This is a genomic window from Streptomyces sp. NPDC057616 (genome assembly GCF_042800575.1).
In the GTDB taxonomy this organism is placed as follows: Bacteria; Actinomycetota; Actinomycetes; order Streptomycetales; family Streptomycetaceae; genus Streptomyces.
Genome location: NZ_JBHVGU010000013.1, coordinates 182430 through 239187, shown reverse-complemented (window position 1 = coordinate 239187; position 56758 = coordinate 182430). Strand labels below are relative to the sequence as shown.

The window sequence follows — 56758 nt, the reverse complement described above, 5'->3', positions numbered from 1 at the left end:
GGATCGAGGACCTGGGCCTGCACGTCATGTCGTACGTGGCCTACGGGCCGCTCGGGCCCAAGCCCGCCCTCGCCGTCTCGGAGGACCTGGTCCGCTGGGAGCGCCTCGGCCCCCTGCAGTTCGCCTACCAGCCCGACCTGGACACCGACCTCAACCTGTTCCCCAACAAGGACGTCGTGCACTTCCCCGAGCCCGTGCCGGGCCCGGACGGTGCGATGTGCTACGCCATGCTGCACCGGCCGATGTGGGACCTGGGCTGGTTCCGTCCCGGCGAGGGCGTGCACCTGCCCGCCGGCCTGAGCGACGAGCGCCCCGGCATCTGGATCTCCTACGTGCCCGTCGACGAGGTCAAGCAGGACCTGGGCGCCCTGACGCGGCCGCGCCACCACCGCCTGGTCGCCCTGTCCGAGTACTCCTGGGAAGAGCTCAAGATCGGCGCCGGGCCGGCTCCGATCCGGGTCGACGAGGGGTGGCTGCTGATCCACCACGGCGTCTCCGGCACCATCGAGGACCCCTTCGCGCAGGCGCAGACGGTCAACTACGCGGCGGGCGCGATGATCCTTGACCCCGCCGACCCCAGCCGGGTCATCGCCCGCACCTCGGAGCCGCTGATGGCCCCCGAGACCGAAGAGGAACGTTCCGGCACCGTGCCCAACGTCGTCTTCCCGACCGCGATCGAGGAGATCGACGACGTGCGCTACGTCTTCTACGGCATGGCGGACGCGCACATCGGCGTGGCCCGCCTGGACCGGTCCGAATGAGCCCCCGCCCCTCCGGGCACGGCGTGGCGCTGGTCGGCTGCGGAGCCTTCGGCATGTTCGTGCTGGACGCGGTGCGCGACATCCCCGGTGTCCGCGTCGCCGCCTGCGCCGACGCCGACCGGCGGCGGGCGCAGGCGCTCGCAGGCCGGTACGGCGCGGCCGTCCGCACGAGCGTGGAGGAGGTGGCCGCACTGCCGGACGTCGACGTGGTCGTCCTGGCCACCCCGCCGGCCGCGCACGCGGACGCCGCGGTGACCGCCCTCCGGGCCGGCAAGCACGTCCTCTGCGAGAAGCCCATGGCGCTCACCGTCGAGGACGCCGCGCGCGTCGAGGCGGTCGGCCGCCACTCGGACGGCGTGTTCGTGGTCGACCACGTGCTGCGCTACAACCCGGTCCTGCGGCTGCTGGCGCGCCTCGGCCAGGAGCAACTCCTGGACCCGCTGCGGCGGTTCGCCTTCGAGAACGACGCCTCCGACGAGGACCTCGGCGCCGGCCACTGGTTCTGGGACCCGGAGCACAGCGGCGGCATCCACGTCGAGCACGGCGTCCACTTCTTCGACGCGGCCAACGCGCTGATGGGCAGCGAGCCGCTCCAGGTGCAGGGCACCGAGGTGCGGCGGGAGGACGGGCCGGTGGACATCGTGGTGGCCACCGCCGTCCATCCCGGGGGCGCGGTCGCCACCCATACCCACTCCTTCACCCACGCCCACCGCGCCGAACGCCAGCTCATGCGGCTCGACTACGGCTTCGCCGAGGCCCGCGTCACCGGCTGGATCCCGACGTACGCCACGATCACCGCGTGGACCGACGAGGCGGGCGCCGCACGCTGGGAGGCGCTGCCCGCACGGGCCGCGGAACTGCTCGCGATTCCCGGGCTGCGGCCGCACGGCCAGGAGCGCATCACGGTGTCCGTGACGCGCGACGCCGGCTCCGCCCGGCCGGCCCGCGGCCGGGGTGTCGCGCGCAGCGTCCCGCACCGGGTCGACTGCGTCGTGGACCTGGGCGGGGAGGACCGCAAGCAGCACGTGTACGCCGAGAGCGTGCGGGCCGCCATGACGGACCTTCTGCACTGCGCGGTGCACGGCGGCACCCCGCAGGCCGACGCCGCGGCCGGGCGGTCCGCGGTGGCCGTGGCCCGGGCGGCGACCCGGTCCGCGCAGAGCGGCAGCACGGTGTCCCTGACCTCCCCCGTACCCGTCGGAGGTACCCGATGACGGACGGAGATGCCCGATGACGGGAGTGCCCGAACCCACCGGTCCCGTCCCGTGGTGGCGGGAGGCGGTCTGCTACGAGATCCACCCGCGCGCCTTCGCGGACGGCAACGGCGACGGCACCGGTGATCTGCCCGGCGCCACCGCCCACTTGGACCACCTGGCACAGCTCGGCGTCGACGCCGTGTGGATCACCCCCTTCTACCCCTCGCCGCTGGCGGACGGCGGTTACGACATCGCCGACCACACCGGCGTCGCGGCGGACCTCGGCACACCGGCCGACTTCGACGCCCTGGTGGAGAGGGCCCACGCCCTCGGGATCAAGGTCCTGGTGGACGTGGTCCCCAACCACACCTCCGACCAGCATCCTTGGTTCCGTGCGGCGCTCGCCGCCGCGCCGGACTCCCCGGCCCGGCAGCGGTACCTGTTCCGGGAAGGGCGCGGCGAAAAGGGCGAACTGCCGCCCAACGACTGGCAGTCCGCCTTCGGCGGCCCCGCCTGGACCCGTGTCGAGGAGGCGGACGGCCTGCCCGGACAGTGGTACCTGCACCTGCACGCGCCGGAGCAGCCGGACCTCGACTGGCGCCATCCGGAAGTGGTCGCGGAGTTCGAGCGGGTCCTGAAGCACTGGCTGGACCACGGTGTCGACGGCTTCCGCGTCGACGTGGCCCACACCCTGTTCAAGGCCGACGGCCTGCCCGACGCCGGCCCCGGTCAGCACCAGGACGTCCACCGCAACCACCTCATGCCCTACTACGACCAGGAGGAGCTGCACCCGCTCTTCCGGAACTGGCGCACCCTGCTGGACCACCACCCCGCGCCCCCGGGCGCAGTGGCCCCGCACGAGCGGGTGATGGTGGCCGAGGCGGGCATCTTCGACCGGGAGCGGCTGGCCCGCTACGTCGCTCCGGGCGAGATGCAGCAGACCTTCAACTTCGCCTTCCTGGAATGCCCTTGGGACGGAGCGGCGCTGCACGAGGTGGTCGAGGAGTCGGTGCGCGCCATGCGGGCCGTGGGCGCTCCCGTCACCTGGGTCCTCTCCAGCCATGACGCGGTCCGTCCCGTCACCCGGTACGGCGGCGGCCGCCTGGGTGAGCGGCGCGCCCGGGCGGCGGCTCTGCTGATGCTGGCCCTGCCCGGCGCGGCCTACGTCTTCCAGGGCGAGGAGTTGGGCCTGCCGCAGGCCGACATCCCGGACGACCGGATCCGCGACCCCCTGTGGGAACGCTCCGAGCACCGCCACCGCGGACGCGACGGCTGCCGGGTGCCGCTCCCCTGGTCCGGCACCGCCCCGCCGTACGGGTTCGGCGCGGCAGCGCCCGAGGACTGCTGGCTCCCGCAGCCCGCCGACTGGGCCGAACTCACCGTCGCGGCACAGCAGGACGACGAGGACTCCATGCTCACGCTCTACCGGGCGGCACTGCGGCTGCGCCGCGACCATCCCGCCGCGGACACCGTGCTGCGCGTCCAGGGCCCGGCGGACGGCTCGTGGTTCGCCTTCGACCGGTCGGCGCGGCTGCGCTGCCTGATCAACTTCTCTTCGCGCCCCGTCCCGTTGGACGACGGCGCCCGGGTGCTGCTGTCCAGCGCACCGCTCGACGGCCGCACGGTCCCGCAGGACACGGCCGTATGGATGATCCACGAGGAGTACCCCCGATGAACGACCGACCCGGCGTCGACCTGTCCGCCGTGGTGAAGGCCTACGACGTCCGCGGCATCGTCCCGGACCAGCTCGACGAGGAACTGGCCCGGCTGTTCGGCGCCGCCTTCGTCGAGACGACCGGCGCGGACGCCGTCGTCACCGGTCACGACATGCGGCCCAGCTCGCCCGGGCTGGCCCGTGCCTTCGCGGAGGGTGCCGCCGGGCAGGGCGCCGACGTCACCGAGATCGGCCTGTGCTCGACGGACGAGCTGTACTTCGCCAGCGGCTCCCTGCACCTGCCCGGCGCGATGTTCACGGCCAGCCACAACCCGGCCCGCTACAACGGCATCAAGATGTGCCGGGCCGGCGCGGCGCCGATCGGCAAGGACACCGGGCTGCCCGCCATCCGCACGCTCGTCGAACGCTGGTCGTCCGGCGAGGAACTGCCCGCGGCGCGCCGCCCCACGGGCTCGGTCGGCCGGCGGGACATGCTGAAGGAGTACGCCTCCCACCTGCTGAACCTGGTCGACGTCAGCGCGCTCCGCCCGCTGCGCATCGCGGTGGACGCCGGCAACGGCATGAGCGGCCTGACCGTGCCGGCCGTCTTCGAGGCCGTACCGGTGGAGCTCGTCCCGCTGTACTTCGAACTCGACGGCACCTTCCCCCACCACGAGGCCAACCCACTCGAACCCACCAACATCGTCGACCTGCAGCGCCTCGTCCGGGACACGGGGGCCGACCTGGGCCTGGCCTTCGACGGCGACGCCGACCGCTGTTTCGTGGTCGACGAACGCGGCGAGGCGGTGAGCCCGTCCGCGATCACCGCGCTGATCGCCGCCCGGCTGCTGGCCGACCACCCGGGAAGCACCGTGCTGCACAACCTGATCACGTCGCGGACCGTGCCCGAGGTGGTCCGCGAGCTCGGCGGCACCCCGGTCCGCACGCGCGTGGGCCACTCCTTCATCAAGGCCGAAATGGCCCGTACGCAGGCGGTGTTCGGGGGTGAGCACTCGGCGCACTACTACTTCCACGACTTCTACAACGCGGACACCGGCATGCTCGCCGCGCTCCACGTCATCGCCGCCCTCGGCTCGCAGCCGGAGCCGCTGTCCCGCCTGGTCGAGCGCTACCAGCGCTACGCGGCGTCGGGAGAGATCAACACCGCGGTCACCGACCCCGGTTCCGCCCTCGCGGCCGTACGCGCCCACTTCGCCGGGCGCCCGGAGGCCACCGTCGACGAACTCGACGGCCTGACCGTCTCCACCCCCGGCTGGTGGTTCAACCTGCGCCCCTCGAACACCGAACCGCTGCTGCGCCTCAACGCCGAGGCGGCGGACCCGGCGGCACTGGCCCGGGTGCGGGACGAGGTGCTGGCGCTCGTCCGTCGCTGAGCCGCCCTACGCCGCCTTCTCCGGCTCGCGTCGCAGACCCGCGGGGCGGCTCGAGCGCGCGGTGCCGCCGCTTGCGGCGATGCGCGCCGGGCCGTCGGGGACGGTGAAGGCGAAGGCGGAGGTGACCGCGGCGATCGCCGCCAGTGCGAGATAGGCGTGCTGGTAGGAGGTGACGGGCGGGTCGGCGACGGCCGCCGCGGGGGTGCCCAGGACCAGGACCGTGGTCACCACCGCCGGAGCGAGCGCTCCGCCGGTCTGGCGGACGACCGTGTTGAGGGTGGAGGCCTGCGCCAGGTCCCGTCGGGCCACGCTGGCCAGCGAGGCCACCGTCGTCGGCATGAAGACGCCTCCCATGGCGATGCCGAGCAGGAACATGTAGACGCGGAAGGTCCACAGGCCGGTGTGCTCGTCGCAGGTGGCGAACAGCAGCAGCACTCCGCTCACTGCGGCCAGGCCGCAGCCCACGATGACGCGGGGACCGACGCGGGCGTAGATCCGGCCGACCAGCTGGACCGTCAGCAGGACGCCGAAGGCCTCGGGGAAGGTGCTGGTTCCGGAGTCCAGCGCGCTGCGGCCCTGTGCCTGCTGGAGGAAGAGCGGGCCGAGGTACATGGCGCCGAGGATCGGCACCAGGCCCACCAGGTTGATCAGGTTGGTGTCCCGGAAGAGCCGGTCGGTGAAGAGGCGGAGCTTCAGGAGGGCGTCGGCCGTGCGGAGTTCGAAGGCGACCGCCGCCGCGAGCAGGACGGCGCCCAGGACCAGGGCCGTCAGGACGGCCGCGGAGGACCAGCCGCGGTTGGGGCCCTCGCAGATGCCGAACATCAAGGACCCCAGCGCCGCGGCGCTCAGCAACAGGCCGATCAGGTCGAACCGTCCGGGCCGGTGGCCGTCGTGCCGGGCCAGGAACAGCACCCCGAACAGCACGGCGGGCAGGCCCACGGGCAGGTTGACGTAGAAGACCCACCGCCAGGAGAGATGGTCCACCAGAAGTCCGCCGAGGATCGGGGCCGCGGCGGGGGCGATCTGCTGCGGGATGATCATGTAGCGGGATATCCGGACCTGGTCGGTGGAGTCGAAGGTGGCGAAGAGCATGGCGGCCGAAGCCGGGAAGAGGACGCCGGCGGACAGTCCCTGGGCCGCGCGGAAGGCGACGAGCTCGGTGAGGTCGCCGGCCGCGCCGCACAGCAGCGACGCGCCGAGGAAGACGGTCAGCGCGGTCAGCAGGACCCGCTTGGCCCCGAACCGTTCGGCCAGCCAGGCGGAGGCCGGAATGGTCATGGCCAGGCAGACCGGATAGACGACCACCACCCCGTCGAGGGCGGCGGTCGTCAGCTGGAAGTGGCGCGCGATCGAGGGAAGCGCCACCGTGGTGATCGCTCCGTCGACGATCGCGATGAAGGTGACGCTGACGCACATGATCGGGACGACCAGGCGTTGACTGAGACGGGAAGAGGCCAGCGGAAGGCGGGCAGGCGGGGACGTCAGCACATACTGAGCATACTCACTATGTGCAGGCTCATAGAATCGGGTTTTCGGCGAACGGGGAGCGACATGGCAGTGCACGGCAGCAGCGACGTCCTGATCGACGAGTTGTACGAAACCACCCACCAGCTGCGCCAGTTCGTGGAGGCACGGCTGCGGACCGGTGGGGCGTCGATCGCCCGTCTGCGCGCCCTGCGCATGCTCGCCCGGGCGGAAGAACCCCTGCGCATGCGGGACTTGAGCGAGATGACGGGGGTCGCCGCCCGCACCACGACCACGATCGTCGACAGCCTGGAACGCGACGGCCTGGTGGAGCGGGTACCGCACCCCCGCGACCGCAGGGCGTTCCTGCTGCGCCTCACCGACAAGGGGCTGACGTGCCACCGGGAGGCGGAGGAGCTGGACCGGGTCGCTTTGGCGGAGGCGACCGCCGCGCTCGACGCCGACGACCGCACGCAGCTGAGGACCCTGCTCGCCCGCATCCGTGCCGCCACGTCCTGACGCCTCACCCTGGACGGCCGGAAAAGAAAGACGCGCCGCCCGGGAAGCTCTGGACGACGCCCGCTGTTGATCTCCATGACGCCCTGTCCGGCGCCTTTGATCGCCCGGAGATTCTCCGGGTCTTCCAGAAAGGCCTCAAGAGCTCATGTTCCAGCGCATTTTGGTCGCCGTCGACCCCAGCCCCGCCCGGTACTCCGCCGTACGCCTCGCCGGGGAGCTGGCCGAGTCGTCGGGTGCGGAGGTCCGTGTCCTGCATGTCGTCGCGTCCGCCGCCTCGGTGGCCACGGTCCAGCCTCTCGAGGACGACGACCATGCCAAGGCCCTCCTCGACGAGGCCGTGACGATCCTGCGTGACAAGGGCGTCAAGACCGAGGGTGTCCTGGCCAGAGGCCTGACCGCCCAGATACCCACGACCATCTCGGAGTCGGCCGAGGACTTCGCGGCGGACCTCATCGTCCTGAGCCCTCATCACCGCGGTTTCGTCGAGGCACTCTTCAACCCGCGGGTCAGTGACGCCGTGGCGCACGCGAGCCGGAGGGCGCTGCTGCTGGCCCCCGAGGAGGAGGCCGCGGCCTGATCACCACCTGCCGGCAGGCGGTGACCGTACCGGTCGCGGGAAGGGCTGCCGCCGGGCCGGGCCGCGGCGGCCGCTCGGGGCGTTCGCCGATTCAGGGGCGTACGTCGACGTAGTCGCCCGCGGCCTTGGCCGGCCCGGTGGTGTTCGTGCCGGTGAAGTTCCAGCGCCAGTAGCCGTCCTTGACCGCCTTGACGGTGGTGTGAAGGTTGCCGGTGCTGTTGGTCTTCACCGTCGCCACCGTGGTGTAGGTGTCGCTGCCCTTGGCACGGAACTGCAGTTTCACGGCCTGGCCCGTGTATCCCGCGTACCGGTACGTGTCCCAGTTGGCCCGCACCAACTTGCCGGTGACGGTGATCCGGGCTCCCTTGGCCACCGGCTCCGGCGCCGCGTTGACCGTCAGCCGGGCGGCGCGCTTGAAGCCGAACGAGCCCACGCCGGGCGCGAAGACGGAGTCCTCGTCGTGGGCGTCGACCAGCGCGTCCACCGACCAGGTGCCCGCGTTGGCGTTGGCCAGGTCCACCGGATCGTCGCTGCCCGGGGCCGGGTGGGCGTTGACGGTGAACGTCATCGTGCAGGCCGTCGCCGTCTGGCAGAACGCGTCGGTGGTGTAGAAGCCGCCGTGCGGCCCTTTCAGATCCACGTCGGCGAACGCCAGGCCGGAGTCGTCCGATCCGGAGACCGTCACCGGGAACGACACGTTGTGCGTGATCCCCACGATGACGTCGTGCCCGGAATTGACGACGGCACCGCTGACCACCGGCTCGCTGTTCGCGGCGCCGGACGCGGCATCGGCCGGGGCCCCGACTCCCCCCAGCAGCACGGCGACGGTCCCCACCACGGCGCCGCGCCGTGCCACGCTGCCGACGCAACGTCCGCCCGTCGGCCTGTCGGCGGGTCTGTCCGCCTTTCTGTCGGCCTGTCCGTCGGCTGGTCTGTCGCCCAAGGGAGCGGCGAAGCGGCTCATGAATCCTCCACGGGAAAACGCGCCATGCTCCCAACCGCCGTCCGGACGAGGGCAGTTGGCGGTAAGCAGGGCAGGCCGGTGTGTGTCACCCCCTAGACCACCGAACCGGCCGGATCGTTGCCCCGCGTGGGGCCTGAACATCACGGCATGTTCAGGGGCAGTTGTACGTGAAGTGGGTGGTGGCCGACCGCTGGGACGGGGTGAGGATGCGGAGTTGGGCCTGTGCCGTGCGGTGCCCCTTGCCCTGGTAGGTCCAGCGGAGGTGAAGGCGCGCGTGCTTCTGCCCCTGGACCATCACTTCGCGCAGGACGCCCGACCTGGTGCCGTCGCTTCGGATCCACCGGTAAGTGAGCGTGCCCGCCCGGCCGTTCGTGGTGACGAGGCCGACGATGTCCGCGGTGCCGTCACATCCCAGCACCGCCGGCCGGGCGGTGACCGCGACCTTGCCGACCGCCACGGATCGCCCGGCTTGCTGCCAGGCGAGCAGGATAAGGACGGCGAGCACCACCAGCACCGGCAGGGCATGCTTACGCAGCCTCCGCCTCACGGGCGCGGCAGGCGCGGGCATGGCGGGGAGTGTCCGCAGGGTGCGGTGCGCGAGGGCGGCGGTCACCCCCGGACCGAACCGCAGCACGGTGCCCTCGACGCGGTCCGGCAGTGTCGGCGGAGTCTCTCGCGGCGGTTCTTCGACGAGGGTGTCGTCCGTCTCGGGCCGCTGGATCCAGTGGCTGCCCAGCACGGTGGCGCTGTACTCGGCGTCCGGACGGACGGGTTCGTCGTCCGCGGCCTTGCCGTCCGTCGGGCCGAGGCGGCGGGTGGCGCCCTCCGCGCCGCCGTCCGACAGGCCGAGGCGGCGGGTGGCGCCCTCCGTGTCGGCGGGTGCGAGCGCGAGGGTCGGCCCTCCCTCCTCCGCGGGCGTGGGCGTGGTGTCGTTCTCAGCGGTCATCGGATCTCACACTGCCTGGTCAGGATCTGCTGCGTGGCGGCGCCGGAGGCGGCCGCCGGAGCGGTGGTGGCCTGGACCGCCCAGTAGCAGCCGGTGTTCTGGAAGGTGTGGTCGACGGTGATCGTGTATTGCGTGGCGCCGCTGCGCTGGAAGGTCTGGGACATGCCGTCCTGGGAGCCGAGCTGCACGCCGATGTTGCTCGTGTACCACGAGACCGTGATGGAGATCGGCCCGGTGCCTTCCGCGGTGACGTCGATCGTGGCCGTGCCGGTCGTGGGTCCTGATTGCTGGAAGGCCGACACGGTGACGTTCTTGACGGCGGGAGCGGCCGCCGTGGTGGCGGGGGCGGTCGTCGGTGTCGTGGCCGTGGTCGCGCCGCCCGGCGTCGTCGCCTGGGCGGGCGACGCGGTGGCCGAGGTCCCGGGGTCACCGGTGCCGGTGCTCGCCGAATCCGAGGGTGAGAGGGAGGGGGACGGCGACAGGTCACCCGCCGACGGAGGTGCCGACGGCGCCGTGCTGGGCGGCGCGGCCGACGGGCCGGCGGACTGGGCGCTGGTGGTGGCCAGGGCCTCGGCCGCCTGCTGCGCGGCCGCTCCGGAGGCGTGCTGGATGCCGTAGGTGAGAAGGATGCCCAGGAGTGCGGCGGCGGCCGACACGAGCATCCCGGGGCGGCCGGGCAGCCATGGCCGAATCCCGCCGTGCCGCGCCCCCTGACTCAGGACCGTCCGCGCGGTGTCCGTGGTGGTGCGGGGGCCGCGCGCCGAGGGCAGCAGCACCGCCAGCAGGGCCGCCAGGGCGGCGAGCCTGGCGCGGCCGCGCCCCTCCCAGTCGGGCCCGTATGCGGCGCCCGCCACCGCTTCCAGTTCCCGCACGAAGGCCGCGGCCTGCACCGGCCGCTCCTGCGGTTCCTTGGCCAGACCGCGGCGGACGAGCTCGCGTACCGCCGCGGGGACCTCCTCGACGGGTACGGGGGCCTCGACGTGCTGCAGCGCGAGCTCGGCGAGGTTGTCGCCCGTGAACGGCTTGTGCCCCGTCAGGCACTCGAAGAAGGTGGCCGTGGCCGCGTAGACGTCAGCGGCGGCGGAGGCAGGCGCTCCGGTCCACTGCTCGGGGGCCATGTAGGAGGGGGTCCCGGCCACTCCGGCGCTGGTTCCGGCATCGACCGCGATCCCGAAGTCGACGAGCTTGGACGATCCGTCCGTCCCCACCAGGACGTTCTCGGGCTTGTAGTCGCGGTGGACGACGCCGACGCCGTGCGCGTCGGCCAGCCCCAGCAGCGATCCCTTGAGCACGGCGAGCGCGGCCTCGGGTTCGAGGGGACCCTGCCGGGTGAGCAGCGTCCGCAACGAGACGCCGTCGACCAGTTCCATCACGATGGCAGCGCCGTCCGGGCTCTCCACGTACTCGTACAGGTCGGCCACGTACAGGCTCTGCAGTCCACCGAGCAGGCGGGCCTCCGCCCGGAAGTCGTGGACGAAGCCCGGGCGTGTGCGCAGGGATTCGCTGAGGTACTTCACCGCGACCGGAACGCCGCTGTCCCCGTGCACGGCCAGCACGACGCGCCCGCTCGCCCCCGACCCGAGTTCGAGTGACTCGGTGTATCCGGGCACCACCCATGTGCTCACATCGTCCCCCGATCGGCGTGCCGCCGTACCCGGCCAGCTCCGAAGCGGCTGGACCACGCGTAAGGAGACACTTTTTCAGCCACAGCGGTTGCGGCACAGTCCTCTGCCGATGTCACTTCCTGGCCGCGAGCCTCGCCCGCGACGGGTGAGGCGCCCGGCGTGCCGTTCCGCTGCCATGGAGGAGGGTGATCCGAACGCCCTTCGGCCCGACTGCGCGAGGTGGGCACCGTGAAACGCTGGCGCGCTCTGATCGTTCTCGGCACGGCCCAGTTCCTGATGGTCCTCGACACCTCCGTCATGAACGTGTCGATCAGCCAGCTCGTCGACGACTTCGACACCGAGGTCACCACCATCCAGGCCGTCATCACGCTGTACGCGCTCGTGATGGCCGCCTTCATGATCATCGGCGGCAGGCTGGGCGACATCCTGGGCCGCCGCCGCCTCTTCTTCACCGGCATGATCGTCTACGGCACCGGGTCGGCCGTGACGGCGCTGGCCCCCACCGTATGGGTGCTGGCACTGGGCTGGTCGGTGGTCGAGGGGCTCGGTGCCGCCATGGTGCTGCCTGCCATGGCCGCTCTCGTCGCGGAGTCGTACCGGGGGCGGGACCGGGCCGTGGCCTACGGCGTGATCGGCGGACTCGCCGGCGCCGGTATCGCGGTCGGCCCGCTGCTGGGCGGCTGGGTGACGACGTATCTCACCTGGCGGCTGGTCTTCGCGGGCGAGGTCGTGGTGGTGCTGGCCGTGCTGCTGTGCCGCCGGATGATCACCGAGGTCGAGCGGACCGGGCCGCGCCCCCACCTCGACGTGATCGGCGCCGTGCTCTCGGCGGCCGGGCTGGGCCTGGGCGTGCTCGGCGTGCTGCAGAGCAGCACATGGGGCTGGGTGTCGCCGCGCAACCCGCCGTTCACGATCTTCGGCTTCTCCCCCACCCTGTTCGTCGTCGGGGCCGGCATCGGAGTACTCGCCCTCTTCTTCCACTGGGAGCGCCGCCGCGAGGCCGAGGCGAGCGAGCCACTGGTCCACCTCGCTCTGCTGCGCAAGCCGCCGCTGCGCTCCGGCCTGATGGCCCTGCTGGGCCAGAACCTCATCCTGCTGGGACTGTTCTTCGTCATCCCGCTGTATCTGCAGGTGGTGCAGGGCTTCGACGCGTTCCAGACGGGGCTTCGGCTGCTTCCCGTCTCCGTCACCATGCTCCTGGCCTCCGTCCTCGCCTCCGCCATCGGCCGCAAGGCGGGACCGCGGCGGGTGGTCCAGCTGGCCCTCCTCGTCCTGGCGGGGGCCGTCGTGTGGCTGCTGGCCACCATCGACCCGGTCATCGACGACGCGCAGTTCGCCGGCGCGATGGCCCTGGTCGGCGTGGGCACCGGCCTGCTCGCCTCGCAGCTGGGCAACGTCGTCCAGTCCACCGTCGGCGAGGAGGAACGCAGCGAGGTCGGCGGGCTGCAGTTCACGGCGCAGAACCTGGGCTCCGCGCTCGGCACCGCGCTCATCGGGTCGATCCTGCTGGGAGCGCTGGCCCACGCCTTCACCGCGGAGGTCGCCGACAACCCGCAACTGTCCGACGAGGCCCGCAAGCAGACCGGTATCGCCCTGGAGTCCGGGATCTCCTTCGTCACCACCGACCAGGTGCGGTCCGCGGCCGAGAAGTCCGGACTGCCGCCGTCGGAGGTCCAGGCCGTCACGGACTCCTACGCGTCGGCGCAGCTCGACGGTCTGAAGGCGGCGATCCTCGCCACCGGCGGCGTGACCCTGGCGACCTTCCTCGTCACCCCGAACCTCCCCGCGGGCGGCGGCGGCCGTGCGAAGAAGAAGGCGACCCACGCACCGGCCGGAGACGTCGAGACGACGCACTGACCACCGTGGCACCGCGGCACTCACGCACTGACCACCGTCCCAGCGCGGCATTCGCGCACTGACCACCGTCGCACAGCGGCACTCGCGGAGCCCTCGGCTCAGTAGCGCAGCCCTCTGCCGTCGGGGAGGACGAGTGTGCGATGCCGTTCGCCCGGCCGTTCTCCAGCCAGGACCACCGAATCCGGCAGCCGACCCGCAGAGGGTCCTGGGCGCTCGTGCGCACACCGCCGTCTCGGCCGGATCGGTCAGGCCGCCGCCGTGACCCGGGTGCGCAGGTTGTGGAACTGGCGGGTCTGCATGATGAAGTGGGCGGGTTCACCCAGCAGCAGGTCGAACGGCCGGGTGAGGCGGCGCGGGCGCCCCTGTCCGCGGGTGCGGACCACCAGGCGGGTCCCCCCGTCGCCGGCCGGGCTCAGGTGGAAGCTCCAGACCCCGTCCATGCGCGCCATCGGGAAGGCGTCCCACTCCGGGTCGAAGGAGTGGCCGGACGGCAGGCTGAGGTCCGAACGCAGCACCAGCGTCCTGTTCGGCTCCACGCGGGCCACGGTGAACCAGGCCTGGCCGTCCCGCGTCGCCGGCAGCCGCTGCCCCTCCTCCAGGTTCTGCCACTCGGGCGCGATCCGGTCCGCGCTCGGTATGCCGAAGTGGTCCAGCAGATCCCAGCTGTACCAGCCGCCGCGGTCGCCGCCCATCTGCACCAGCCAGGGCCAGACCCTCTCGGGCGGCGCGGGAAGGGTGGTGGCCATGGTCGAGGTGCCGTCGGCGTCGGGGAAGAGTTCGTCGCCGGGGTAGGTGCGGGTGGCCTCGTCCGGCGTCGCGCCCCAGGTCAGCAGGCGCGGCCGGAACCGCAGCGCGTAGAGCGCCAGTACGGCGGGGGCCACCAGGAAGGGGAGCAGCCGGACTCCCGGCCGCCGTCGGCTTGATCGCTGCTTGGACATCGCGTCCTCCCTGGTCGCCGGGGAGCGGACCTGGTGCGACAGGCCTCCGTGCCGGGCGGCAGGAGACCGGTGCGCGGGGATGGACGAGCCGCGCACCGGTGGTCGTACGCAGGCCACGGTGGCCGCCGATCCAGCGGACCGGGCCGTTCCGCACCTGCGTCCGGCGCTCCGCGCGACGGGCCTCGCCCCGTGGAGCCTGTCTTCTCCTCTCTGCATATCGGGACGGGAGCGACCCGCGCGAGGGCCGGTCGGCCCTGCGCCGGGTCCCATCGTCCCGTCCCGGCGGCGGCCAGGCAGGGGCCAGGACCATCACCGACTACCTGTCCGAACTCGCATGCTCGAACGCCTCCTCATGCCGTTCCGAGGCTGCGAGCAGGTTGCCGTAGATCTGCCGAACGTCGGGGGCCTTGAGCCCGGTCAGGGCGTGGCGCAGAGCGGTGGTCTCGTCGGCCTCCACCTTGTGGCCGGTGTTCAGGGCCGCGGTCAGGCTGCCGTCGCCCTGCTTCAGGTACCGGTCGTAGGTGGCTCGGACGGCCGGGTCGGCGAAGTCGCCGGTCGCCTTGCCCGCGGTCGGGTCGGTGACGTCGTAACGGTCCAACAGGGTGCGTACGGCTGCCAGATGGCTGTTCTCGGCAGCCGTGGTCCGCTCGAAGAGCGGCACGCCGTAGCGATCGGCGAACCCCGTGTAGAGGTCGCGGGCCAGCTTCTCCTCCTCGGCCATCCGCGCGAGCGTGGACTTCTGGGCCGTGGTCAGCGTGCCCCGTGGGGCCAGTGCGGTGTAGCCGGTGCAGCCCCCGCCGTGGCGGGAGTCGTGCATGCCGTCGCCGTGGCGTTGGCCGTACCGGTCGCCGAGCCGGCCGCCGAGCCGTTCGCCCTGCCGCTCGCCGTCGTCCTGACGATCCGTCATCATGTGCTGCCGCGTGGTCGGCCACGGTGCCGGGCCGGTGTCGCCGCCCGCCGCCACCGCGCCGACGGTCAGCAGACCACCGACGGTGAGGGCGGCGGCGCCGACGGCCGTCGCGATCCTGATGTTGCGCTTCATGGCGAACCTCCTCGGGTTCGCGAGAGCGCCCTTGCGTTCCCGCACCGTCACCGTCGCGCCGGGCTCTGCAGTCGCGGTGCGTCGCGTGTGGAGACGGGATGGAGACAACCGACGGGCGCATCGGGGCTGTTCGGCCCTCCCGGGCAGGCGGGCGGGGAGCGTAGATGTGGGGACATGGCCTCCACCGTGCTCGTCGTCGAGGACGAGAAGGAGATCCGCGAGCTGCTGCGCCGCTACCTGGAGCGCGCCGGATACGGTGTGCTCACGACCGGCTCGGGTGCCGAGGCGCTGCGGCTGCTCGGTGAGGGCGACGTCGATCTGGCGCTGCTCGACCTCGGACTGCCGGACGTGGAGGGCGACGAGGTGCTGCGGGAGGCCCGCGAGCGCGGGCACGTCCCGGTGGTGGTCCTGACGGCGCGCACGACCGTGGAGGACCGTATCCACGGGCTGCGGCTCGGCGCCGACGACTACGTGAGCAAGCCCTTCAGCCCCACCGAGGTGGTCCTCAGGGTGGGCGCGGTCCTGCAGCGCGCCGGAAGAACGGCGACGCGTGCGCCGTCGATCCGGTCGTACGGCCGCGACCGCCTGCGGATCGACGAGACCCGGCACGAGGCGACGCTGGACGGGACACCGCTGGAGCTGACGCCCACCGAGTGGGGGCTGCTGACCACACTCGCGTCGGTGCCCGGCCGCGTGTACTCGCGCTACGAGCTGGTCAACCGGGTACGCGGCTACGAGTTCGCCGGGTACGACCGGACGATCGACTCGCATGTGAAGAACCTGCGGCACAAGCTCGGGGACGCCGGCGCCGAGCTGGTCGAGACGGTGCTGGGAGTCGGATACCGGCTGGGGTGGGCCCGTGACTCCTGAGCGCGGTTCGGCACGATCCGACGGAGGACGGTCCCGCGGGTCGCCGCCTGGCGGGTGGCGGTCCGGCGCGTCGGCGCCTGGCGGGTGGCGGTCCGGCGCGTCGGCGCCTGGCGGGTGGCGGTCCGGCGGGCAGCAGTCCGGCGCGTCGGCGTCCGGCGGATGGAAGTCCAGGGAGTCGGCGCCCGGCGGGTGGCGGTCCGGCGGCCTCGGTCCGCTCGGGCGGCGGCTCTTCGCGGCGTTCGCCGTGGTCGCGCTCGCGTCCGTGGCCCTCCTGACGGCCGCCGCGCTCGCCGGAACCGGCGCCGGTCTGAGCAGCGCCCACCAGGCCGACCGCCAGCGCGCCGCGTCCCGGGTGGCGGCGGCCGCCGCCGACGCCTACCGCGCCGCGGACGGCTGGTCGTCGGCGGACCTGTCGGCGGCGCGGTCCCTGGCTGCCGGCGCCGGGACGGTGCTGACCGTGCGGAACGGCGACGGGGAGGCCGTCACCGGCGGCTCCGGACCCGGCTCCGGGTCCAACTTCGGTTCGGAGGGCGATCACGGCATGCCCGGCGCAGGTAACGGCCATCACGGGCAGATGACCGGCTCGGGCCCCAGCGCGAACGCGCCCGTGATCGTCGACGGCCGCGCGGTCGGTTCCGTGCGCCTGGTCTTCCCCTCCGGCTCCGGGTCGGCGGGGCTGTCCGTGGCCTGGGGCTGGGTGGCCGCGGCCGCCGCCGGTGCGCTGGTTCTGGCGCTGGCCGTGAGCTGGTTCGTCACGCGGCGCCTGACGGCTCCCGTGGTCCGGGTCGCGGCCTCCGCCCGTGCCCTGGCGGCCGGCGACCGCACCGCGCGCGCCGGGATCGACGCACCGGGGGAACTCGGCGACCTCACCCGCGCCTTCGACGCCATGGCCGACGACGTCGGCCGGGCCGAGCGGGCCCGTCACCGGCTCGCGGCCGACGTCGCCCACGAACTGCGCACGCCTCTGGCCTCGTTGCAGGCGGGGCTGGAGGAACTGCGCGACGGCTACGCCGAGCCGTCCGCCGAGCGTCTGGCCGGTCTGCACGACCAGACGCTGCGGCTGGGGCGCATCATCGGCGACCTCGGGGAACTCGCTGAGGCCGAGTCGGCCCGCCTGTCCCTGCACCTGACCGAGGTGGACCTGACCGCACTGGCCGTGGCCGCCGTGGCCGAACGAGGGGCCGAACTGCGCACCGCCGGGCTGACCGTGCTCACCGTTCCGGGCCCTGCCCCTCTGCCGATCCGCGCGGACGCCGACCGGCTGCATCAGGCGCTCGGCAACCTGCTGAGCAACACCGCCCGCCACTGCCGCCCCGGTGACACCGTCACCGTCGCCACGCTCGCCACGGCCTCCGAGGCGCTCGTCGAGGTGACCGACACCGGTCCCGGCATCCCCTCCGACGAGCTTCCGCACGTCTTCGACCGCCTGTGGCGCGGTACGCGCGCCCGCGCCGGAGGCGGCAGCGGCATCGGCCTCGCCGTGGTCAGGGAACTGATCACGGCCCACGGCGGCACGGCCACCGCGGCCGCCGCACCGGGCGGCGGGACGCGGATGACCCTCCGGCTGCCCAGGGCCGCGCCACAAGGGGCACGGCCTGGTCCCGACCCTGCCGCGGATGTGCGGGTTGCCTCTGAGGCAAATACCCCCTGGGGTATTTGACGCCTCTCTCCGGGTCGCCGTAGCCTCGCCGGAAGATACCCCCCGGGGTAATTGAGGAAGCAACGAAGCGACGTCGCCCGACACTCGCACGCCTCGTCGGCCGGCCGGAAAGGAGCACCGCCTTGGCCGCCATCCCCTCCCCCACCGACGCACCGATCTCCGGACGCCACCGCGTCGCCGTCATCGGCGGCGGCAGCGCCGGCATCAGCGTCGCCGCCCGCCTGCGCCGCGCAGGCGTCACCGACATCACCCTGGTCGAACCGTCCGACACCCACTGGTACCAGCCCCTGTGGACACTGGTCGGCGGCGGCCAGGCGCCCCTGCGCGCCACCCGCCGCCCCGAGAGCTCGGTGATACCGGACGGTGTGCGCTGGATCCGCCGCCGCGCACTCGCCGTCGACCCGCAGGCCCGCACCGTGACGCTCTCCGGCGGCGCCGAACTCGCCTACGAGTACCTGATCATGGCGCCCGGACTCCAGCTCGACTGGACCGGTGTGCCGGGCCTGGCCGAAGCGGTCGGCCACGACCGTGTGAGCAGCAACTACGCACCCGAATACGCGCCCCGCACCTGGGACCTGATCCGGCAGATGCGTTCGGGCACGGCCGTCTTCACGCATCCGGCGACCCCGCTGAAGTGCGGCGGCGCCCCGCAGAAGATCGCCTACCTGGCGGCCGACCACTGGCGCAGGCGCAAGGTCCTCGACGACATCCGGATCGTCCTCGTCATCCCCGATCCGGCCATGTTCAAGGTGCCCGCCTGGTCCCAGGTCCTGGAGCAGGTGGCCGCCCGCTTCGGCATCGAGGTGCGGCTGCGCTCCGAGATGACCGCCGTCGACGGCGACGGCCGTACGGTCACGATCACCGACCACGCGAACGGCACCAAGGAGACAATCGGCCACGACCTCCTGCACGCCGTGCCGCCGCAGAGCGCGCCCGACTGGATCAAGGCGAGTCCGCTCGCCGACCCCGCGAGCCCGCAGGGCTTCGTCGCCGCCGGCAAGCACACGCTTCAACACCCCTCGTACGACAACGTGTTCGCGCTCGGCGACGTGGCGAACCTGCCCACCTCCAAGACCGGCGCGGCCGTGCGCAAGCAGGCCCCGGTGGTCGCCGCGAACCTCCTCGACGTCATGAACGGCCGGGCCCCTTCGCACCGGTACGACGGCTACACCTCCTGTCCGCTGGTCACCGCCCGCGACCGGATGCTGCTCGCCGAGTTCGACTACGACCTCAACCCCACGCCGACCATCCCGCTGCTCGACCCCTTCAAGGAGCGCCGCACGATGTGGGCGCTCAAACGGTACGGTCTGCCGCCCCTCTACTGGCACGGCATGCTCACCGGCCGCCTCTGACCGGTCGGCCCGGGCACCCCCCGGCACCGGGCCGACCAGCACGCCCCGCCCCCACCGACCGCACCGCCCTTCCCACCCGGAGGTCACCCCCCATGTTCTTCGCCCAGTACTACCTCGACTGCCTCTCCCAGGCGTCGTACATGATCGCCGACGAGACCACGGGCAAGGCCGTCGTGGTCGACCCGCGCCGCGACGTCTCCGAGTACCTCACCGACGCCGCCACCCACGGTTTCACCGTCGAGGCCGTCATCAACACCCACTTCCACGCCGACTTCCTCGCGGGCCACCTGGAACTCGCCGACCGCACCGGCGCCTGGATCGGCTACGGGCAGCGCGCCGAGGCCGAGTACCCCATCCACAAACTGGTCGACGGCGAACGCATCACCCTCGGCGACGTCCAGCTCCAGATCCTCGAAACCCCGGGCCACACACCGGAGTCGATCAGCGTCCTGGTGTACGAGCACACGAAGGACACCGTCCCCTACGGCGTCCTCACGGGCGACGCGCTGTTCATCGGCGACGTGGGCCGGCCCGACCTGCTCGCCTCGATCGGCGTGACCGTCGACGAACTCGGCGACATGCTCTACGACACCGTCCAGAACAAGCTGATGGGCCTGCCGGACGCCGTTCGCGTCTTTCCCGGCCACGGCGCCGGATCCGCCTGCGGCAAGAACCTGTCCACCCAGCGCCAGTCCACTGTCGGCGAGCAGCGCGCCACCAACTACGCCTGCCGGCCGATGAGTCGGGCACGGTTCGTGGAGCTGGTCACGGCGGGGCAGCCGGCCGCGCCCGCCTACTTCGTCCACGACGCGATCCTCAACCGCAAGGAGCACGGCCTGTTCGACGCCGCCGCCGCACCCCGGCCGCTGTCGGTGGAGGAGTTCGTGGAGCGCCGGGCGGCGGGGGCGGTCGTGGTCGACGCCCGCTCGCCGCAGGACTTCGCGCCCGGGCATGTGCGGGGTGCGATCAACGTGCCCGCGGACGGGCGCTTCGCCGAGCAGTCGGGCATGGTCCTCGCCCCCGACCAGGACGTGGTCGTCGTCGCGCCGCAGAATCGCGAGGAGGAGGTCGTCACCCGGCTCGCCCGGATCGGCTTCGACAAGGTCCGCGGCTACCTGCGCGAGCCCGAGGGCGCCTTCCCCGAGCTGGCCGACGAGATGGCGCGGGCCGGCCGCCTGACCGCCGACGAACTGCGCGGACTGCTGGACGGCGAGGCGCCGCCGGTGGTCCTGGACGTGCGCAACGGCCCCGAGCGTGAGGAGGGCTATGTCGACGGCTCGCTGCACATCCCGCTGGCCGAGCTGGCCCGTCGCGGCGGTGAGATCCCCGCCGGCCGGCCCGTGGTCGTGCACTGCGCGGGCGGCCACCGGTCCTCCATCGCCGCCAGCCTGCTGCGCCACCAGGGCCGTACCGATGTCTTCGACCTGCTCGGCGGGTACGGCGCCTGGCTCGCGCTCCCCGCCGCCCGCCCGAGGGAACAAATCGGTCGCACACGGCGCTGACGTTAATACCCCACAGGGTATGTGGGTCGGGGCCGACGCCCGTCGGGAACCGTCACCACTTGACGAAGGAGCGTGAGGACGATGGGGACGACTGGATGTGACCACCCCCCTGCCGGTGGGGCGGAACGGCTCGTGACCACCTGTGGACGCAGCATCGCCGTACGGCGCCTGAGGCTCGCGTTCACGGGGCGCTCCATCACCCGCATCGCCCTCGACGTGGGCCGTGACCAGGGCGACGAACCGGGAGTGTGGGCGGCGCTCACCACCGGCGAGGCCCGTGACCTCGCCCATCTGCTCCTCCTCAACGCCGACCTGGCCGAGCAGGGCACCGAGCCCTCAGATCACTGAAGTCAGTTCACCCGCCCCCGGTCCTCCAGATACCGGGTATGTGACTCCTGCCGCCGCGCCTCCGTCTCGCGCAGCGCAGCAGCCAGCTCTTCCGCCTCCTCCTGGAGCAGCGCGAGCTGCCGCTCCAGGTGCCGTTCCGGCGGTTCGGAACCCGGGGTCATCCGTGTCCACCACCGGGTGCGTACGAAACTGTCGACGGCCTCGGGGAGGTCCTGCCGTACGGCTCGCGAGAGCGTGTGCACGCCCTCCGGGTCCTGGGCGAGCACCTCCGTGACCCACCCCGGGTCGAGCAACGCGGTGAGCAGGTCGGTCAGTTCGGTGAGGCGGCCCGCGGCGGCCGGCGGCAGGTCGACTTCCTCCAGGTAGCCGCCCAACTTCTCGAAGTCGCCGCGCAACGCGTCCAGTTGGGCCGACGAGCCGGGGAATCCCGGCAGTGAGGGCCGCTCCGGCGGGGCGATCAGTGCGCCCGCGCCGTAGAGCCCGGCCACGACGACGGGCCAGTACGGTCCGGCCACCCCGGTGAAGGTGAGCACGAGCCCGGCGAGCCCGCAGGCGCTGCCCGCGATGTTCTTGCGGGACTCGAGGTATCTACTGATAGCCACGGATCTCCTCGAAAGCGCCGTCCAGCGAGCCCTGTTGGGCGTCGAAGAGTCGGCCCCCGGTCAGGTCGGCGATATGTGCCAGCTCGCGCCGGTCGGAGTCGCCGAAGAGGATCGGGAAGACGGGTATCTGCTTCTGCCCGCCGCCGAGGGAGCGGTAGAAGGCGTCAAACTCGCCGGCCTTCGCACCGGTCGTGTTCTCGCCGTCGGTCATCAGCACGATCGACGTGAACGTGTCGCGGTCGGCGCCGAGATGTTCGTACGCCTTCTCCAGGGAGGTGTAGATCGCGGTGTCGCCGTCGGCGGAGAGCTTCTTCGTATCCGCGCGGATGGCGTCCGAACCGGCCCTCGGATCGGCCGGATCGACCACGTGCGTGCGCACGCTCTTCACGTGCGACCCGAACGCCATCAGCGTCACCTCCTCGCGGTCGCGGAAGTCCCCCGTCAGATCGGTGAGCGCCTTCTTCAGCCGGTCGAGGCGGTCGCCCCGCATCGAGCCCGAGGTGTCGAGGACGTAGACCGTCCGGGAGGGACGGCGCAGCTTGTTCTCGTAGGAGTCGAGCAACCCGTCGGCGACGGAAAGGCTGCCGGGGAAGGGGAGTTCGCGGCGGCGGGTGGTGTCGAGGCCGGCCGCCGGCGGCACCGACGGGATCACCGGACGGCGGTGGGTGCGGGCGGTGATCCCGCGCTGGATCCTCGGGGTGCGCAGGGCCTCGGTCAGGCGGCGCACGTCCTCGCGGGTCGCGGCGGGGGTGCCGGCGAGGGAGGAGAGCGGGTAGTCGGCGGTGACCACACCGTCCTTGGGGCGGATCACGGTCAGGCCCGGAATGCCCTTGAGGACGGACTCGTAGTTAAGGAGCGCGTCGACGTCCCCGCGCCGCCGGTACGCCGCCGCCAGCCAGCCGGACGAACCCGATGTCAGCTGCTGTCCCTTGAAGAACGCCTTCAGCCGGGGCGTGGCCTTCGCGACGTCCGCGTCGGTGAGCGCGGACTGGGCGCCGGAGAGGGCGGAGGCGACCGAAACGAGCGTGGAGAAGCCGGAGTTGGAGCGGGCTGGGTCGGTCATGCCGTACGTCAGCTTGCCGTCCCGCACGGCCGTGTCGACCTGGGACCAGGTGACGTCGTCCGGCTTCCAGCCGAGCGCCCGTACGGTGGCCGTCCTGATCCCCACCGCGACCGGGCTGGACATGATCGGCGTCTCGGAGAGGACCTTCTTCGCGGCGGTGGGGCGCAGCCGGAGGTAGTCGTCCGAGGACAGCCACACGGCGTCGAAGGTGCCGGTGGCCTTCCCCGCGGCCAGCAGGTTCACGGCGTCCAGGGTGCCCATGTAGGTGGGCCGGACCGTGATTCCGGTGTCCTTGCGGATCTCGTCGAGCACCGGTGCCATGTCGGCGAGTTCGCTGGAGGCGAGGATGCGGACGGTGCCGGGTGCGGGGTCGCCGGGGTCGGTCTGGTGGGGGGTACTGCACGCGGTGAGCAGGGCGGCCGCCGAGGCGGCCACGGCCAGGGCTCGTCTCATGCGGACCCTCCTTCGAGCGCGACCCGCGAGCGACTGCGCTCCAAGTACGCGCTGGCGCTCTGCAGTTCGGCCGTCAGGTTCTCCACGGTCGTGGCCATCGCCTCGGTCGCCTGGACCTTGTACGTGTCGATCGCGTCGAGGGTGCGGTAGATCTGCTGGAACGCGGACCGCAGGGTCTCGGCGCCCACGGCGGGGTCGGCGGCGATCCGCTGGATCTCACCGCTCTGGGTGGCGAGCATCTCGGCGTTGCCTCTGATGAGGTCCTCGGTCGTACCGCGGAGGGCGTTGACCTGTTCCACGACCTTCTTCTGGTTGTCGAGCGCGGAGGCGAGCATCACGGAGATCCGCAGCGCGGAGACGGTCGTGGTCGCCGCCCGGTCGACGCCCTTGATCAGCTCGTCGTTGTTGCGGCGTACGACGTCCATGGCAAGGTAGCCTTGGGCGCACACGGCGAGCTGGGTGAGCAGGTCCTGGTGCTTCTGCCGGACGGGGAAGAGCACGTCGGCGCGGAGCGAGTCGGCCGCCTCGGGGTCAGCGGTCCCGGCGATGCGCTGCTCGACGGCCGTGTCCAGGGCCTCGGTCAGCACGACATACTCCTGCAGCTTGCCCATGGTCTCCCACAGCCGCACCCGCTCGGTCTGCAACGCTGCGTTGTCGCGCCGCAGTTCGTCCTGACCCCCGCGCAGCGACCCGACGATCTTGTTCAGCGTGCCTTGTGCGGAGGCGTACTTGGCAACGTGGTCGCGCAGCTTGTTCCCGCCGGGGAGCCGCGAGAGGAACTTCCGTCCCTTGCCGGCGGGCAGGTCCCGCGGGTCCAGGTCCTCGACGACGCGCCGCAGTTCGACGAGCGAGCCCGCGACCTGCGACTGGGCGTCCGAGCCCCTGCTCGGCAGACTGCGCACGGTCCGCTCCAGCATCCGGTTGGACTGCGCGGCGGCGCTGCGCATCTCACCGGCGCCGAGTGCGGCGACCTCCCCGACCTTGCCGGCGAACTCGGGCGAGCGCGCGTCGAGAGCGGCGAGCGAGGCGACGTACGCGGAGGCCTTCGCCGCCATGTCCGTACGGACGCCGTCGTCGACGGGCACGAGCCCGCCCGCCTTCTCCCGTGGGACGGCCGCGACGGCTTCGGGCGGGGTGAGCGTGAAGACGTCGTCCCCGCTGAGGGTGTTCTGGTGAGTGTTCTGGCTGGTGTTGAAGCTGGTCATGCCGGTCCCCCGTTCATCCGCGCGCCCGGCGCGCCATCTCGTGCAGCACCGCGGAGGTGGGCACGGGCGCCTGCCGGACGCCGGTCAGTTCCTGCTCCAGATAGGTGGTGGCCGAGGCGAACTCGGTGGCGGCGCCCTGCGGCCGGAATCCGTGCCGGACGGCGAGCCGCCGCAACTCCTTGTCGGCGGAGAGGAGTTCGGCGAGCGCCTTGCCGTTGTCCGTCATCGGTACGACGGTGTGGTCGCTGTCGACGGTGGTGTCCGGGTAGAGCACGACCAGGTCGTCGGGCTGCTGCCCGCCGGCGAGGAGTGAGGCGACCTGTGACTCGTAGACCCAGACCAGCGGGTTGCCGGCGCCGCTGACGAAGTCCCGGAACACCGCGTCCGAACCGGACTGTTGAGCGCCCTGCACGGTGACGAGCTTCTTCAGCAGCGGTTCGGTGCGGTCGAGGGCGCCCTTGTCGGCGACGACCCGTCCGCCGTTCGCCACGTAGGAGGCGGCGGCGAGGTAGAGGGCGCCGGAGTTGGAGGACTCCGGATCGGTGCTGGAGATGAAGAGCGTTCCGCTCAACTCTCCATACTTGTCGGCCCCCTTGAGCTGCTGCCAGGTGCGGTCATGACGGGCCGCGTCGAGATAGGCGGCCATCTTCAGGGTGCCGCGGTGCGCGCTGCCGAGGGTCGCGAGGCCGTTCGCCGCGAGCACCTGGGCGGCGCTGCGGTGAGCGACGACGACCAGGGGCGAGTAGAACGGCCTGGGGAGCGTCCCGTGCACCTTGTACCGGTTCGCCAGTTCGACGGCGGGCGCCTGGCTGGACGGGAACGCGAGGTCGTACCCCTTGAGGTCGAGCCCCTCCATGGCCCAGGACCCGGAGGTCTCGGCCTTTACGGTGTAACCCTTGGCGGCAAGGGCCTTCACCACGTCCGGATCGGCGAAGTACTCGGCCTTCTCCGATCCGATCACCATGCGCACGGTCTTCGTTGCCGTGCCCTTGTCCTCGTCGTACCGGCCCGCGACGACGGCAGCCACCACGCCGCCGATCAGCAGGACCGCGAGGACGATCCCTGCGATACGTCTCACGCCGAGCAGAGTGCTCGCGGAATTCAACATTCCCCGCCGCCGGGCATGAACGGCAGGTGTCACCCCGGTCCCGGTACAACACGCGCCCGGCGCCGCGGCACCTGCCCGGGCCTGATCGTCACCGAACCCGGTACCTGTCCGGATCAGGAACGTTGTCAAGGATGTACCGGCGTAGTTGCCACAGGAGGGGAACGTGCGCGATCGTTGCCGTCGGACAACTTTTTCTGCGACTGGATGAGGTGAGGGATTCGCGCAGCGGATCCTCAAGTATGGGTTACCCCTCTGGACGGAGCGGTACCGGCGCCGTGTCGGATCCCCTGTGGGCCGGCGCTCCGTACCCCGTCCTGATCGCAGATGTCGAGGGCACGGTGCTGGCACGCAACGATGCCGCGGGCGTGCTGCTGCCTGTCGCGACCCCGGGAGCGTCTCTCGCGGACGCGGTCCCGGCGTGGCTGGCCTCGGCACACCACGCGCTGCCCTCTCCCGGAGGGGGCAGCGGCGGGGCCGTGGACACGGCTTCCGTGGGTGAGATCGGTGAGAGCCGGTTCCAGGCACGCCCCAGCGTGCGCGAGGACGGCTCGGTGGTGTGGTGGCTGGTCGACGACACCGATCACCGGATGCGGGACGCTCTGCGCGTGGAGCGGGAGCGGGCCGCCTTCCTCACCGAGACGTCGAGCGCGCTGCAGTCCAGTCTCAATCTGCGCCGCTGCATGGAGGTGACCGCGCAGCTGGCCGCCGAGCGGCTCGCGGACAGTGCGCTGGTCATCGCGCCGGCCCGTGGTCGCAGGCTGCCCGTGGTGACCTGCGTGCGCGGCGGCATCCCCACCCTGTCGCAGGATCCGGTGGACCCGGACGGCGTTCCGGGCCTGGGCGAGGCGTTGCGCGGCTTCCCTCCGGTGCCCTCACGGTGGATCGATCCGTCGTCGGCCCCCGGCTGGCTCGTGCCCGAGGGCTTCGGTGAGGTCGGCTCGATAGTGATCACCGCTCTGCCCGGACATGGCGTCCCGGCCGGGGCTCTCGTCCTGCTGCGCAGGTCCGGTACGGCCACCTTCACCGAGGAGGAGGAAGCCTTCGCGCGCCTCTTCGCGGCGCGGTCCGGGGCGGCGATGTCGGCCGCGCGCCTGTACGCGGAGCAGCATGCGATCACCGAGATCCTCATGCGGGAGCTGCTCCCGCCGGCCCTGCACCGGATCTCCGGGGTGGACTTCGCGGGCGGCTACCGTCCGTCGGCCGATCATGAGCGGATCGGCGGTGACTTCTACGACGTTCATCCGGCGACCGTGGAGGGCGAAGCCTCCCTCGTCGCGCTGGGCGACGTGTGCGGCAAGGGCCTGGAAGCGGCCGTGCTCACCGGCAAGATCCGCAACACGCTGCACGCACTGCTGCCTCTGGCGGACGACCACCAGCGCATGCTCGGCCTGCTGAACACCGCCCTGCTCAACTCCCACAACACCCGCTTCGCGACCCTGGTCCTGGCCTCCGCCATCCGCAGCGGCAGCTCGGTGGACCTCAAGCTGACCAGCGCCGGACATCCGCACCCGCTGATCATCCGCGGGGACGGCACGGTGACCGATGCCGACACCCGCGGCACCCTGGTCGGGGCCATGCCGGATGTCTTCGCCCACAGTGCATCCGTCACCTTGGCACCGGGAGAGGCCTGCGTGCTGTACACGGACGGGATCACCGAGGCCAGGGGCGGTCCGATGGGTGATGCCATGTTCGGTGAGGCACGGCTCAAGCGCGCGCTCGCCGGCTGCGCGGGCATGCCGGCGGAGGGAATCGTGGAGCACGTCCAGATGCTCGTCGCGCAGTGGCTCGGCAACCGGCGTCATGACGACATGGCCGTGGTCGTGATCTCCGCTCCCCGCGCCCCGCACCCCAGCACGGCGAACGGCCACACCCGGGACAGGTACACCGCATGAGCACCAGCACCCCATCGCCCTGCCTCGCCGACGGCACCCACCTCGAGGAACTGACCGGTCGGCTGTGGGAAGCGGTCCTCGCCGGCGACGAGTACGCGGCCGCGGAACTGGTGCTGCACGCTCTGGACGACGGGCTGCAGGCGGAGAGCGTGCTGCTCGACGTGATCGCGGCCGTACAGGGCCGACTCGGCGAGGAATGGGCCGCCAACCGCATCAGCGTCGCCCAGGAGCACGCCGCGACCGCCATCAACGAACGGACGGTGGCCGCCCTCTCGCTCCACCCCTCCGCCCGCACCGTCCCCACCCGGGGCCGGATCACGGTGGCCTGCGTGGACGGTGAGTGGCACGCGCTGCCGGCCCGCCTGCTGGCCGAGGTACTGAAGCTGCGCGGCTGGCGGGTCGACTACCTCGGCGCCCAGGTACCGGCCCAGCACCTCATCTCCCACCTGCACCACACCGGCGCGGACGCGGTCGCGCTCTCCGGTTCGATCGCCAGCAGGCTGCCCACGGCGCATGCCACGATCACCGCGTGCCAGGCCGTCGGCGTGCCCGTCCTGGTCGGCGGCGCCGCCTTCGGCTCCGACGGCCGTCACGGGGAGCTGCTCGGGGCTCAGGCATGGGCCCCCGACGGCCGTGCGGCCGCCGACCTCCTGGCGCGCGGGCCGCTGCCCCGTCCGCGGAGGGGCCACCAGGAAGCCGACAACCTGCCCTACCTGGCCGACCAGGAATACACCCTGGTCGCACGCAACAGCACATCCCTGGTCCGGAGCGTCTTCACCGAGCTGGAACAGGCCTTTCCCGCCATGCGCGCCTACAGCGACGTACAGCGCGAGCGCACGGCTGAGGACCTCGCGCACATCGTGGAGTTCCTGGGCGTCGCCCTCTACCTCGACAGCGACGAACTCTTTCCGGATTTCCTGACCTGGACCGCCGGTGTCCTGGTGGCACGGGGCGTGCCCGCGCACAGCCTGCCGCCGGCGCTGCGGATCCTGGCCACGGAGCTCAAGGACTTCCCGCGGGCCTCCCGCATCCTCGCCCTGGGCACCCAGGCCCTCACCACGGAACACGGCACTACCGGACACCTTGCATGACGACGCTACCCCCCGCGCATCTGGAGCTGACCACGGTCGACACCGAGGACGGGCTCCGGATCGAGATCGACGGCGACCTCGACCACGACACCTCCGACCAGCTCCTGGACACGGTCACGGCGCAGCTCGCCGAGCGGCCCGGACTCGGCCACCTCCACCTGTACTGCGCCGGCCTCGGCGTCACCGACTCCATGGGGCTGTCCGTCCTGCTGATGATCCGCCGCCGCACCACGGCCGCGGACGTCCAGCTCCATCTGGACGCCCGCCCTGCCGTCCTGGACCGGCTCCTGGAGATCACCGGTACCTTCGAGCACCTCACGGGGGACGCCCCCACCGGCGCGCCGCGACGGTTCTAGGGCGTGCTCGGGGCACGAGTTGTCGGTGGTTTGCTCGGCGGCATGGGCGCCGCGGTGACCAGGACTCTGGCGTACGCGCCCATGACCGCCGCCGTCACGACGAGGATCACCAGCCAGCGCAGGTGCAGCCGGGCGGGCAGGCTCAGGGTCCAGCGGAGCAGGCCGCCGGACGGGGGGCTGCCCCCGCGGCGGCCGCGGGGGTTTCCGGCTCGGCTCATCGTCGGCTCCTTCTGTTCAGGGCCCGCGAGCGCGGACGGGAGCGGCCTATCTGGTCGCGGTATTCGAGGAGTTCCAAGGGCATGTCGAAGGCGACGGCCGCCACGATCTGCGGGCCGTGGGGCGTCTCGCGGGTGTAGCGGGCTACGAAGCGCTCGGCGCGCAGCGACCCCTCGGTGATTTCGACGTGCGTGCCGAGGGAGGGGATGCCGACGGCCTGGATGCGGGTGCCGTGCTGCTCGGACCAGAAACGCGGGACCGGTGCGAAGCGGGCGGCGCGCTCGGGCCCGCGCAGCAGCGCGTCCGCGGCGTGCTGCCCCATCTCCACGGCGTGGATGAGGTGTTCGGTTCGGCGTGGCTCGGCGTCGAAGCGCAGGTTGGGCCAGCGGGCCACGTCACCCGCGGCGACCACGTGCGGAGTCGGCCGGCCCCAGTGGTCGACCGCATGGCAGGTGGGTGTGCACAGCACACCGTCGGAGACGTCCAGTCCGCTGTCGCGCAGCCATTCCGTGCGCGGTTCGCTGCCCAGGCCGAGGACGACGAAGTCCGCGTCGATCAGATCGCCGTCGTCCAGGCGCAGCCTGAGGACGTCGCCGTGGTCCTGCCAGTCGGTGATCGTGGTGCCCAGCCGTACGTCGACGCCCGCCCGGCCCTGGATGTCCGCGACGACGGCGCCGACCCGCTCGCCGAGGACCCGGCGCAACAGCGGCGCGCTGTGCACGACGAGGGTGACGTCCAGACCGCGGTCGCGCAGGGTGCAGGCCAGTTCGCAGCCGACGAACCCGCCACCCAGGATCACCACGTGACGGGCCTGCTGGGCCTCCATCGCCCTCCGGACGGCGACCGCGTCCCCCAGGTTGCGGATCGTGCGGATGCGGTCGCTGAACAGCGGCGCCTCCGGAAGGCGTTTGGCGTCCACCCCGGTGGCCAGCACCAGCCCCTCGAAGGGGAGCCGCTCGCCGCCGCGCAGATGCACGGTCGATCCGTAGAGGTCGAGGCCGACCAGGCCGGTCTCCAGCAGCCAGTGGGCGTCCAGCTCCTCCTCCGCCCTGAACGCCAGCTGCTCCGCCGTCAGTCGACCGGCGAGGAACTGCTTGGACAGGGGCGGGCGGCTGTAGGGCCGGTGGGACTCCTCGCCCACCATGACGATCTCCCCGTCGAAGCCGCGTTCCCTGAGCCGGCTCGCGGCACTGAGGCCGGCCAGTCCCGCGCCCGCGACGACGATGCGCCTGCGGCTCGCCCGCGCGGACGACCCGCTGCGCAGGGGACGTCCGGCAGGCCGTTCGCCGAGGCTGCGGGAGGCGCGGGTGCGCTCTCCCTCGATCTTGACCGCCTGCATGGGGCAGCACCGCGCGGCCTGGCGCGTCTTGGCCGCGAACTGCGCGGGCACGGCGCGGGTGTAGTGCAGCGAGCCGCCTTCGGAGATCCGGAAGACCTCGGGCGCCTCCTGCTGGCAGATGCCGTAGATGTGGCAGCGGTTGTTGTCCACGCTGATCCGGACGGGCTCGTCCTCCGGCACCAGCACGGGGCGCGGCAGGTCGAACGACTCCGCGGGGATCGCGGGTACGGCCGGCAGCTCCGCCGGCGCCTGCCGTGGGCCCGGCACCGCGGCCGGGTGCACGACGCCCTGCTGCGCCTGATGCGGAATGAACGGTACGACCCCGTGGCCGTGCTCCTGGGCCGCGGGCGGGAAGTACTCCGACGGCGGCCCGGCATGTGAGGGGTTCACCTGGCGGCTCCGGCCTCACTCGGGAAGGCCCGCCGGCGCAGTCTGGAGCGCGAGGGGAAGACGCGGATGAGGAAGGCCATCAGAACCGTGCCGGCCCCGGTCGCCACGCCGACCGCGACCAGGTTCAGATGCCGCGGTTCCGGGTGGACCAGGAAGATGTGCAGCCAGATCAGGCCGAAGGAGATGTAGGCGAACTGGTGCACCCGCAGCCAGCGGTGGTAGCCCAGGCGGTTCTGCAGCCACACCGAGCAGGCCACGGCGATCGCCAGTTCCGTCCCGAGGATGCCCAGGCCCACGGGTATGCGCTGCAGGCCGCCCAGGAAGGGCAGGGTCAGCTGCGCCCAGCCGATCCGCCAGATCGGCTGGTAGAGGAAGGTCAGGCCGTGGATGCCCCCGAAGATCATCGCGGAGAGGGCCAGCGTCATGTGGGCGCCGTAGAACGTGGCCCTGTTGACGGCGCGCTGCATGAACCGCAGCCTGAGCATCACGCCCAGGACGACGGTCGAGACCATGAGTACGTAGGCGATGAGGGCGGCCAGCCGTGCGATCTTGTGCGCGCCGACGTCGTACGGCACGTGCGCGCGGTACGCGTCCAGCGGTGACCCCGGTATCGGCGGCGCGGCGGCGACGGCCTCGGGCGCCAGGACGGCGCTGAGGCCGAGCACCGTCACGGCCACGACCAGCCACCTGGCCTTTCGGACGGCGGCAGGACGGTACCCGGTGGGCACCCTGTCCCTCAGCATGTAGTGAGCTCCTCGCATCGACGTGCCCGCGGAACGCACGGGGCGGGCCGGCCGGTCGGGGCCGCCGCACTCGGAGTGCGTTCGCGCGGGGGTGACACCAATGCCCCCGATTTCCGCCCAGGCGGCGCGCTGCTGGCCGCAGACGCTACACGAATCGAGACGCCGGATCGGGGTATTCCAGAAGGCAAACCCCTTGGAAATGAACGGAGTTGTCCGCTTATCGGCGTGTGGTTTGAGCCGGTTCCATGGACAACCTCTGAATGTCCTCTGAATCCTCTGCCGAGGTGGGGACTTTGCGCGAAGGTTCCGGCGACGGCGTGCCCGAGGCCCGTTTCGGGGCGGCCTCCGTCAGCCCTTCGGCGCCCGGTCCAGGCGCAGGGCCAGCGCCGGGCAGGCGGCCACCGCGCGCCGCGCGTGCGCCAGGGCCTTGCCCGTCAGCGGGGCCGATCCCACGATCGGGTAGCCCCATTCGTCCAGCTCGATGAGTTCCGGGAGGAGTTCGGCGCACAGGCCGTAGCCGTCGCAGGCGATGCGGTCGATTCCGACGGTGTGCGAGCCGGAAGAAATCGCGGTCATGGCGGTCACCTCCAGTCCCGTTCGCCGGGCGCGGGTGTGTGCGGAAGCGGCAGGACGGGTGCGTATCCGGCCGCCGCGCAGGGTCCGTACCTCAAGTGCTGGTGCACGTCGTCGGCGAAGACCCGCAGGGCCGTCGCGGCGAAGCGTGACGCGCCGTCGGGGTGCCGGCAGGCGCCCCGGCCTGCGAGCAGTCCGACGCGGGTCTCCAGCCGCTGCAGCTGCCGTGGGTCGCACCGGCCGTGCGCGAGTTCGGCGAAGTCCGCCGCTACGGCCGGCAGCCCGAGCCGGCACGGTCCGCACTGCCGTGCGCTTTGCGCCGCGAGGTAGTCGAGCACGCGGGCCGCCTCGGCGAGTCCGCAGACGTGGGCGGGCAGGGCCACGACCACACCGGCACCGGGTCCCGCACCGAGCGCCGCCAGGTCCGGCTTGGCGAAGGGCAGCCGCAGCGCCTGCTCGGCCGGCAGCCAGCTGCCGAAGAAGCCGCCCAGCAGCACGGATCCGAGGGGTTGCGAGGCACCGCCGGCGATGTCCAGCATCTCGTCGAGCGGCAGGCCCATCGGCACCTCGTACACGCCGGGGGTGTGCAGCGCACCGGAGAGGGTGACGAGGGTGGTGCCCGGGGCGTCGGGACGTCCGGCACCGCGGAACCAGCCGGGGCCGTAGCGGGCGATCAGGGCGAGGTGGGCCAGGGTCTCCACGTTGTCGATCAGGGTGGGTCGGCGTCCGACCCCCTTCTCGAAGGGGCGCGGCGGGGTGGCCTGCGGGCGGGCGTCGCCGCCGTTGAGCCGGCGCACCAGGGACGACTCCTCGCTGGAGACGTAGTGGTGGGGCAGTTCGTGCACCACGACCGGGACCCAGTCGAGGCCCAGCCGGCGGCGCTCCTCGACGGCTTCGCGCAGGGCGCGTGCCTGATCCTGCCGGGTGCGCGGCAGGCACAGGTGCGCCTCGTCCGCACCGACCGCGGCGGCGGCCAGGGCGATGCCGTCGAGCACCAGGTGCGGGGCGAGGTCCAGCAGGGTCTCGTCCTTGCTGCTGGCGGGTTCGCTCTCCATGCCGTTGGCGACGACCACGGCGGTGCCCTTGCCGGCGGCGACGGTCCGCATCTTGCGGCCGGTGGGGAAGGCGGCGCCGCCCCTGCCGGTCAGCCCGGCGTCCTCCACCGCGCGCACCAGCCGGCCGGCGGCGTCGGCCGTACGGGGAAAGGGCGGCGGACCGTAGCGGCCGAGGTGTTCCTCCACATCGGCCGGGCCGCCGGTGGCGTACCAGCCGTGCAGCAGCCTGGAGCCGAACGGGCCCACCATGCCGTCACTGCCGTCACCGACCCGCAGGTCGGTACGTCCGTCGGTCATCGCGTCAGTCATGCGGAGCCTCCCCGTCGTCTGCCGGCGTGGGCGCCGGTCGTCCGCCTACCGTGGCCACGGGCGCGGTCCCGCCCGCGCGGTGTGCCCAACCCGGCTGCAGCGGACCGGAGTTCATGAACGCGGCCAGCACCACGGGTACGGCCGCCGCGGTGACACCCGCCCACAGCCGTGCCGCGACCCGGCCGGGACCCGCGTGGTACAGACGCCACCAGAGCGCGCCCACGACGAGGGCGAGGCAGCCGGCGTACAGGGCGAGCTGCTGGGCGAGCCGGGTGTCGGTGCCGGTTCCGGCGGCGTGGAAGACCGCCACCGGCCAGGCGCCGTAGGCCAGCCAGTGCACGGCCTTCCACCGGCGCTGCCCCAGGCGCAGCCGCACGGCGCTGGTGAGGGCGATCGCGAGCAGCAGGTCGAACGCGACCGTGCCGAGCCCCACCCACAGCGGCCGGTAGGAGGAGACGAACGGCACCACCGTCGCGAGCCAGCCCAGGTGGACGAAGGTGTCCAGGAGCGCGGTGACGATGTGCAGGGCCAGGAAGACCAGGGTCAGCACCGACAGGTTGCGATGCAGCGCGCTCACCTCGAAGCGTGCGAGCCGCCGCGGCTCGTACCGGCCGCCCACGGCGATGCCGAGCGCGACGGTGGCGGTGAGCAGGACCAGGGCGACGGTGCCGCCCGCGCGGGTCGCGTACCACAGCGGGCTGGGGCCGGCGGCGGCCAGCGTGACGAGGGCGCTCACCGGGTGCCCCCTACGGTGTCCTCGGGCCAGCCGCACACCCGCTCGACGCTTCCGTCGACGCGGACCAGGCGCGCGGGCAGTCCCGCCGCGCGCAGACGGGCCGGGGCCCGTTCGCCGAGGACCACGGCCTCGGTGCTGGCGGTGTTGGCCGCCACGCAACTGGCGGCGGCGACGCTGACCGTACGCCAGACTGGGGTGGGGATGTCGCCGGTGAACGGGTCGACGATGTGGTGCAGTTGGCGTCCGCCGCGGCGCCAGGTGCGCACGGCGGTGCCGGAGGTGGCGAGTCCGCCCCCGGTGACGCTCACCGTGGGCCGGCCCTCGCTGCCGGGGGCCGCGTGGTCGTCGGCGAGGGCGATCCGCCATCCGCCGGGCGGCGCGTCGCCCGCGACGGAGAGGTCTCCGCCCAGGTTGACCAGGACACCGCAGCCGGTCGCCTCGGCCGCGCGGCGGGCGGCCCGGTCCGCGGCGAGGGCCTTGGCGGTCGCCCCGAGGTCGAGCACGATGCCCGCGGGCAGCCGCAGCCGGCGTGCGGCGCGGTCCCATTCCACCGCCCGCCAGCCCGCGGCCGGTCCGGCCACGCGGACGGGCCTCACGTCCTGCGGTCGCAGCGCGGTGAACGTGACGTCGTAGCCCAGCGCGCGTACGGCGCTGCCGACCGTGGGGTCCACGACGCCTTCGGTCACCTCGGCCGCCTGCAGGGCGACGTCCAGTGCCTCGGCGAACAGCTCGCCGACCCGGCGGACGGCGCCCGACGCGGCGTTGGCGCGCGACAGCTCCGAGTCGGGGCGGAAACGGCTGCACGCCAGGTCGATGGCGGCCAGTTCCGCGTCGAGGACCTGTCGTGCCGCGTCCAGCGCGCCCGGGTCGGTGACGAGCAGCGAGGCGGTGGTGCCGAGCGCGGGGAAGGAGACCGACGCCGGTTCCGTGGCGGCGGTCATGACGAACCCGACGTGGTGTGGGAGGGCTGCGGCGTCGGTGTGGGGCTCTTGGCGGTGGGTGCGGGCGACGCCGCATGCGTGGTCGGCGGCGCGGCGGGGGTCGTGCGCTTCGGCCCGCTCACGTGCGGTGTCGTGCGTGGGGGGTGGGAGGTTCCGGACGGGGCCGCCGCGTGAGCCGGGGGCCGCGAGGCGGTGGGCGCACTCGAGGCGGGCCCGGGCGTGGTGGGCGCGGGCGTCCCGGTCCCGGTGGTGTTCCCGGACGGCGGCGAGGACTTTCCGGGCAGCGCCTGGGCGTACCCGGTGGCGAGCGCCACGGAGCCGGCCGCCGCCGCGACGGCCACCCAGCGGGTGGTGCTTCCGACCCGGCTCAGACCGCGCTCCCGGCGCCGTACGGCACCGGACCGCGTGGGGTGGTCGGGGTGGGACATGGTTCCTCCTGGGCCTGTGGTTGTCCGCCCTCAAGCCTGCGCAGGCGGACGTCGGGAACCGGTTCAGGAATCCTTCAGAACCCGCAAAGATGCCAAGACGCGCAGGCCAGGGCACGTCTCTCGGAGGAATTCAGGTGTCGCTCGCCGCCGGACCGCCGCGCTGAGCCCGCCCGCCGCTGCGGTCGCGCCCGCGCCTCGGCTCGGGCAGGGTCAGGGCCACGGTCAGCCCGCCACCGGGCGTGTCCAGCAGTTCGGCGGTGCCGCCGTTGGCCGTGACCAGCCGGTGGACGATGGCAAGGCCCAGCCCGGTGCCGCTCGCCTCGTGGTTGCCGAATCTGCGGAACGCGCTGTCCCGCGCCGCCCGGGTCATCCCGGGACCATTGTCGACGACCCGCAGCTGTACCGTCCCGGCCTGCCGCTTGCCGGTGATCAGCACCTGGCCGCCCTCCGGAACCGCGTCGAGGGCGTTGGCGACCAGGTTGTCCAGCACCTGCTCCAGATCGCCCTTTCCGAGGAACGCCAGGAGTCCTGGCCGGCACTCGGCGACGAGCCGGACCCGGCCCGCGTCGGCGACGGGCTCCCAGGCGGCGACCCTCTCGGCCACCAGCCGGTCCACCCGCACCTGCACCGGGCGCGGCACCGCGTGCTCGGCGCGCGCCACGGCCAGCATGCCGTCCACCAGCCGGGACAGCCGGGCGATCTCCCCCTGCGCGTCGGCCAGTTCCGTGGCCGTGTCCCCCTCCGCGTCCGCGGCGAGCAGGTCGAGCCGCAGCCGGAGCGCCGCGAGCGGCGTGCGCAGCTGGTGCGAGACGTCTGCGACCACGGCGCGGTGACCGTGCACCAGGGCTTCGGTGCGCGCGGCCATCGTGTTGAACGTCGCGGCGAGTCGGCGCACCTCCTGGGGTCCCTCCGCGTCCGGTGCCCGCGCGTCCAGCGTCCCCTCCCCCAGCTGCTGTGCCGCGTCGTCCAGCACCCGCAGCGGACGGCCGACCCAGCGCGCCAGCAGCACGGACATCAGTACGGCGGTGCCCAGGGCGCCGACGGCGATCAGCGTGAGCCAGCCCCACATCGCGAGGATGCGGTCGTGCAGCGGGTCGGCGGCCCGGCTCAGGACGGCGACTCCGACGGGATCCGACGCGTCGCCGATCGGTACGGCGGTGGTCAGCCACTGGTCGTCCTGGAGCACCCGGGTGTCGGGATGGGCGAGCACCGAGGAGACGAGCCCCGCGGAATCGTCCTCGGCCACGTCGGAGCAGGACGTCGACAGCAGCTCGTGGCCGGCGCTGTCGTAGACCGTCGCGCAGTCGCCCCTCTCGTGGGCCTCCTCGACGAGGGCGCGCGCCGGCGCGTCGGACTTGCGGTCCGACAGGTGCTCCTCGGCGGCCGAGGCGATCGCCCGTGCCTTCGCGGCCGCCTCGTCGCGGAACGAAGTCTGCTCGCGCTCCGTCATGAGCAGCCCGAGCGGCACGACCGCGAGCACCAGAATCGCGGTGATGAGGGCGAGCACGCTGAGAGCGATACGGCGGGTCACCGCACCGGTCCTACCTCGCCGAGACGGAAACCCCGACCGTAGACCGTCTCGAGCAGACCGGGCACACCCAGCTTGCGGCGCAGCGCGGCCATGTGGACGTCCAGGACCTTCGTGGGCCCGTACCAGTGCGCGTCCCAGGCCCGCTCCAGGATCTCCTGGCGTGTCACGACCCGGCCGGGGTCGGCGGCGAGGCACTGGAGGATGTCGAACTCCTTGGGCGTCAGCGCGACTTCCTCCCCGCCGACGGTCACCTTGCGGGTGCGCGGGTCGACCACGAGCGGGCCGTGGGTCAGCAGTTCCGGCGCGGAGGGGCGGGTGCGGCGCAGCACGGCCCTGATCCGGGCCAGCAGCTCCGCCAGCCCGAAGGGCTTGACGAGGTAGTCGTCGGCGCCCTCGTCGAGGGCCGCGACGCGGTCGCCCTCCTCGCCGCGCGCGGTCACCACGATGATCGCCGCGTCCGACCGCCGCCGCAGCAGACGGCAGAGCTCGATGCCGTCCATGTCCGGCAGACCGAGGTCGAGCAGGACCACGTCGGGCGACGGTGCGTGGGTGAGTGCGCCCCGCGCGGTGTCGGCGCTGCTGGCCCGGTAGCCGGCCCGGTTCAGGCCGCGCAACAGCGATCCGGCGAGACCGGGGTCGTCCTCGACGACGAGCACGGTGTACGCGTCGGGATCGGCCCGAGGGCCGCTTTCCTGTTCCACGGCACCAAGCGTAGGACGGCGCGAGCGGCATCCCGGATCGGCGGAAGGGCGGCACGCGGACGGGGGGCACCGCCGCGTTCGCCCGCCTTTGCCACATCTGAACTTTTCCCCAACGTCCTTCCGACGTGCCGAAGCGCAAGCTGGGGACAGGGCGTCCGCGAGCCCCGGCGACGGCCTCGCGGCACCGACTTCATCCGAAGGAGGCCCCGGCCCATGGACGAACCCACACGCGAGCCCGACCCGGTGCGGCGGCGCGAACGCGGGCTCCTGCGGGTGGGCACCACGACCCGCAGGACCGCCACCGCCGCGACAGCCGCGGCCCTGCTGCTCGGCGCCGGCTACGCGCACGTCCTGCCCAGCGTCTCCTCACTGGCCTCCGACGCCGTCGAGCACTCGTCCCGCGGCCACGACCAGCCCCAGGCCCCGGCCAACGCACCGGGAGCCACCACGCAGCAGCCGCAGACGACGAGCGGGGCGTCCTGACGCGTGAGCCGGAGCAGTCACCCTGGCCCGGGCGGGCCGGTGAACACCCGTGGTGGGCGAGGCACCGGCGCCGGGATGGAATCACCGGACCGGTGCCGCGCCCGCCCGTGCGGGGAGTGGCTCAGCCCGAGACCTTCACCCAGTCCACGTCGAGCCCGACCGCGCTGTCGCCGGCGTTGCGCTGCAGGATGAGCGTCGCCTGCGCGGGTACGGCGTCCTTCACGGCGACCGTGGCCAACTCTCCCTTTGTGTCCGGGAATTCGACGGGCGTGGTGGATCCGCCGACGATGAGCGTCATGCGCGCGTCCTTGGTGCTGCGGTAGCGGAAGGCGACGGTGCCGCCCTCGATCACCTTGGGGACCACGACGGAGGCGCCGGTCACGTCGAACGAGGTGGCCACACCGCCCGCGGAGGCCCGGGCGTCCGCCACCGCGTGGGCGCCGTTGTAGAGCCCGCTCTGCGCCTCGGCCTCGTACTGTCCGTCGATCGAGAGACGGTCGAGGACCAGGTCACCGCCGCCGGTGCCGCGACCCGTGCGCTCCACGGCCACCCGCGCGCCGCTCGGCACGTCGACGGCGAGGATGCCGTCCGCGTACGTGCCGGTGCCGCCGGTCGCGGCGAGGTGCACGGCGTGGGACCTGCCGTTCACGGCCACGGTGACGTCGGCGGGTTCGGCGGCGGCGTAGCGCAGGGTGATCCTGCTGCCGCCGTGCACCGGCCGGAAGGTGACGGAGGAGGCACGGCCGTCGGGCAGGGTGACCGTCGATCCGCCGGCGGTCGCCACCGTGCCGTGTGCCGTGCCCGTCTCCGCCTCGTACCCGGGCAGCGGTCGCAGCCAGTCGACGGCCGTGCCCTGCCCCTTGACCTGCGTGAGCCGGACCGAGCCCTGGAACGGGACGTCGAAGGGGATGGAGACCGCGCGCCAGCTGTGCGAGGCCGGCAGGTGAACCGTCCGGGGCGCGCCACCGCAGGCCGAGATGTGGAGGGTGGCCGCCCGGTCGGAGCGGTAGCGGAGCTGGACGACGGAGGCGTCGGCCAGGTCGTAGAAGGCGAGGGCCGAGCCGGGTCCGGCGAGGGTGGCCGCCCGGCCGCCGGAGGCGGAGCGGTCGGCGAAGTCGGCGGTGGCGACGGCGGTGCCGTTGCGGTAGGAGCGGACGGTGCTCGTGTTCTCGGCCTCCATGGCGGCGGTGGCCGGGTAGTCGAGCGTCCAGTCCATCCACGCGGCGGGGTCGCCCTCCTCCTTGTAGAGGTTCTGCGCGAAGTACAGCGTGCCGCGGACGTTGAAGGGGCGCCCGCCCGAGGAGCCGTCGCGGTAGTAGGCGGTCGTCTCGGGCAGCGCCAGCCGCTTGGCGGCGAGCGACCTGACGAGGCCGGCCGTCTGGGCCGGGATCACGCCGTTGTTGTAGTCGACCGTGTGGAAGCCGTACTCGATCACCTTGGGCTGGGTGGGGTACTGACTCATCATCAGGTCCATGGCGCGCTGCAGCCGCGGCTGGTTGAGGCGCTGCGAGGTGGTGGCGTTCTCGTCCGGCGGATCGCCCGCGGGATAGCTGTAGTTGTTGAAGAAGTAGCCGTCGGCGGGATGTGCGATGCCGGCGTAGGACGGCGTCGGGTAGCTCTGGTCCCAGCCGTAGAAGACGCTCAGGTACAGGTCGGCGTCGGCGCCGAGGATGCCGCGCAGACGGGAGATGAGGTAGTCGACGTACGGGGCCTGACTCGAGGCCCAGGCAGGGTTCTTGCGCCCGTCGGAGTACTGGGACGTGACGAAGTGACCGGCCACGGTGCCGTCGTCGACCGGCATGTTGAGCGCGAAGTACGCGATGTCGCCCAGCCGGTGGGAGCGGATCAGGTAGTTGAACAAGGAGGTGTAGCCGTGCGCCGGGTCGTCGCTGCCGTAGTGGCGCAGGACGCTCTCGGCGTCGGCGTGCGAGGGGTCGCCCGTGTCGAAGTCGAAGGTCGCGGAGTCGTACCACTCGATGCGGACCACGGCCTTCTGACGGTTCGTCTCGAGCTGGTCGAAGATGGCGTCGCGGTCGGCGTCCGTCATCTGCACGAGGTTGTAGAAGCCGATGGTGTTGATGCCCTGGTCGACGCGCATGTGCGTGAAGTCGCGGGCGATCCGGTCCCGGAAGTCCGCGGTGGGATCGAAGATGTACGTCGAACCGGTGACGGGGCCGTCGGGCGCGGCGTAGAGGTCGGTGTAGTGCGCCGGGTCGTACGGCGTCAGCGACACCTCGTCGCCGACCGTCGAACTGGTCGTCGCCGTGCGATGCGTCTCGTGCGCGTCCGTGCCGGCCTGCGCGGTTCCGATGGCCGGGCCGGCGCCGATCAGCAGGGCGAGTGCCGCGGCGATGATTCCCGATCCGAGGGTTCTCACGAGCCACCTCCTCAAGGGGGCAAGCGTGGATTGAGTGGATTGGCAGGATCGCCGCCGGAGTCGCCATGGATCTAAGCGCTTAGACCGGCGGGATCGGGGGCGACTCTAAGCGCTTAGATTCGACGCTGCCAAGACTCGTGAACGAGGAAGGTGGGGTGAGTTGTGCGGGAGGGGAGGGCGCGGACGGGAGCCGGCAGGGGACCGAAGGAGGCTGCCAATCGGCCGTGCCACAGAAAGCCGCACAGCCCGGATCGCCGCCGGCCGCACAGTCGGGCCGTGGACGACCACCTGGCGCGATCGGGCCAGGCAGCAGGCCCGTTGTGTAAGGTTGAGACGCTAAATCAAAGCGCATAACTCGCGGTCCGGCGGCAGGACTAGGGGGCTCGGTGACCAAGGCGGCGACGGTCTACGACGTGGCGGAACGGGCAGGCGTGTCGATCGCCACCGTCTCGATGACCTTCCGCCGCCCGGACAAGGTGAAGGAGTCCACCCGCGACCTGGTCCACGCCGCGGCGCGCGAGCTGCAGTACGTCCCGTCGGCCAGCGCCCGCGGCCTCGCCAACGGCCGCACCCGCGCCCTCGGCCTCTTCTCCTACGACTACCTGGTCGAGGCCCGGCCCACCCGGACGGCCGGCCCGGTACTCACCCCCGGCGAACCGGTCCCCGTGGTGCGCGAGGGCCCCGACGAGATGTGCCGCGACTTCCCGCTCTACGCCGACGAGGTGCGGCGCGGCATGGAGATCGCCAGCTGGGAGCGCGGGTACGCGGTGATGATCGGCGGGCCGAGCCACGCCAATCCGGCCGCGTTCGTGACCGACGTCGCCGGCCGGGTGGACGGCTTGGCGGTCTTCCCCCAGACCCTGCCGCCCGAGTCGCTCGAGCACATCGCCGGCCGGATCCCGGTCGTCTCCGTGTCGGAGCCGCCGACGGACGACCGGCTGAGTCATGTCACCGTCGACAACCGGGGCGGCATGCGCGCGATCACCGAGCACCTGGTGCGGGACCACGGGCGCCGGGACCTGATGTTCGTCGGAGGGCTCAACCCCTCCGAGGCGCGGGCCCGTTTCGACGGGTTCCGCGACGCCTTGCGGGCCGCCCGGCTACGGGTTCCGCGCAAACCGCTGGTGCCCGGTACGCGGATCGACGCGCGCGGGCGCGCGGCGGTGGAACTGCCCGCCGATCTGGAGATGCCGGAGGCGTTCGTGTGCGCCACCGACGACGTGGCCCTCGACATCATGGACATCCTGGCGGACCGCGGCGTCGACGTACCCGGGACGGTCGCCGTCACCGGATTCGACGGCATCGCCGCCGGGCGGATCGTGCGGCCCGCGCTCACGACCGTGCAGCAGCCGATGGTGGAGATGGGCAAGGCCGTGGTGGAGATCCTCACCGCCTCGATCGAGGAGCCAGGCCGCGCCCCGGAGGTGCGGGAGTTGCCGGTCCACCTGGTACTCCGCGAAAGCTGCGGCTGCCCGCCCCGGTCCGCCCGCTGGGCGTACTGAGAGCACAGCGCCGGCACGCCGCTCCGGCGCGTGAAGTCTGGTCGGTTGCTGGCTGCGGCGGTGCCGACCAGGCAGGTCCGCGCCCTGTCGGCTCAAGGGTCACCGGCGACCATGCCGCCGTACGTGATCCCTCTGCGCCTCCAGCCGGCACCGACCCGCGGGGCCGCCGCCCAAGACCGTCCGCCCTCGTCCGTCCCAGGCCCACAGGTCAGCGCCCCCACCCCGCACACAATCCCTTGCGCTCCCTTTCGGCCAGGCTCTTGCCAGTCCCAAATCTAAGCGCTTAGCATCAGCACGCGCCTGGAAATCTAAGCGCTTAGATCGAGGCTGGTTCTCGCCCCTGCGTGAGAACGGTCCGACCGGCCGGGTACCGCACGCCGAGCGCCGCGACCCACCTGCCAAGGCCGGGTGCGATCACGTACGGGACCCATGAGGAAGAGCAAGGAAGGAGGCACGCGATGCCACGGAGCCGAGTGATGCTGGCGATCGCTGTCTGCGGAGGGCTGGCACTGGCCGGCTGCGGTCGCAGCGCCCAGGGGGAATCTCCGCAGGCCGACAACACCTTGAAGGCGGGGGCGGCCAAGGGAACCGTCACCATATGGGCCCAGGGCGCCGAGGCCGACCGGCTGCCTTCCCTGCTGAAGAAGTTCGAGGCGAAGAACCCGGACGTCACGGTGAAGGTGACGTCGATCCCGTGGGGCACCGCCCACGACAAGTACCAGTCGGCCATCGCGGCCGGCACCACCCCGGACATCGGCCAGATCGGCACCACGTGGATGGGCGAGTTCGGCAGGGCGGACGCCTTCGCCGCCGTCCCCGCCAACTTCGGGGCCACCGGCTTCTACTCCGGCTCGGTCGCCTCCACCAAGGTCGAGGGCGCGACGCTGGGCATCCCCTGGTACGTGGACACCCCGGTGCTCTACTACCGCACCGACCTCGCCCGCAAGGCCGGCATCACCTCCGCCCCGCAGAACTGGGACGACCTGAAGAAGCTCGCCAAGGCGCTGCAGAGCAAGGCCGGGGCGAAGTACGGCATCGGCCTTCCACCCAAGGACTTCCAGGCCTTCCTGCCCTTCGCCTGGTCCAACGGGGCGAAGCTGACCACGGCCGACGGCAGCCGCTGGACGCTCGACACCCCGCAGATGCGGGAGGCCGTCACCTACTTCCGCAGCTACTTCAGCGAGGGCATCGCCGACACGACACCCAGCACCGACACCGGCGCCGTCGAGTCGTCGTTCGTCAAGGGCGAGGTCCCCATGTTCATCGGCGGATCCTACGAAGTGGGCCAGCTGAACCAGGCCGGGGGCGCCGGCTTCGAGAAGAAGTACGCGACCGCGGTCGTACCCGGCCACGTGTCCCACACCTCCTTCGTCGGCGGCGGCGACCTGACCGTCTTCAAGAAGGCCAAGAACCCCACCGCCGCGTGGAAGGTGCTGCAGTTCCTGTCCCAGCCCGTCACCCAGGCCGAGTGGTACCGGATGACCGGCGACCTGCCCTCGGTGCAGAGCGCCTGGAAGGACCCCTCTCTCGCCGGCGACGCCAAGCTGGCCGTGTTCGGCCGCCAGCTCAAGGACGTGACCTCCCCGCCCAACACCCCCCAGTGGGCACAGGTGCAGGCGGCGGGCGACGCCCAGATGGAACGCGTCACCACGGCCGGGCTGTCCCCCGCGAAGGCCATGAAGACCCTTCAGTCCGACGCCGCCGCGATCGAGTCCGGGAGCTGACAGCATGGCGCAGCTGTCCTTCACCACTCCCGGGAGGGGGCCGGCCCGTCCGGAACGTCCCCCTCGCTCGGCGCCTCCGGCCCGCCCGTACCGCCGCACCAGCCCGTTCAGGCGCCGGCAGGCGATCGTCGCCTGGATGTTCGCGCTGCCCTTCGTCGCGGTGTTCGGCGTCTTCATGCTGCTGCCGCTGGTGTCGTCGTTCCTGATGTCGTTCACCGACTTCCGCAGCAGCGACATGCAGACGCCCACCCAGGTGGACTTCGTCGCCTTCGGCCAGTACGTCCACCTCTTCGAGGACCCCGCGTTCCGCCGGGCCCTGCTCAACACCGGCTATTTCGTGCTTCTCGGGATCCCGCTGACGATGGTCGTCGCGCTCGCCCTGGCCGTCGCCCTCAACAACGGCATCACCCGGCTGCGTACCGTCTTCCGGCTCGGCTTCTACACCCCCGTGGTGACCAGCATCGTGGCCGTCGCGGTCGTCTGGCGCTACGTGCTGCAGTCCGACGGCCTGGTCAACACCCTGCTCGGTCACCTCGGCATCCACGGGCCCGACTGGCTGCACAGCACCACCTGGGCCATGCCGTCGCTGATCCTGATGGCCGCCTGGCGCAACATGGGCACCTTGATGATCATCTTCCTCGCGGGTCTGCAGAACGTGCCGCACGAACTCCACGAGGCCGCCGCCATCGACGGTGCCGGACCCATGCGCCGCTTCGTCTCCGTGACCCTGCCGCTCCTGCGCCCGACCCTGCTGCTCGGCGCGGTCATGCTCTCGGTGGGCTACCTGCAGTTCTTCGAGGAGCCGTTCGTGATGACGCAGGGCGGTCCGCTCAACTCGACGCTGTCCGCGACGTATTACACGTTCAAGCAGTTCGGCTTCGGCAACTACGGCCAGGCGTCCGCCGCGAGCTACGTCCTGTTCGTCGCCGTGGCGCTGCTGAGCCTCCTCCAGTTCCGCTCGCTGCGCGCGAAGGACTGAGCCGATGACCACGACACTCGGCCGTCCGCCCGTGCGGCGGCCCGGATCCCGCCCGCGCCGCCCGGGAGCGGGCCGTGAGCGGACGCACCGCCCGACGGTCTCCCGCGGTCAGTGGCTGACGTACGCGGTGCTCGTCGTCGGGGTGTGCCTGACGCTGATGCCGTTCGTGTGGATGGTCCTGGGGTCGTTCAAGTCCCAGGGCGAGATCCTGCGCAACCCCGACGGATGGCTGCCGGACGCCCCCACGCTGGGCAACTACCGGTTCTGGTTCAGCGGGCTGCACATCGGCACGTACTTCGAGAACAGCGTCCTGGTCGCCCTCGTGACGGTCGCCGGGAACCTGGTCTTCTGCTCGATGGTCGGCTACGCGCTCGCCAAGCTCGAATTCCCGGGCAAGCGGCCGCTGTTCCTCCTGGTGATGACCATGCTGATGGTGCCGGGCACGGTGACGTTCGTGCCGCTGTTCGTCCTCGTCGGCCGGCTCCACATGATCGACACGTATCCGGGGCTCATCCTGCCGTACCTCGCGTCCCCGCTCGGGGTGTTCCTGATGCGGCAGTTCATCCGCTCGGTGCCCGACTCGCTGATCGAGGCCGCGCGCATCGACGGCGCCGGCGAGCTGCGGATCTTCGCCAGGGTCGTACTGCCGCTGTGCGGGCCGCCGTTGGCGACGCTCGGCATCCTGACCTTCCTGAGTTCCTGGAACAACTTCCTCTGGCCGCTCGTGGTGGCCCAGAGCCAGGACAAGTACACCCTGCCGGTCGCGCTGTCGCTGTACTCCACGGGCCAGCAGGCCACCGACTACGGCCTGCTGCTGGCCGGTTCGGTGATGGTGATCACGCCGATCGTGCTCGTCTTCGTCCTGCTGCAGCGCTGGTTCGTGCAGGGCATCGCCGCGACCGGCATCAAGTAGCGCGCGGGCAGCAACCTCGCTGCCCCGCCGCTCCGTTGACTCCCCCGCCCGCCCCACCCTTCGCCTCTACGAACGAACAGGACGCACGACGATGCATCGTCCCGAGTCACTCGCCTTCCCGCCCGGCTTCCTCTGGGGGGCCGCCACCGCGGGTCACCAGACGGAGGGCAACAACGTCAACAGCGACTACTGGCAGCGCGAGTACGCTGCCGGCACCACCGTTCCCGAGCCCAGCGGCGACGCCTGCGACAGCTACCACCGCTACCGCGAGGACATCGCGCTGCTGGCCGACACCGGCCTGGACACCTACCGCTTCAGCCTGGAATGGAGCCGTATCGAGCCCGAGCCGGGGGTCTTCTCGCGCGCCGAGATGGACCACTACCGCCGGATGGTCGACGCCTGCCACGAGGCGGGCCTGACGCCCATGGTCACCCTCAACCACTTCACCGTGCCCCGCTGGATGCACGCGGACGGATGGTGGCGCGCCCCGCGGGCGGCCGAGCTGTTCGCCCGGTTCACCGAGGCGGTGCTGCCGGTGGTGCGCGAGGGGGTGCCCTGGGTGTGCACCATCAACGAGCCCAACATCATCGCCTGCGGAGCCGGCGCGGAGGAGGGCGGCGCCAACCTCGTCGCTCACGGTCTGGCCCGGCCCAGCCGGCGGGTCTCCGAGGAACTCGTGCGCGCCCATCAGCTCTCGCGCGAGGTCCTCACGGCCGAGGGCATCAAGTCCGGCTGGTCGGTCGCCACTCAGGCGATCCACGCCGAACCCGGCTGCGAGGAGGAAGCCCGCGCGTACAGCTATCCGCTGGAGGAGTTCTTCCTCGAAGCCGCACGGGGCGACGACTTCGTCGGCGTACAGGCCTACACCCGTACGTTCGTCGGACGCGAGGGCGCGCTGCCGCCGCGCGAGGACGTGGAGAAGACGCTGACCGGGTGGGAGTACTTCCCCGCCGCGTTGGGCTTCGGGGTGCGCAACGCCTGGGAGGTCACCGGGCACGTGCCGGTCATCGTCACCGAGAACGGCATCGCCACGGCCGACGACGACCGCCGAGTCGACTACACGGCGGAGGCCCTCGCCCACCTCCACCAGGCCATCGCCGACGGCGTCACCGTGCACGGCTATCTGCACTGGAGCGCCCTGGACAACTACGAGTGGGGCCGGTACGCGCCCACCTTCGGGCTGATCGCGGTGGACCGGAGCACCTTCGCCCGCACGGTCAAGCCCAGCGCCTACTGGCTCGGCCAGGTGGCCCGCGCCAACGCCCTGCCCGCCCCCTCCTCCCCCGTTCTGACGGAAGGAGCGGCATGACCACGGCACGGGAGGACCTCGACCCGCACCTCGCGCGGCAGGACGGCGTCGTCTTCCGCGACCTGGCCGGCACCGGACGCCTGGAGGTCTACGAGGACCCGCGCGAGAGCGTCGACCGGCGGGTGGAGGACCTGCTGGCCCGGATGACCCTCGCGGAGAAGGCCGGGCTGATGTTCCACACGATGATGCAGTCCACCACGTCGGGGCTGCACGAGCCGGCCCCCGACTGTGACGACATCCCGTACGACGTCCTGTCCACCTCGACCTTGGTGACCACCAAGCACATCAACCATTTCAACGCCGCTCCGCGCATCGCCCCCCGCGCCTACGCGCAATGGCACAACCGGCTGCAGCGGCTGGCCGCCGAGACCCGCCTCGGCATCCCCGTGACGCTGTCCAGCGACCCGGTCCACGGCTTCACCGACAACCCGGCCACCGCGATCACCACCACCACGTTCTCCCGCTGGCCCGAGCCGCTGGGCCTGGCGGCGTGCGCGGACCCGGACCTCGTGGCCGAGTTCGCCGACGTCGTACGGCAGGAGTACCTCGCCGTCGGCATCAGGATGGCCCTGCATCCGCAGGCCGACCTCGCCACCGAGCCGCGCTGGTCCCGCGGGGTCGGCACCTTCGGAGCGGACCCCGCGCTCGCCGCCGACCTGGTCGCCGCGTACATCCGCGGCATGCAGGGCACGCGGCTCGGCCCCGACAGCGTGGCCTGCATGACCAAGCACTTCCCGGGAGCGGGACCCCAACTACGCGGCGACGACGCGCACTTCCCGTACGGCAGGGAGCAGGTCTATCCGGGAGGCAACGCCGAGCAGCACCTGGTGCCCTTCGAGGCCGCCTTCGCCGCCGGGACCGCGGCCGTCATGCCGTACTACGCGATCCCGGTCGGCCTGGGAGTGGAGGAGGTGGGATTCGGCTTCAACCGCGAGATCGTGACCGGCTGGCTGCGCGAGCGCTACGGCTACGACGGCGTGGTCTGCTCGGACTGGGGCCTGGTCACCGACGTGCGCGTGGGCGGAACCCGCTGGCCGGCCCGCTGCTGGGGCACGGAGGAACTGAGCCGTATCGACCGGGTGCACCGGATCCTCGCCGCCGGCGTGGACCAACTGGGCGGCGAGTTCTGCCCGGAACTCGTCGTGGAACTGGTCGAGTCCGGCCGGGTGGAGGAAAAGCGCGTCGACGCCTCGGCCCGGCGCATCCTGCGCCAGAAGTTCCAGCTCGGCCTGTTCGACCAACCCTACGTCGACCCGGACGAGGCCGAACGCACCGTCGGACGGCGGGACTTCGCCGCCGCGGGCGTCCGCGCCCAGCAGCGTGCGGCCGTGCTGCTGACCAACGGAGCCCCCGCCCGGCCGGTGCTCCCGCTGCCCCGCGGCACACGGCTGCACCTGACCGGCATCGACCCGTCGGCCGCGGCACCCTACGCAGAGGTCGTCGCCGAACGGGCCGAGGCAGACGTCGCGTTGGTCAGGCTCCCGGCACCGTACGAGAAACGCCACACCGGCATCGACTACGAAGGGGCCTTCCACCAGGGCCGGTTGGACCTCCCGCCCGAGCACGGAGCACGTCTCGTCGGCGAACTGGACGAGGTGCCGACCGTGGTGGCGGTCCACCTCGACCGTCCGGCCGTGATCCCGGAGATCACGGCGGCCGCGGCGGCCGCGGTCGCGGAGTTCGGCATCACGGACGAGGCCCTGCTGGCGCTGCTGTTCGGCGACGCCTCGCCCCGCGGGCGCCTCCCGGTGGAAATGCCCTCCTCCATGCGCTCGGTGGAGGCATCCCGCGAGGACGTGCCGAACGACACGGGTGACCCGCTCTTCCCGGCAGGCCACGGCCTGCCGTACGACACCCCGGGCGGCTGACCGCACCGCGGGGCACACCGAACGGCCCACGCGCCTCCCACCTCCCTGAGGCGCGTGGGCCCACATCAGCTGCATCCTGCGACCGACCACAAGGCGAATCAGACAAGGGATCCCATCACCAGGAGAGATCATGTCCGACACCCCGCCTGCCAGGCTGCACGCCTACCTCAGCTACGACTCCGCCCCGGCGGCCCTTGAGTGGCTGAGTGCGATCGGTTTCGAGGTCATCGCACGTCAGGACGGTACTGACGGTCGTGTCGCCCACGCGGAAGTACGCATGGGAGAGATCGTGCTGATGCTCGCCAGCTCCGACGACGAGTACACCGTCCCACCGCTACGCGGCGTCAGCAGCGGCTGCGGTCTGTATCTGCGGCTGGCCACGGCGGCCGACGTCGACGGTTGGTACCACCGCGCCGTGGACGCCGGCGCACGCGAGGTCATCCCGCCCGAGGACACCCCCTGGGGCAGCCGCCGCGCCCGCGTCCTGGACCCGGAGGGCCATGAATGGAGTGCCGGCACCTACCAGCCCGGACAGGCCCGGTAGCCAGCACGGACCCGGACCGCCGGAGGTGACATCGTGACCGAGTGGGTGGTACGGCCCGACGGCGGCCGTCCGGAGGGCCGCGCCTGCAGCCATGTCGACGACGTAGGGCCCACGCCCCCGCCCCAGAGCGACGTATGCCTGCAGTGCGCCGCCCGCGGACGTGATGAGAGGCGCCTGCGGATCTGCCTGACCTGCGGGCACGTCGGATGCAGTGACAGCGCCCCGGGCGCCCACGCGACCGCGCACTTCGAGTCGAGCGGGCACCCCCTCGTGCGTTCCGCAGAACCAGGCCGGCAGTGGGCCTGGTGCTACGTCGACGAGGTGTTCCTCCAGCCCGCTCCGACTACTCGTCGATGACCGAACCGAAGTGGGCGCCGTGAGCAGGCGCGCCGAGCGCGGCGGCGCCGTACGACCAGGAGCCGTCCGTGCGCAGGCCGTCGCTGCCGGCGGGCAGCAGCCAGATCGCGCCGTCGCCCCCGTTCTCGTCGGGCGCCGCCGCCACCAGTTCGGCGCGGCCGTCGCCGTCGGTGTCCACGAGCCGTACCTGGGCGCCCCACCTGTCGTCCTCCTCGGCCGTGCCGGGGATGCCGGGCGTGTTCTGGTCGACGTGCTGGGCGTTCGTTCCGGTCAGGCCGTCGCGCGAGCCGCGCAGCAGCCACACCGCGCCCGCGCGAGGCGCACCGTCCGCGTCCTCGCCGGGCGCGCCGACGGCCATGTCCGCGTACCCGTCGCCGTCGACGTCGGCGACGGACAGGTCGTTGCCCCAGGCGTCGCCCTGCTCCCCCGCGCCGGGCACACCCGGAGAGTTCTGCGACCACCACTGCGGTGCGCTGCCCGGGCCCTGGGTACCGGCGGGACCGTCCTGGCCGCCGTAGTACACACCGACCAGGCCGCCGGGGGCGTCCGCGTCGCCGGCCGCCTCGTCCACGGCGCTGAGCTGCCCCACGACGAGGTCGTCGTAGCCGTCGCCGTTGATGTCCCCGGAAGCCGTGCCCAGCCCGCCGTGGAGATCCCGCCCGTAGCGCAGGCCCTCGGCGCTGCCGGCGTAGTACGCGGACCAGCCCTTGGCGTAGTCGTCGTCGGGGCTGTAGCCGGAGACGACGAGGTCGGCGAAGCCGTCACGGTTGTAGTCACCGGTGGTCAGGTAGGCGGCCTGGAGCGTGTGACCGGTGGAGTGCGGCGTGCCGACCTGCCGCAGGACGCCTGCGTGGTAGGTGAACACCTGGAGGCCCACCTTCTGGTCCAGGACGACGAGTTGATCGGAGTCGACGTCCCCCGTGAAGCGGGCGGCGGCCACCGTGTGCCCGAACCGGGCGCCGGCGGCGGGCTGGGCGGCGACGACGCTCGAGGTGCGCTCCGCGCCGAGCCCGTCCTTCGATCCGTACAGCACGGTCACCCGGCCCGCGTCCTCGACCGTGCCCTCGTCCTCACCGGGCGCGCCGACGACCGCGTCGTCGTAGCCGTCGCCGTCGAGGTCGCCGGTGGCGACCGCCTGCCCGAAGTGGTCCCCGAACTCCGAGGTGCCGGGTACGCCCTTGGTGGACTGGCTGATGACCTGGACGTGCCCCTTCGGTACGGTGGTGTTGGTGGCGATGCCGTTGGGTGCGCCGTACTGGACGGTGACGTAGCCGGCTCCCTCCTTGCCGTCGACGGTGCCCTCCGGTGCGCCGGTCAGCAGGTCGGTGTAGCCGTCGCCGTTGAAGTCGCTGTTGCGGTCGGCGGCGGAGGTGGCGCCGGGGACACCCGCGTACGCGGACGGAGCGGCCAGGATGCCGGCTCCCGCCAGCAGCAGGAAGGAAGCCGCCGCGGCAGCGGCGGTGCCTGCGGTACGACGGGTGTTGCGTCCGGTCGAGCCCATGTCTGTTCCCCCGTGGGTAGTTGATGGCCTGGCAGGCACCTGGTCCTGGTGGCTGACAGGGAGTTCGACACGGGGTGTACGGCGCTGGTTGTGGGGCCCACGGGGACTGTGACGCGCCGGTGACATCCGTTGCAGGGGCGGGACGACGGGAGGAACGGAGAGCTCAGCTCAGTGAGAGGGTGATCAGCCGGGCGCCGTCGCGTTCTCCCGCGTCGGTGGCCAGAGCGACGTAGCGCGCGGTGAGCTCCGTCGTGAGCTGACGGGTGCGGCCGTGTCCGGTGAGCCGGCCCGCCGGGGTGTAGGTCAGTCCGTCGCTGCTGAACTCCGCCCGCAGCGCCGGCACTCGGCCTCCGGTCCACGCTGTGCGGATGGACCGGACGCGGAACTCGGCGCCCAGGTCGACGACCATGCGGCCGTCGGGTCCGGGCGTCCACGCCGTGTCAGGATCGCCGTCGACGGCGGCCGAGGGGGACGACATGCCGGGCGGCAGCGGGTTGGTGGGGAAGACCGTGCGTCCCAGGGCCAGGTCGTCGAGCGGGTAGGCGGTGGCACGGCGCAGGGTGACGGTCGTGGACCTGCCCGCGCGAACCATCGCCACCTCGCTCTGGCCCTGCCCCGTCACCCGTACGCGGCAGGACGGACCGGTCAGCCGGACCGTGGCGGCGTCGACGACCTCGACCTCCAGTCCCTCGGGCAACCGGCCGCCGGACAGCGCGCGCAAGGTGAGCCGGGGCGGCAGCAATGTGGCTGTGGCCGGGGCGAGTTGGGCCTCGTACGTGCTGCCGTGGGCGGTCAGTGTCTGGCGGCCCTCGAACACGTCCACCGATGAGCCGGACCGGGGGATGTCGACACGGGTGGTGACCGGGCGATCGGACAGATTGAACAGACTGAGGTGGCCTTCACCGAGAGCCACGCGCACGGTCTCGTCCTCGGCCAACGGGAGTGTCTGGCGTGCAAGTTGGCGCAGGCCGTCTTCGGAGACACCGGGGAATCCTTCAACCAGCAGCGGGGCCGCCGGGCCGTCGGCCAGGACGATGGTGTCGCCGTACACGGCGAGTGGCTGTTTCGACCCTCGCACGATCAGGCCCGCGCGTCCGTCCACGTCGAGCCAGCCGCCCTGGCTGCGGACGTCGGGTACGGGCCATGAGGCGAGGTCGGTCCACTCCCGGCCGTCCGTCGAGCCCTGCACCGTGTAGGCCCGTCCGGCGGCGGCCTCCCAGCGCAGAGTCACCCGGTCCACGGCGCGCACGTCGGTGAGGTCGACGGCGAGCCAGCTGTCCGCGCGGGGGCGGTCGGCACGGGAGACCGCCCACCGGCTGGTGGCGTTGCCGTCCACCGCGAGGGCCGGCTCCTTGCCGGGGTCGTAGGAGGACGCGGTGGCCGTGCCGCCCTGCGCGAGGTCGCCGCCGTCCGCTCCGTCACGCGCTTCGAAGGCGTAGATCGAGTAGCCGTACGCCGGATCGGGCCGCACACCGAGCATGCGCAGATGCCGCACCTCGGTCCGCGCGAAGGTCACCTCGTCCACGCGGGGTGTGGTGGCCGCGGGGCGGGCGTCCTGGGCGAGGACGGAGGCGCTGCCTTCCTCGAAGCGGTAGGTGCGCGAGCCCGTGAGGCCAGCCAGGCCCGGCATGGTGAGGTTGTAGACCTCCAGATGCCCCTCGCCGGCGCCGACACCCGTGCTCGCGTAGACGACCGCACCGGAGGGCAGTGTGGTCAGGCCCGCGTAGCCGGTGTTCAGGTGCAGGACGGTGGCGCTGCCGTCGAAGCCGTCGCGGAGTCTGGTGTAGGTGCGCACCTGGCGGCCGGCCACTTGCGCGGACGTGGTGGGCAGGAACATGGGGGTGGCGCCGCTGAGCTTGAACAGCCAGTCGTCGTGCGCCGGTTGCCAGGTGAACTTCACGAAGCCCGGCTTGCTGACCGCGCCCGCCCAGGCGGCGACCGACTGGTGCGACACCAGGCCGGGTCCGGTACCGAAGTCAGCCACGCCTGCCGCCTGTTGGAAGAGCTCGTCCTGCGAGAGGGGGTGGACGGTGTGGCCCTGGTGGGCCGCCCACAGATGCAGCAGGTAGCTGATGGCCAGTTCGGCGCGCGCCTCGGGTTCGTACTTCGGCTCGCCGGAGAACTTGGCCAGCCGGTACTCGGGCGGATACTTCTGGTACGCCTCCAGCCGCCCCGCCAGCGACGCCTCCGCCCGGGCCGCGGTCCGGTCCTGGCCCACCTGGGCGAGGAAGGCGAGCGGGATGACGTCACGGCCGTAGAGGTGCTCGCGGTCGTTCACCATGGGCATCAGCGGTTCGCCCGCGTCGCTCATGACGCCGAGGAGAGTGCGCCACAGCGGATCGGCGTTCGGCTGGTGGGTGAGCACCTGCGGCAACGGCCTGCCGGCGGTGATGAAGTGGGCGGCGTTGCGGCCCGAGGTGCGCCACAACTCCTCCTGGTAGTGCGGCCCGAAGGAGCCGTGGTTCTCGACGATGAAGGTGTCGTAAAGGTTGCGGGCAGTGTTGTCCGACACCGAAATGCCGTCGACGCGGGCCGGGTTGGCCCCGTCGGCCTGCGGAAGGCCGGTCTCGTTGCGTGACCAGGTTCCGAACGCCTTCTCCCAGTCGGCGTGCCGCGGGTCGTCCGCGGCCCAGGCGAGGCCGGGAGCCAGTGACTGCGCGTAGACACCCATCTCCTCGAGCTTGGTGTCTCCCACGTAGCCGCCGAGCAGGCCGTGAGGGGTCCAGCTGCCGGAGTTCGGGTCGTCGCCCGTGCCCAAGCCGGTGGTGTAGGCGGCCTGTTCACGAGTGATGGTGTCGATGCCGGCGCGGGTGGCCTCGTCGAGGTCGTCCCACAGCAGGCGGGCCGCCAGCACGAAGTACAGCTGGAAGGTCGTGTCGAAGAACAGGGTTCGGCCCCACTGGGTGCCCCCGGTAAGGCGGTTGGACGCGGCGAAGTGCTGGATCGTGGCTATGGTGCGGGCTTTGAGCGTCGCCGCGTCGATCCCGGCGCGGTCGCTGTCGTAGGTGCCGTGCGTCAGCAGGACGGCGTTGCCGAGCACCACGGCGAAGCCGAAGTCCTTGTCCGTGTAGTAGCCGCGGGCCGCGTCCCACTGCGTTTCGGACCAGTGGGTGTGGTTCAGCAGGACGCGGTAGTACGTCTCGGCCACCGCATCCGTCGCTCCCGGTGAACGTCCCTCGGCGAGGTCGGTGTTGGCACTGGCGGTGTTGGCGCCGAGCGTGGCCGGAAGGGCGGCCAGGGCGGCGGAGGAGGTCAGGAGCTGGACGAAACGGCGGCGGTTGATCTGCAGGGATCCGTAGGGCACGCTCGACGCCTTTCCGACCGGTTGCGACAACGTTGTCAGGACGATGGCGGCAATTCTTCGTTCGCGGTTGCCGGCTCGTCAAGGGGTACGACATCGCTGATCGCGGAGGGCGCGCCGTGGGCGGGGTCTGCCGGCGTCGCGCCGCCGATCGCGATGTCGCCCTCCCCCGGCTCGACCCGCAAGCGCTCGATCTCCCCCTGGCTCATGGAAGCCGGCCGGGCATTCCCCGCGACGGAGCCCCGGCAGAACCGACTGCGATCACTCCCCGCTCATTGCACCTGGATGGGCTTGTTCATCCCGAGCTGCTTGTGACCGGGGATGGGGCAGTACAGGTCGTACTTGCCCTTCTTCAGGGTCACCGTCAGCATCGCCTGCTGACCGCCCTGGATGTTCTTGGTCTTGGCGTCCTCCACGCCGGGACCGTCGATCGACAGGGCGTGCGTGATCTTGCCGGCGTTGTCGGTGACGAAGGTGTACGTGCCCGGCGTGAAGGACGACTGGGACAGCTTCAGCGCGTACTCGGTCTCGGTGACCGTCACCCGGGTCCCCGAGCCGGCCTTCGCCGCGCCGGAGCTCGGCGAGCTTTTCGCCTGACCGCCGCCTCCGCTCGAGCAGGCGGCCAGGACGAGCGCGGCGGAGAACGCCACCCCAGTCATACGAAGTGCTGTGCGGCTCGTGCGTGCCGAGATTGCCATGCGGCTCATCCCCTTCGGGGCCCGCCCGCGAGACGTCGGGCTTGTCCGCGTCTGCCGGGAGAGGCCCTCAATGAGAGATACGAACGGTCTTGCCTTGTTGTTCAGTGATCGCCGTACGGCCTTACATCAGGGTGGGGTGCCATGTCGAAGGAGCTTTGACCTGCCGACCTGCCGACCTGGCCGTGGCTGGGCCGACCAGCGGCCACCGGCCCCCGCGTCGTGCGGAAGGAGGCCGTCCGCCAGGATGGCGGCGTGTTCGACTTCGACGGCGAGCGGGTCGAGATCAACCATCACAAGCTCGGCGATCTCTCCCTCACGTGGAACACCATCGACCTCGCCCGTCCTGTTCCGTGGCCCGGCTTCGACCTGCAGTGGCGTGCCGAACCGCATCCCGAACTCCAGGCTGTGCGGGGGCTGCCCCTCGAAAGGGCCGAACTGCTCGCATGGACGGGCGTGGATCTCGCTCAGGGAAACGTCGACGTCAGCTTCGCCTTCGAGACGGGTCGCGTGACCGTCTGCAAGGCGCTCGACGAGAACGGGATGAGCTTCAACGCTCCCGGTCCGAACCAGCGGTCCCACCCGCTCCGTTGAGGCACGCCACTTGGTTACGCGCTCAACTTCGGCCAGGAGTGGACTGTTTGAGCCATCGAAAGATCAATAACCTGCTGTCGACGGCACGCATCTACCTCGAGGAGTTCCGTGTCCACTGCCCCGCAGGTGCCCGACATCCTGTCGCCCGAGTTCGCGGCGGATCCGTATCCCGTGTACGCGGCGATGCGCGACAGGGAACCGCTCATCTGGCACGAGGCCACCAAGAGTTACATCATCTCCCGCTACGAGGACGTCGAACGCGTTTTCAAGGACAAGAAGTCCGAGTTCACGACGGCCAATTACGACTGGCAGCTGGAGCCCGTCCACGGCAGGACGATCCTCCAGCTCAGTGGCCGGGAGCACGCGGTGCGCCGGGCCCTCGTGGCCCCCGCGTTCCGCGGCAGTGAGCTCCAGGAGAAGTTCCTGCCGGTCATCGAGCGCAACTCCCGCGAACTCATCGACGCCTTCCGGCACACCGGGTCGGCCGACATCGTCAGCGACTACGCGACCCGGTTCCCGGTCAACGTCATCGCGGACATGCTGGGCCTGGACAAGGCCGACCACGCCCGCTTCCACCGCTGGTACACCGCGGTCATCGCCTTCCTGGGCAATCTCTCGGGCGATCCCGAGGTGACCGCCGCCGGTGAGCGCACACGGGTCGAGTTCGCCGAGTACATGATCCCGGTCATCCGCGAACGCCGCGACAACCTCGGAGACGACCTGCTCTCCGCGCTCTGCGCCGCCGAGGTCGACGGTGTGCGGATGAGCGACGAGGACATCAAGGCGTTCTGCAGCCTGCTGCTGGCCGCCGGCGGCGAGACCACCGACAAGGCGATCGCCGGCATCGTGGCCAACTTGCTGCTGAATCCGGAGCAGTTGGCGGCCGTTCGCGAGGACCGGAGTCTGATCCCCGCGGCCTTCGCGGAGACACTGCGCCACACCCCGCCGGTCCACATGATCATGCGGCAGGCGGCCACACCCGTGGAGGTGTCCGGCGGCACCATCCCCGAGGGCGCCACCGTGACCTGCCTCATCGGTGCCGCCAACCGGGACGAGCGCCGCTACCGCCACCCTGAACGGTTCGACATCTTCCGCGACGACCTCACCACGACGTCGGCCTTCTCGGCGGCCGCCGATCATCTGGCCTTCGCGCTGGGCCGGCACTTCTGCGTCGGCGCGCTGCTGGCCAAGGCGGAGGTCGAGACCGGAA

Annotated in this window: 50 protein-coding genes and 1 pseudogene (2 of these 51 only partly in view); 26 read left to right on the top strand and 25 right to left on the bottom strand. The window is 72.0% G+C overall.

Annotated features, from left to right (window positions below):
• The 4 genes in view from ACFU97_RS18820 to ACFU97_RS18805 are tightly spaced (at most 16 nt apart) and all read left to right on the top strand, a layout consistent with a single transcriptional unit that may run on beyond the window.
• Positions 1 to 761 carry the 3' portion of a glycosidase gene (locus ACFU97_RS18820; RefSeq protein WP_384257568.1) on the top strand. 313 nt of this gene lie to the left of the window's left edge, so the window shows 761 of its 1074 coding nt (coding positions 314-1074); its start codon lies off the left edge, out of view; its stop codon occupies positions 759 to 761.
• Complete coding sequence (locus ACFU97_RS18815; protein WP_384257566.1) at positions 758 to 1975, top strand: Gfo/Idh/MocA family protein; 1218 nt, start codon at positions 758 to 760, stop codon at positions 1973 to 1975. Before ACFU97_RS18820 ends, ACFU97_RS18815 begins: the two co-directional genes overlap by 4 nt.
• Before the next feature lie 16 nt (positions 1976 to 1991).
• Positions 1992 to 3632, top strand: a complete 1641-nt coding sequence (locus tag ACFU97_RS18810; protein WP_384257563.1) for a glycoside hydrolase family 13 protein — start codon at positions 1992 to 1994, stop codon at positions 3630 to 3632.
• Positions 3629 to 5005, top strand: a complete 1377-nt coding sequence (locus ACFU97_RS18805) for a phosphomannomutase/phosphoglucomutase (RefSeq protein WP_384257562.1) — start codon at positions 3629 to 3631, stop codon at positions 5003 to 5005. The genes ACFU97_RS18810 and ACFU97_RS18805 overlap by 4 nt, the downstream gene beginning before the upstream one ends.
• A 6-nt stretch (positions 5006 to 5011) precedes the next feature.
• Here the strand turns inward: ACFU97_RS18805 and ACFU97_RS18800 are convergent, their stop codons facing one another.
• Positions 5012 to 6421: a DHA2 family efflux MFS transporter permease subunit gene (locus ACFU97_RS18800; RefSeq protein WP_384257560.1), complete on the bottom strand. Its 1410-nt coding sequence runs from the start codon at positions 6419 to 6421 to the stop codon at positions 5012 to 5014.
• A 135-nt stretch (positions 6422 to 6556) separates the two neighbouring features.
• Between ACFU97_RS18800 and ACFU97_RS18795 the strand changes: the two genes are divergently transcribed.
• Both ACFU97_RS18795 and ACFU97_RS18790 read left to right on the top strand, forming a co-directional pair.
• Positions 6557 to 6988: a MarR family winged helix-turn-helix transcriptional regulator gene (locus tag ACFU97_RS18795; RefSeq protein ID WP_384257557.1), complete on the top strand. Its 432-nt coding sequence runs from the start codon at positions 6557 to 6559 to the stop codon at positions 6986 to 6988.
• A 145-nt stretch (positions 6989 to 7133) separates the two neighbouring features.
• Positions 7134 to 7565: a universal stress protein gene (locus ACFU97_RS18790; RefSeq protein ID WP_384257555.1), complete on the top strand. Its 432-nt coding sequence runs from the start codon at positions 7134 to 7136 to the stop codon at positions 7563 to 7565.
• A gap of 91 nt (positions 7566 to 7656) precedes the next feature.
• Here ACFU97_RS18790 and ACFU97_RS18785 read toward each other — a convergent pair whose 3' ends face one another.
• From ACFU97_RS18785 to ACFU97_RS18775, 3 genes are all read right to left on the bottom strand, one after another.
• Entirely contained in the window at positions 7657 to 8421 is a 765-nt protein-coding gene (locus ACFU97_RS18785) for a calcium-binding protein (RefSeq protein WP_384257552.1), read from the bottom strand.
• A 259-nt stretch (positions 8422 to 8680) separates the two neighbouring features.
• Positions 8681 to 9475 (bottom strand): hypothetical protein, encoded by a 795-nt coding sequence (locus ACFU97_RS18780; protein WP_384257551.1) that lies wholly within the window; start codon positions 9473 to 9475, stop codon positions 8681 to 8683.
• On the bottom strand, positions 9472 to 11100 hold the full coding sequence (locus ACFU97_RS18775) for a serine/threonine-protein kinase (RefSeq protein WP_384257548.1): 1629 nt from the start codon (positions 11098 to 11100) through the stop codon (positions 9472 to 9474). The genes ACFU97_RS18780 and ACFU97_RS18775 overlap by 4 nt, the downstream gene beginning before the upstream one ends.
• Before the next feature lie 219 nt (positions 11101 to 11319).
• Between ACFU97_RS18775 and ACFU97_RS18770 the strand changes: the two genes are divergently transcribed.
• A complete protein-coding gene (locus ACFU97_RS18770) occupies positions 11320 to 12957 on the top strand; it encodes an MFS transporter (protein ID WP_384257546.1) in 1638 nt (545 codons plus the stop codon).
• Positions 12958 to 13202: 245 nt separating this feature from the next.
• Here ACFU97_RS18770 and ACFU97_RS18765 read toward each other — a convergent pair whose 3' ends face one another.
• Positions 13203 to 13895, bottom strand: a complete 693-nt coding sequence (locus tag ACFU97_RS18765) for a hypothetical protein (RefSeq protein WP_384257543.1) — start codon at positions 13893 to 13895, stop codon at positions 13203 to 13205.
• Positions 13896 to 14211: 316 nt separating this feature from the next.
• The gene (locus tag ACFU97_RS18760) at positions 14212 to 14937 is read right to left on the bottom strand and encodes a DUF2202 domain-containing protein (protein WP_384257539.1); all 726 of its coding nucleotides are present in this window, start codon (positions 14935 to 14937) and stop codon (positions 14212 to 14214) included.
• Positions 14938 to 15111: 174 nt separating this feature from the next.
• Between ACFU97_RS18760 and ACFU97_RS18755 the strand changes: the two genes are divergently transcribed.
• The 5 genes from ACFU97_RS18755 (at position 15112) to ACFU97_RS18735 (ending at position 20669) form a co-directional block, all read left to right on the top strand.
• Positions 15112 to 15807, top strand: a complete 696-nt coding sequence (locus ACFU97_RS18755; protein ID WP_384257536.1) for a response regulator transcription factor — start codon at positions 15112 to 15114, stop codon at positions 15805 to 15807.
• Positions 15808 to 16069: 262 nt separating this feature from the next.
• Positions 16070 to 17467: an ATP-binding protein gene (locus tag ACFU97_RS18750; RefSeq protein WP_384257533.1), complete on the top strand. Its 1398-nt coding sequence runs from the start codon at positions 16070 to 16072 to the stop codon at positions 17465 to 17467.
• A 122-nt stretch (positions 17468 to 17589) separates the two neighbouring features.
• Complete coding sequence (locus ACFU97_RS18745) at positions 17590 to 18819, top strand: FAD-dependent oxidoreductase (RefSeq protein ID WP_384257530.1); 1230 nt, start codon at positions 17590 to 17592, stop codon at positions 18817 to 18819.
• Positions 18820 to 18911: 92 nt separating this feature from the next.
• Positions 18912 to 20321, top strand: a complete 1410-nt coding sequence (locus tag ACFU97_RS18740; RefSeq protein WP_384257528.1) for a rhodanese-like domain-containing protein — start codon at positions 18912 to 18914, stop codon at positions 20319 to 20321.
• Positions 20322 to 20453: 132 nt separating this feature from the next.
• Positions 20454 to 20669, top strand: a complete 216-nt coding sequence (locus tag ACFU97_RS18735; protein WP_384257526.1) for a hypothetical protein — start codon at positions 20454 to 20456, stop codon at positions 20667 to 20669.
• Between the two features lie 2 nt (positions 20670 to 20671).
• Here ACFU97_RS18735 and ACFU97_RS18730 read toward each other — a convergent pair whose 3' ends face one another.
• From ACFU97_RS18730 to ACFU97_RS18715, 4 genes are read right to left on the bottom strand one after another with little or no spacing between them, the layout of a single operon-like run.
• Positions 20672 to 21271, bottom strand: coding sequence for a hypothetical protein (locus tag ACFU97_RS18730; protein ID WP_384257523.1), 600 nt, complete (start codon positions 21269 to 21271; stop codon positions 20672 to 20674).
• Positions 21258 to 22787 (bottom strand): substrate-binding domain-containing protein, encoded by a 1530-nt coding sequence (locus tag ACFU97_RS18725; RefSeq protein ID WP_384257520.1) that lies wholly within the window; start codon positions 22785 to 22787, stop codon positions 21258 to 21260. The genes ACFU97_RS18730 and ACFU97_RS18725 overlap by 14 nt, the downstream gene beginning before the upstream one ends.
• Complete coding sequence (locus tag ACFU97_RS18720; protein ID WP_384257516.1) at positions 22784 to 23992, bottom strand: toxic anion resistance protein; 1209 nt, start codon at positions 23990 to 23992, stop codon at positions 22784 to 22786. The genes ACFU97_RS18725 and ACFU97_RS18720 overlap by 4 nt, the downstream gene beginning before the upstream one ends.
• A gap of 13 nt (positions 23993 to 24005) precedes the next feature.
• Positions 24006 to 25100, bottom strand: a complete 1095-nt coding sequence (locus tag ACFU97_RS18715) for a hypothetical protein (protein ID WP_384257513.1) — start codon at positions 25098 to 25100, stop codon at positions 24006 to 24008.
• Between the two features lie 239 nt (positions 25101 to 25339).
• Between ACFU97_RS18715 and ACFU97_RS18710 the strand changes: the two genes are divergently transcribed.
• Genes ACFU97_RS18710 through ACFU97_RS18700 form a run of 3 tightly spaced genes read left to right on the top strand, consistent with a single transcriptional unit; the run spans position 25340 to position 28439 of the window.
• Positions 25340 to 26992 (top strand): PP2C family protein-serine/threonine phosphatase, encoded by a 1653-nt coding sequence (locus ACFU97_RS18710; protein ID WP_384257510.1) that lies wholly within the window; start codon positions 25340 to 25342, stop codon positions 26990 to 26992.
• Complete coding sequence (locus ACFU97_RS18705) at positions 26989 to 28083, top strand: B12-binding domain-containing protein (protein ID WP_384257507.1); 1095 nt, start codon at positions 26989 to 26991, stop codon at positions 28081 to 28083. The genes ACFU97_RS18710 and ACFU97_RS18705 overlap by 4 nt, the downstream gene beginning before the upstream one ends.
• On the top strand, positions 28080 to 28439 hold the full coding sequence (locus tag ACFU97_RS18700) for an STAS domain-containing protein (RefSeq protein WP_384257504.1): 360 nt from the start codon (positions 28080 to 28082) through the stop codon (positions 28437 to 28439). Before ACFU97_RS18705 ends, ACFU97_RS18700 begins: the two co-directional genes overlap by 4 nt.
• Here ACFU97_RS18700 and ACFU97_RS18695 read toward each other — a convergent pair.
• The 10 genes from ACFU97_RS18695 to ACFU97_RS18650 all read right to left on the bottom strand — a co-directional run bounded on the left by ACFU97_RS18695 (position 28436) and on the right by ACFU97_RS18650 (position 37401).
• Positions 28436 to 28657: a hypothetical protein gene (locus ACFU97_RS18695; RefSeq protein WP_384257501.1), complete on the bottom strand. Its 222-nt coding sequence runs from the start codon at positions 28655 to 28657 to the stop codon at positions 28436 to 28438. The genes ACFU97_RS18700 and ACFU97_RS18695 overlap by 4 nt on opposite strands.
• Entirely contained in the window at positions 28654 to 30384 is a 1731-nt protein-coding gene (locus tag ACFU97_RS18690; RefSeq protein ID WP_384257498.1) for an FAD-dependent oxidoreductase, read from the bottom strand. Before ACFU97_RS18690 ends, ACFU97_RS18695 begins: the two co-directional genes overlap by 4 nt.
• Positions 30381 to 31127 carry a ferric reductase-like transmembrane domain-containing protein gene (locus tag ACFU97_RS18685; protein ID WP_384257495.1) on the bottom strand — a complete coding sequence of 249 codons (747 nt, stop codon included), beginning with the start codon at positions 31125 to 31127 and terminating at the stop codon, positions 30381 to 30383. The genes ACFU97_RS18690 and ACFU97_RS18685 overlap by 4 nt, the downstream gene beginning before the upstream one ends.
• Positions 31128 to 31475: 348 nt before the next feature.
• Complete coding sequence (locus ACFU97_RS18680; RefSeq protein WP_384257492.1) at positions 31476 to 31703, bottom strand: ferredoxin; 228 nt, start codon at positions 31701 to 31703, stop codon at positions 31476 to 31478.
• Between the two features lie 5 nt (positions 31704 to 31708).
• On the bottom strand, positions 31709 to 33064 hold the full coding sequence (locus ACFU97_RS18675) for an NADH-ubiquinone oxidoreductase-F iron-sulfur binding region domain-containing protein (RefSeq protein ID WP_384257489.1): 1356 nt from the start codon (positions 33062 to 33064) through the stop codon (positions 31709 to 31711).
• On the bottom strand, positions 33057 to 33800 hold the full coding sequence (locus tag ACFU97_RS18670; protein WP_384257486.1) for a ferric reductase-like transmembrane domain-containing protein: 744 nt from the start codon (positions 33798 to 33800) through the stop codon (positions 33057 to 33059). Before ACFU97_RS18670 ends, ACFU97_RS18675 begins: the two co-directional genes overlap by 8 nt.
• Complete coding sequence (locus ACFU97_RS18665) at positions 33797 to 34741, bottom strand: FAD:protein FMN transferase (protein WP_384257483.1); 945 nt, start codon at positions 34739 to 34741, stop codon at positions 33797 to 33799. Before ACFU97_RS18665 ends, ACFU97_RS18670 begins: the two co-directional genes overlap by 4 nt.
• Entirely contained in the window at positions 34738 to 35169 is a 432-nt protein-coding gene (locus ACFU97_RS18660) for a hypothetical protein (protein ID WP_384257480.1), read from the bottom strand. The genes ACFU97_RS18665 and ACFU97_RS18660 overlap by 4 nt, the downstream gene beginning before the upstream one ends.
• A 130-nt stretch (positions 35170 to 35299) precedes the next feature.
• Entirely contained in the window at positions 35300 to 36700 is a 1401-nt protein-coding gene (locus ACFU97_RS18655; protein WP_384257477.1) for a sensor histidine kinase, read from the bottom strand.
• On the bottom strand, positions 36697 to 37401 hold the full coding sequence (locus ACFU97_RS18650) for a response regulator transcription factor (RefSeq protein WP_384257474.1): 705 nt from the start codon (positions 37399 to 37401) through the stop codon (positions 36697 to 36699). Before ACFU97_RS18650 ends, ACFU97_RS18655 begins: the two co-directional genes overlap by 4 nt.
• Positions 37402 to 37614: 213 nt before the next feature.
• On the opposite strand from ACFU97_RS18650, the gene ACFU97_RS18645 reads away from it, so the two are divergent.
• Positions 37615 to 37884, top strand: a complete 270-nt coding sequence (locus ACFU97_RS18645) for a hypothetical protein (protein ID WP_384257471.1) — start codon at positions 37615 to 37617, stop codon at positions 37882 to 37884.
• 121 nt (positions 37885 to 38005) lie between these two features.
• Here ACFU97_RS18645 and ACFU97_RS18640 read toward each other — a convergent pair whose 3' ends face one another.
• Positions 38006 to 40261, bottom strand: coding sequence for a hypothetical protein (locus tag ACFU97_RS18640; RefSeq protein WP_384257468.1), 2256 nt, complete (start codon positions 40259 to 40261; stop codon positions 38006 to 38008).
• 386 nt (positions 40262 to 40647) lie between these two features.
• Between ACFU97_RS18640 and ACFU97_RS18635 the strand changes: the two genes are divergently transcribed.
• From ACFU97_RS18635 to ACFU97_RS18600, 8 genes are all read left to right on the top strand, one after another.
• Complete coding sequence (locus ACFU97_RS18635) at positions 40648 to 41763, top strand: LacI family DNA-binding transcriptional regulator (RefSeq protein WP_384257465.1); 1116 nt, start codon at positions 40648 to 40650, stop codon at positions 41761 to 41763.
• A gap of 458 nt (positions 41764 to 42221) precedes the next feature.
• Entirely contained in the window at positions 42222 to 43487 is a 1266-nt protein-coding gene (locus ACFU97_RS18630) for a sugar ABC transporter substrate-binding protein (protein ID WP_384257462.1), read from the top strand.
• Positions 43488 to 43491: 4 nt separating this feature from the next.
• Positions 43492 to 44466, top strand: a complete 975-nt coding sequence (locus ACFU97_RS18625) for a carbohydrate ABC transporter permease (protein WP_384257459.1) — start codon at positions 43492 to 43494, stop codon at positions 44464 to 44466.
• 4 nt (positions 44467 to 44470) lie between these two features.
• Positions 44471 to 45379 (top strand): carbohydrate ABC transporter permease, encoded by a 909-nt coding sequence (locus ACFU97_RS18620; RefSeq protein WP_384257456.1) that lies wholly within the window; start codon positions 44471 to 44473, stop codon positions 45377 to 45379.
• Between the two features lie 91 nt (positions 45380 to 45470).
• Positions 45471 to 46688, top strand: a complete 1218-nt coding sequence (locus tag ACFU97_RS18615) for a glycoside hydrolase family 1 protein (RefSeq protein ID WP_384257453.1) — start codon at positions 45471 to 45473, stop codon at positions 46686 to 46688.
• On the top strand, positions 46685 to 48556 hold the full coding sequence (locus ACFU97_RS18610; protein ID WP_384257451.1) for a glycoside hydrolase family 3 protein: 1872 nt from the start codon (positions 46685 to 46687) through the stop codon (positions 48554 to 48556). The genes ACFU97_RS18615 and ACFU97_RS18610 overlap by 4 nt, the downstream gene beginning before the upstream one ends.
• A gap of 130 nt (positions 48557 to 48686) precedes the next feature.
• A complete protein-coding gene (locus tag ACFU97_RS18605; RefSeq protein ID WP_384257448.1) occupies positions 48687 to 49100 on the top strand; it encodes a VOC family protein in 414 nt (137 codons plus the stop codon).
• Positions 49101 to 49133: 33 nt separating this feature from the next.
• A complete protein-coding gene (locus ACFU97_RS18600) occupies positions 49134 to 49457 on the top strand; it encodes a UBP-type zinc finger domain-containing protein (RefSeq protein WP_384257446.1) in 324 nt (107 codons plus the stop codon).
• On the opposite strand, the gene ACFU97_RS18595 is transcribed toward ACFU97_RS18600, so the two are convergent.
• From ACFU97_RS18595 to ACFU97_RS18580, 4 genes and pseudogenes are all read right to left on the bottom strand, one after another.
• A complete protein-coding gene (locus ACFU97_RS18595) occupies positions 49444 to 50958 on the bottom strand; it encodes an FG-GAP repeat protein (RefSeq protein ID WP_384257444.1) in 1515 nt (504 codons plus the stop codon). The two genes, ACFU97_RS18600 and ACFU97_RS18595, sit on opposite strands and share 14 nt — an antisense overlap.
• Positions 50959 to 51121: 163 nt before the next feature.
• Complete coding sequence (locus ACFU97_RS18590) at positions 51122 to 54262, bottom strand: discoidin domain-containing protein (protein WP_384257441.1); 3141 nt, start codon at positions 54260 to 54262, stop codon at positions 51122 to 51124.
• A gap of 119 nt (positions 54263 to 54381) precedes the next feature.
• Positions 54382 to 54498: pseudogene (locus ACFU97_RS18585) on the bottom strand (dihydrofolate reductase); the annotation flags it as partial.
• A 33-nt stretch (positions 54499 to 54531) separates the two neighbouring features.
• Complete coding sequence (locus ACFU97_RS18580; RefSeq protein WP_384257438.1) at positions 54532 to 54918, bottom strand: plastocyanin/azurin family copper-binding protein; 387 nt, start codon at positions 54916 to 54918, stop codon at positions 54532 to 54534.
• Positions 54919 to 55209: 291 nt separating this feature from the next.
• Here ACFU97_RS18580 and ACFU97_RS18575 point away from each other — a divergent pair, with 291 nt between their 5' ends.
• Entirely contained in the window at positions 55210 to 55548 is a 339-nt protein-coding gene (locus ACFU97_RS18575; RefSeq protein WP_384257435.1) for a hypothetical protein, read from the top strand.
• 108 nt (positions 55549 to 55656) lie between these two features.
• On the top strand, positions 55657 to 56758 hold the 5' portion of the coding sequence (locus tag ACFU97_RS18570; protein WP_384257432.1) for a cytochrome P450. The gene runs 125 nt beyond the window's last position; 1102 of the gene's 1227 nt are visible here — the first part of the coding sequence; the start codon lies at positions 55657 to 55659; its stop codon lies beyond the right edge, outside the window.

Bases quoted from the DNA above. Each gene is read 5' to 3' on its own strand.
- ACFU97_RS18605 (WP_384257448.1), top strand. From the start codon at position 48,687: ATGTCCGACACCCCGCCTGCCAGGCTGCACGCCTACCTCAGCTACGAC.
- ACFU97_RS18725 (WP_384257520.1), bottom strand. From the start codon at position 22,787: ATGAGACGAGCCCTGGCCGTGGCCGCCTCGGCGGCCGCCCTGCTCACC.
- ACFU97_RS18760 (WP_384257539.1), bottom strand. From the start codon at position 14,937: ATGAAGCGCAACATCAGGATCGCGACGGCCGTCGGCGCCGCCGCCCTC.
- ACFU97_RS18665 (WP_384257483.1), bottom strand. From the start codon at position 34,741: ATGACCGCCGCCACGGAACCGGCGTCGGTCTCCTTCCCCGCGCTCGGC.
- ACFU97_RS18790 (WP_384257555.1), top strand. From the start codon at position 7,134: ATGTTCCAGCGCATTTTGGTCGCCGTCGACCCCAGCCCCGCCCGGTAC.
- ACFU97_RS18815 (WP_384257566.1), top strand. From the start codon at position 758: ATGAGCCCCCGCCCCTCCGGGCACGGCGTGGCGCTGGTCGGCTGCGGA.
- ACFU97_RS18765 (WP_384257543.1), bottom strand. From the start codon at position 13,895: ATGTCCAAGCAGCGATCAAGCCGACGGCGGCCGGGAGTCCGGCTGCTC.
- ACFU97_RS18675 (WP_384257489.1), bottom strand. From the start codon at position 33,064: ATGACTGACGCGATGACCGACGGACGTACCGACCTGCGGGTCGGTGAC.
- ACFU97_RS18595 (WP_384257444.1), bottom strand. From the start codon at position 50,958: ATGGGCTCGACCGGACGCAACACCCGTCGTACCGCAGGCACCGCCGCT.
- ACFU97_RS18615 (WP_384257453.1), top strand. From the start codon at position 45,471: ATGCATCGTCCCGAGTCACTCGCCTTCCCGCCCGGCTTCCTCTGGGGG.
- ACFU97_RS18805 (WP_384257562.1), top strand. From the start codon at position 3,629: ATGAACGACCGACCCGGCGTCGACCTGTCCGCCGTGGTGAAGGCCTAC.
- ACFU97_RS18660 (WP_384257480.1), bottom strand. From the start codon at position 35,169: ATGTCCCACCCCGACCACCCCACGCGGTCCGGTGCCGTACGGCGCCGG.
- ACFU97_RS18700 (WP_384257504.1), top strand. From the start codon at position 28,080: ATGACGACGCTACCCCCCGCGCATCTGGAGCTGACCACGGTCGACACC.
- ACFU97_RS18710 (WP_384257510.1), top strand. From the start codon at position 25,340: ATGGGTTACCCCTCTGGACGGAGCGGTACCGGCGCCGTGTCGGATCCC.
- ACFU97_RS18705 (WP_384257507.1), top strand. From the start codon at position 26,989: ATGAGCACCAGCACCCCATCGCCCTGCCTCGCCGACGGCACCCACCTC.
- ACFU97_RS18740 (WP_384257528.1), top strand. From the start codon at position 18,912: ATGTTCTTCGCCCAGTACTACCTCGACTGCCTCTCCCAGGCGTCGTAC.
- ACFU97_RS18610 (WP_384257451.1), top strand. From the start codon at position 46,685: ATGACCACGGCACGGGAGGACCTCGACCCGCACCTCGCGCGGCAGGAC.
- ACFU97_RS18795 (WP_384257557.1), top strand. From the start codon at position 6,557: ATGGCAGTGCACGGCAGCAGCGACGTCCTGATCGACGAGTTGTACGAA.
- ACFU97_RS18695 (WP_384257501.1), bottom strand. From the start codon at position 28,657: ATGAGCCGAGCCGGAAACCCCCGCGGCCGCCGCGGGGGCAGCCCCCCG.
- ACFU97_RS18630 (WP_384257462.1), top strand. From the start codon at position 42,222: ATGCCACGGAGCCGAGTGATGCTGGCGATCGCTGTCTGCGGAGGGCTG.
- ACFU97_RS18720 (WP_384257516.1), bottom strand. From the start codon at position 23,992: ATGACCAGCTTCAACACCAGCCAGAACACTCACCAGAACACCCTCAGC.
- ACFU97_RS18810 (WP_384257563.1), top strand. From the start codon at position 1,992: ATGACGGGAGTGCCCGAACCCACCGGTCCCGTCCCGTGGTGGCGGGAG.
- ACFU97_RS18580 (WP_384257438.1), bottom strand. From the start codon at position 54,918: ATGACTGGGGTGGCGTTCTCCGCCGCGCTCGTCCTGGCCGCCTGCTCG.
- ACFU97_RS18800 (WP_384257560.1), bottom strand. From the start codon at position 6,421: ATGTGCGTCAGCGTCACCTTCATCGCGATCGTCGACGGAGCGATCACC.
- ACFU97_RS18755 (WP_384257536.1), top strand. From the start codon at position 15,112: ATGGCCTCCACCGTGCTCGTCGTCGAGGACGAGAAGGAGATCCGCGAG.
- ACFU97_RS18625 (WP_384257459.1), top strand. From the start codon at position 43,492: ATGGCGCAGCTGTCCTTCACCACTCCCGGGAGGGGGCCGGCCCGTCCG.
- ACFU97_RS18680 (WP_384257492.1), bottom strand. From the start codon at position 31,703: ATGACCGCGATTTCTTCCGGCTCGCACACCGTCGGAATCGACCGCATC.
- ACFU97_RS18645 (WP_384257471.1), top strand. From the start codon at position 37,615: ATGGACGAACCCACACGCGAGCCCGACCCGGTGCGGCGGCGCGAACGC.
- ACFU97_RS18715 (WP_384257513.1), bottom strand. From the start codon at position 25,100: ATGTTGAATTCCGCGAGCACTCTGCTCGGCGTGAGACGTATCGCAGGG.
- ACFU97_RS18620 (WP_384257456.1), top strand. From the start codon at position 44,471: ATGACCACGACACTCGGCCGTCCGCCCGTGCGGCGGCCCGGATCCCGC.
- ACFU97_RS18685 (WP_384257495.1), bottom strand. From the start codon at position 31,127: ATGCTGAGGGACAGGGTGCCCACCGGGTACCGTCCTGCCGCCGTCCGA.
- ACFU97_RS18780 (WP_384257551.1), bottom strand. From the start codon at position 9,475: ATGACCGCTGAGAACGACACCACGCCCACGCCCGCGGAGGAGGGAGGG.